This is a genomic window from Azospirillum himalayense (assembly GCF_042657465.1).
Taxonomy (GTDB): Bacteria; Pseudomonadota; Alphaproteobacteria; order Azospirillales; family Azospirillaceae; genus Azospirillum; species Azospirillum himalayense.
The window spans coordinates 165,901-222,262 of record NZ_JBHSLC010000021.1; the positions used below are offsets into that span (position 1 = coordinate 165,901).

Annotated in this window: 48 protein-coding genes and 1 tRNA gene (2 of these 49 running past the window's edge); 31 read left to right on the top strand and 18 right to left on the bottom strand. The window is 69.8% G+C overall.

Annotated elements, in window-relative coordinates:
* Positions 1-1,472, bottom strand: the 5' portion of a protein-coding gene (locus ACFPMG_RS12670; RefSeq protein WP_376995472.1) for an aldehyde dehydrogenase family protein. Its footprint begins 1 nt before the window's first position; the window shows 1,472 of its 1,473 coding nt (coding positions 1-1,472); its start codon is at positions 1,470-1,472; only part of the stop codon is in view: it crosses the left edge, with 2 bases visible at positions 1-2.
* A 63-nt stretch (positions 1,473-1,535) separates the two neighbouring features.
* Between ACFPMG_RS12670 and crtI the strand changes: the two genes are divergently transcribed.
* From crtI to ACFPMG_RS12695, 5 genes are read left to right on the top strand one after another with little or no spacing between them, the layout of a single operon-like run.
* Positions 1,536-3,089, top strand: coding sequence for a phytoene desaturase family protein (gene crtI / locus ACFPMG_RS12675; RefSeq protein WP_376995474.1), 1,554 nt, complete (start codon positions 1,536-1,538; stop codon positions 3,087-3,089).
* Positions 3,086-4,627 (top strand): phytoene desaturase family protein, encoded by a 1,542-nt coding sequence (locus ACFPMG_RS12680; RefSeq protein ID WP_376995475.1) that lies wholly within the window; start codon positions 3,086-3,088, stop codon positions 4,625-4,627. Before crtI ends, ACFPMG_RS12680 begins: the two co-directional genes overlap by 4 nt.
* Positions 4,628-4,641: 14 nt before the next feature.
* Positions 4,642-5,475 carry a lysophospholipid acyltransferase family protein gene (locus ACFPMG_RS12685; RefSeq protein ID WP_376995478.1) on the top strand — a complete coding sequence of 278 codons (834 nt, stop codon included), beginning with the start codon at positions 4,642-4,644 and terminating at the stop codon, positions 5,473-5,475.
* Positions 5,472-6,623, top strand: a complete 1,152-nt coding sequence (locus tag ACFPMG_RS12690; protein WP_376995480.1) for a glycosyltransferase family 2 protein — start codon at positions 5,472-5,474, stop codon at positions 6,621-6,623. The genes ACFPMG_RS12685 and ACFPMG_RS12690 overlap by 4 nt, the downstream gene beginning before the upstream one ends.
* Positions 6,620-7,087 (top strand): DUF2141 domain-containing protein, encoded by a 468-nt coding sequence (locus ACFPMG_RS12695; protein ID WP_376995482.1) that lies wholly within the window; start codon positions 6,620-6,622, stop codon positions 7,085-7,087. Before ACFPMG_RS12690 ends, ACFPMG_RS12695 begins: the two co-directional genes overlap by 4 nt.
* Before the next feature lie 17 nt (positions 7,088-7,104).
* On the opposite strand, the gene ACFPMG_RS12700 is transcribed toward ACFPMG_RS12695, so the two are convergent.
* Both ACFPMG_RS12700 and ACFPMG_RS12705 read right to left on the bottom strand, forming a co-directional pair.
* A complete protein-coding gene (locus ACFPMG_RS12700) occupies positions 7,105-7,728 on the bottom strand; it encodes a 3'-5' exonuclease (protein ID WP_376995484.1) in 624 nt (207 codons plus the stop codon).
* Between the two features lie 11 nt (positions 7,729-7,739).
* Positions 7,740-8,330 carry an NUDIX domain-containing protein gene (locus ACFPMG_RS12705; RefSeq protein WP_014239211.1) on the bottom strand — a complete coding sequence of 197 codons (591 nt, stop codon included), beginning with the start codon at positions 8,328-8,330 and terminating at the stop codon, positions 7,740-7,742.
* A 331-nt stretch (positions 8,331-8,661) separates the two neighbouring features.
* Between ACFPMG_RS12705 and ACFPMG_RS12710 the strand changes: the two genes are divergently transcribed.
* Positions 8,662-9,681 (top strand): class I SAM-dependent methyltransferase, encoded by a 1,020-nt coding sequence (locus tag ACFPMG_RS12710; RefSeq protein ID WP_376995486.1) that lies wholly within the window; start codon positions 8,662-8,664, stop codon positions 9,679-9,681.
* Positions 9,682-9,688: 7 nt separating this feature from the next.
* Here the strand turns inward: ACFPMG_RS12710 and ACFPMG_RS12715 are convergent, their stop codons facing one another.
* Positions 9,689-11,032 (bottom strand): ABC transporter substrate-binding protein, encoded by a 1,344-nt coding sequence (locus ACFPMG_RS12715; protein ID WP_376995487.1) that lies wholly within the window; start codon positions 11,030-11,032, stop codon positions 9,689-9,691.
* A 248-nt stretch (positions 11,033-11,280) separates the two neighbouring features.
* Here ACFPMG_RS12715 and acnA point away from each other — a divergent pair, with 248 nt between their 5' ends.
* Positions 11,281-13,971, top strand: coding sequence for an aconitate hydratase AcnA (gene acnA / locus ACFPMG_RS12720; protein WP_376995489.1), 2,691 nt, complete (start codon positions 11,281-11,283; stop codon positions 13,969-13,971).
* Between the two features lie 62 nt (positions 13,972-14,033).
* On the opposite strand, the gene ACFPMG_RS12725 is transcribed toward acnA, so the two are convergent.
* Entirely contained in the window at positions 14,034-15,932 is a 1,899-nt protein-coding gene (locus tag ACFPMG_RS12725) for an acyltransferase family protein (protein WP_376995491.1), read from the bottom strand.
* A 443-nt stretch (positions 15,933-16,375) separates the two neighbouring features.
* Positions 16,376-17,230, bottom strand: coding sequence for a LytTR family DNA-binding domain-containing protein (locus ACFPMG_RS12730; protein WP_376995493.1), 855 nt, complete (start codon positions 17,228-17,230; stop codon positions 16,376-16,378).
* Positions 17,231-17,398: 168 nt separating this feature from the next.
* Between ACFPMG_RS12730 and ACFPMG_RS12735 the strand changes: the two genes are divergently transcribed.
* Entirely contained in the window at positions 17,399-17,818 is a 420-nt protein-coding gene (locus ACFPMG_RS12735; RefSeq protein ID WP_376995495.1) for a DUF2141 domain-containing protein, read from the top strand.
* 42 nt (positions 17,819-17,860) lie between these two features.
* Here ACFPMG_RS12735 and ACFPMG_RS12740 read toward each other — a convergent pair whose 3' ends face one another.
* The 5 genes from ACFPMG_RS12740 to ACFPMG_RS12760 form a co-directional block, all read right to left on the bottom strand.
* On the bottom strand, positions 17,861-18,958 hold the full coding sequence (locus ACFPMG_RS12740) for a hypothetical protein (RefSeq protein WP_376995497.1): 1,098 nt from the start codon (positions 18,956-18,958) through the stop codon (positions 17,861-17,863).
* A gap of 235 nt (positions 18,959-19,193) precedes the next feature.
* The gene (locus tag ACFPMG_RS12745) at positions 19,194-19,427 is read right to left on the bottom strand and encodes a DUF1150 family protein (RefSeq protein ID WP_376995498.1); all 234 of its coding nucleotides are present in this window, start codon (positions 19,425-19,427) and stop codon (positions 19,194-19,196) included.
* A 59-nt stretch (positions 19,428-19,486) separates the two neighbouring features.
* Entirely contained in the window at positions 19,487-19,966 is a 480-nt protein-coding gene (locus ACFPMG_RS12750; protein ID WP_014239222.1) for an Hsp20 family protein, read from the bottom strand.
* 188 nt (positions 19,967-20,154) lie between these two features.
* Entirely contained in the window at positions 20,155-20,580 is a 426-nt protein-coding gene (locus ACFPMG_RS12755) for a GtrA family protein (RefSeq protein ID WP_376995500.1), read from the bottom strand.
* Positions 20,577-21,692: a glycosyltransferase family 2 protein gene (locus tag ACFPMG_RS12760; RefSeq protein WP_376995502.1), complete on the bottom strand. Its 1,116-nt coding sequence runs from the start codon at positions 21,690-21,692 to the stop codon at positions 20,577-20,579. The genes ACFPMG_RS12755 and ACFPMG_RS12760 overlap by 4 nt, the downstream gene beginning before the upstream one ends.
* 591 nt (positions 21,693-22,283) lie before the next feature.
* Between ACFPMG_RS12760 and ACFPMG_RS12765 the strand changes: the two genes are divergently transcribed.
* The 5 genes from ACFPMG_RS12765 to ACFPMG_RS12785 are packed head-to-tail and all read left to right on the top strand — an operon-like array spanning position 22,284 to position 33,036.
* The gene (locus tag ACFPMG_RS12765) at positions 22,284-24,890 is read left to right on the top strand and encodes an ATP-binding protein (protein ID WP_376995503.1); all 2,607 of its coding nucleotides are present in this window, start codon (positions 22,284-22,286) and stop codon (positions 24,888-24,890) included.
* 59 nt (positions 24,891-24,949) lie between these two features.
* Positions 24,950-28,786, top strand: a complete 3,837-nt coding sequence (locus ACFPMG_RS12770) for a response regulator (protein ID WP_376995504.1) — start codon at positions 24,950-24,952, stop codon at positions 28,784-28,786.
* A 52-nt stretch (positions 28,787-28,838) separates the two neighbouring features.
* Complete coding sequence (locus ACFPMG_RS12775; protein ID WP_376995505.1) at positions 28,839-29,759, top strand: diguanylate cyclase; 921 nt, start codon at positions 28,839-28,841, stop codon at positions 29,757-29,759.
* Positions 29,760-29,791: 32 nt separating this feature from the next.
* On the top strand, positions 29,792-31,024 hold the full coding sequence (locus tag ACFPMG_RS12780; protein ID WP_376995506.1) for a molybdopterin-binding protein: 1,233 nt from the start codon (positions 29,792-29,794) through the stop codon (positions 31,022-31,024).
* Positions 31,025-31,050: 26 nt separating this feature from the next.
* On the top strand, positions 31,051-33,036 hold the full coding sequence (locus ACFPMG_RS12785; protein ID WP_376995507.1) for a molybdopterin biosynthesis protein: 1,986 nt from the start codon (positions 31,051-31,053) through the stop codon (positions 33,034-33,036).
* Here ACFPMG_RS12785 and ACFPMG_RS12790 read toward each other — a convergent pair.
* The 4 genes from ACFPMG_RS12790 to ACFPMG_RS12805 all read right to left on the bottom strand — a co-directional run bounded on the left by ACFPMG_RS12790 (position 33,014) and on the right by ACFPMG_RS12805 (position 35,047).
* Complete coding sequence (locus ACFPMG_RS12790; RefSeq protein ID WP_376995508.1) at positions 33,014-33,916, bottom strand: pirin family protein; 903 nt, start codon at positions 33,914-33,916, stop codon at positions 33,014-33,016. The two genes, ACFPMG_RS12785 and ACFPMG_RS12790, sit on opposite strands and share 23 nt — an antisense overlap.
* 89 nt (positions 33,917-34,005) lie before the next feature.
* On the bottom strand, positions 34,006-34,284 hold the full coding sequence (locus tag ACFPMG_RS12795) for a hypothetical protein (protein ID WP_119508056.1): 279 nt from the start codon (positions 34,282-34,284) through the stop codon (positions 34,006-34,008).
* 168 nt (positions 34,285-34,452) lie between these two features.
* Positions 34,453-34,528 (bottom strand) — tRNA-Ala (locus tag ACFPMG_RS12800).
* A 126-nt stretch (positions 34,529-34,654) separates the two neighbouring features.
* Positions 34,655-35,047: a TIGR02300 family protein gene (locus tag ACFPMG_RS12805; protein WP_035671072.1), complete on the bottom strand. Its 393-nt coding sequence runs from the start codon at positions 35,045-35,047 to the stop codon at positions 34,655-34,657.
* Positions 35,048-35,237: 190 nt separating this feature from the next.
* Here ACFPMG_RS12805 and ggt point away from each other — a divergent pair, with 190 nt between their 5' ends.
* The 4 genes from ggt (at position 35,238) to rpsA (ending at position 40,998) form a co-directional block, all read left to right on the top strand.
* Positions 35,238-37,043: a gamma-glutamyltransferase gene (gene ggt, locus ACFPMG_RS12810; RefSeq protein WP_376995509.1), complete on the top strand. Its 1,806-nt coding sequence runs from the start codon at positions 35,238-35,240 to the stop codon at positions 37,041-37,043.
* An 87-nt stretch (positions 37,044-37,130) separates the two neighbouring features.
* On the top strand, positions 37,131-38,468 hold the full coding sequence (gene aroA / locus ACFPMG_RS12815) for a 3-phosphoshikimate 1-carboxyvinyltransferase (RefSeq protein WP_376995510.1): 1,338 nt from the start codon (positions 37,131-37,133) through the stop codon (positions 38,466-38,468).
* A 5-nt stretch (positions 38,469-38,473) separates the two neighbouring features.
* The gene (gene cmk, locus ACFPMG_RS12820; RefSeq protein WP_376995511.1) at positions 38,474-39,136 is read left to right on the top strand and encodes a (d)CMP kinase; all 663 of its coding nucleotides are present in this window, start codon (positions 38,474-38,476) and stop codon (positions 39,134-39,136) included.
* A 155-nt stretch (positions 39,137-39,291) separates the two neighbouring features.
* The gene (rpsA, locus tag ACFPMG_RS12825; protein WP_038525887.1) at positions 39,292-40,998 is read left to right on the top strand and encodes a 30S ribosomal protein S1; all 1,707 of its coding nucleotides are present in this window, start codon (positions 39,292-39,294) and stop codon (positions 40,996-40,998) included.
* Positions 40,999-41,124: 126 nt separating this feature from the next.
* Here rpsA and ACFPMG_RS12830 read toward each other — a convergent pair whose 3' ends face one another.
* The gene (locus ACFPMG_RS12830; protein ID WP_376995512.1) at positions 41,125-41,943 is read right to left on the bottom strand and encodes a DUF2189 domain-containing protein; all 819 of its coding nucleotides are present in this window, start codon (positions 41,941-41,943) and stop codon (positions 41,125-41,127) included.
* 274 nt (positions 41,944-42,217) lie between these two features.
* Between ACFPMG_RS12830 and ihfB the strand changes: the two genes are divergently transcribed.
* The 13 genes from ihfB to ACFPMG_RS12895 all read left to right on the top strand — a co-directional run bounded on the left by ihfB (position 42,218) and on the right by ACFPMG_RS12895 (position 53,091).
* Positions 42,218-42,502 (top strand): integration host factor subunit beta, encoded by a 285-nt coding sequence (gene ihfB, locus ACFPMG_RS12835; protein WP_014239239.1) that lies wholly within the window; start codon positions 42,218-42,220, stop codon positions 42,500-42,502.
* Positions 42,503-42,586: 84 nt separating this feature from the next.
* Positions 42,587-42,976, top strand: coding sequence for a lipopolysaccharide assembly protein LapA domain-containing protein (locus tag ACFPMG_RS12840; protein WP_035671079.1), 390 nt, complete (start codon positions 42,587-42,589; stop codon positions 42,974-42,976).
* 88 nt (positions 42,977-43,064) lie between these two features.
* Complete coding sequence (gene lhpI, locus ACFPMG_RS12845; protein ID WP_035671081.1) at positions 43,065-44,021, top strand: bifunctional Delta(1)-pyrroline-2-carboxylate/Delta(1)-piperideine-2-carboxylate reductase; 957 nt, start codon at positions 43,065-43,067, stop codon at positions 44,019-44,021.
* A 14-nt stretch (positions 44,022-44,035) separates the two neighbouring features.
* Positions 44,036-45,148 carry an NAD(P)/FAD-dependent oxidoreductase gene (locus ACFPMG_RS12850; RefSeq protein ID WP_376995513.1) on the top strand — a complete coding sequence of 371 codons (1,113 nt, stop codon included), beginning with the start codon at positions 44,036-44,038 and terminating at the stop codon, positions 45,146-45,148.
* Positions 45,149-45,239: 91 nt separating this feature from the next.
* Positions 45,240-45,380, top strand: coding sequence for a hypothetical protein (locus ACFPMG_RS12855; protein WP_175426405.1), 141 nt, complete (start codon positions 45,240-45,242; stop codon positions 45,378-45,380).
* Positions 45,381-45,397: 17 nt separating this feature from the next.
* On the top strand, positions 45,398-45,841 hold the full coding sequence (locus ACFPMG_RS12860; protein ID WP_376995514.1) for a YsnF/AvaK domain-containing protein: 444 nt from the start codon (positions 45,398-45,400) through the stop codon (positions 45,839-45,841).
* Between the two features lie 4 nt (positions 45,842-45,845).
* Complete coding sequence (locus ACFPMG_RS12865) at positions 45,846-46,910, top strand: YsnF/AvaK domain-containing protein (protein WP_376995515.1); 1,065 nt, start codon at positions 45,846-45,848, stop codon at positions 46,908-46,910.
* A gap of 143 nt (positions 46,911-47,053) precedes the next feature.
* Complete coding sequence (pyrF, locus tag ACFPMG_RS12870) at positions 47,054-47,767, top strand: orotidine-5'-phosphate decarboxylase (RefSeq protein WP_376995517.1); 714 nt, start codon at positions 47,054-47,056, stop codon at positions 47,765-47,767.
* 12 nt (positions 47,768-47,779) lie between these two features.
* A complete protein-coding gene (locus tag ACFPMG_RS12875; protein ID WP_109138558.1) occupies positions 47,780-48,424 on the top strand; it encodes a phosphoribosylanthranilate isomerase in 645 nt (214 codons plus the stop codon).
* A gap of 184 nt (positions 48,425-48,608) precedes the next feature.
* On the top strand, positions 48,609-49,523 hold the full coding sequence (locus ACFPMG_RS12880) for a diguanylate cyclase (protein ID WP_376995518.1): 915 nt from the start codon (positions 48,609-48,611) through the stop codon (positions 49,521-49,523).
* 108 nt (positions 49,524-49,631) lie between these two features.
* Complete coding sequence (gene upp, locus ACFPMG_RS12885) at positions 49,632-50,282, top strand: uracil phosphoribosyltransferase (RefSeq protein WP_014239248.1); 651 nt, start codon at positions 49,632-49,634, stop codon at positions 50,280-50,282.
* Positions 50,283-50,413: 131 nt separating this feature from the next.
* Positions 50,414-52,138 (top strand): ABC transporter permease, encoded by a 1,725-nt coding sequence (locus tag ACFPMG_RS12890; protein ID WP_376995519.1) that lies wholly within the window; start codon positions 50,414-50,416, stop codon positions 52,136-52,138.
* Positions 52,139-52,242: 104 nt separating this feature from the next.
* Positions 52,243-53,091 carry a pirin family protein gene (locus ACFPMG_RS12895; RefSeq protein WP_376995520.1) on the top strand — a complete coding sequence of 283 codons (849 nt, stop codon included), beginning with the start codon at positions 52,243-52,245 and terminating at the stop codon, positions 53,089-53,091.
* A 66-nt stretch (positions 53,092-53,157) separates the two neighbouring features.
* Here ACFPMG_RS12895 and ACFPMG_RS12900 read toward each other — a convergent pair whose 3' ends face one another.
* On the bottom strand, positions 53,158-54,186 hold the full coding sequence (locus ACFPMG_RS12900; RefSeq protein WP_376995521.1) for a Fe(3+) ABC transporter substrate-binding protein: 1,029 nt from the start codon (positions 54,184-54,186) through the stop codon (positions 53,158-53,160).
* A 279-nt stretch (positions 54,187-54,465) separates the two neighbouring features.
* On the opposite strand from ACFPMG_RS12900, the gene ACFPMG_RS12905 reads away from it, so the two are divergent.
* Positions 54,466-54,978 carry an invasion associated locus B family protein gene (locus ACFPMG_RS12905; protein WP_094301712.1) on the top strand — a complete coding sequence of 171 codons (513 nt, stop codon included), beginning with the start codon at positions 54,466-54,468 and terminating at the stop codon, positions 54,976-54,978.
* A gap of 93 nt (positions 54,979-55,071) precedes the next feature.
* On the opposite strand, the gene cobT is transcribed toward ACFPMG_RS12905, so the two are convergent.
* On the bottom strand, positions 55,072-56,362 hold the 3' portion of the coding sequence (gene cobT / locus ACFPMG_RS12910) for a cobaltochelatase subunit CobT (protein ID WP_376995522.1). Its footprint extends 575 nt past the window's final position; 1,291 of the gene's 1,866 nt are visible here — the last part of the coding sequence; its start codon lies beyond the right edge, outside the window — the gene reads right to left on this strand; the stop codon is at positions 55,072-55,074.

A 56,362-nucleotide genomic window follows, 5' to 3' on the forward strand; every position in this document is an offset into this window, starting at 1 on the left:
CAGTCGGTCCGGCGGTCGCGCAGGGCCTGGATCAGGGTCCGGACCGCCCCGGCGCGGGCGCCGGGACCGCCATGGAGCAGGCGGAGCGCCGCCAGCATCAGCGCCGCGTCGCCGTCGCGCGGCGGGTCGGTGTGGGGAAGCCGCCGGCCGCGCCGCACCGAGACGGTCTTCACCCGCGTCATCTCCAGCAGCCCTTCGGCGCCGCGCGTGACCCCCCAGCCGCTGGCGTGGCGTCCGCCGAAAGGCAGGCGGGGGTCGGCGGTCGGCACGATCAGGTCGTTGACCGTCACCGTTCCGGCGTCCAGCCGCCCGGCCAGCGCACGCGCCTCCTCCTCCGGCCCGAAGACCGAGGCGCCGAGCGCGTAGGGGCTCTGCGCGGCGGCCTCCAGCGCCTCCTCGACGTCGCGAACGGGCACCAGCGACAGGACGGGGGCGAACAGCTCCTCGCGCAGCAGCGCCATGCCCGGCCGCGCGTCGGCCACGATCAGCGGCGTCATCGCCGGGTCGGCGTCCTCGGGCAGCGGACCAACCGGGCGGGCGCCCTCCGCCATCGCCGCCCGGACCAACCCGACGAGGCGCCGCCGCACCGGCAGGGGCACCGCCGCCGGCGGGATCGCCGCCACGCCGCGCGTCAAGGAATGCTCCAGCTCGGCGGCCAGGGCGCGCGGCACGAAGACCCGGCGCGGCGCGATGCAGGTGGCGGAGCCGTTGAGGCGCAGGCCGAAGGCCAGCGCGCGGGCGACCGTGCCGAGGTCGGCGCCCGGCAGGACGAAGACCGCGTCGTTGCCCGACAGCTCCATGGTGGAGGGCACCAGCGAGTCGGCGAGCTGGCGGGCCACCGCCCGGCCGGTGCCGGCCGATCCGGTCAGCACCAGCTTGTCGATGCCGGCGGCGACCGCGTCGGACACCGCGTCGGGAGATTCGTCCAGAAGCTGGAACAGGCCGTCCGGCAGGCCGGACTCGGCCAGCCAGTCCGCCAGCCGCTCCATCGGCGCGGAGCAGCCGGGCGCCGGCTTGACCAGCACCGTGTTCCCGGCGGTCAGCGCCTGAAGCGCCTGCACCCCCGGCAGCAGCAGCGGGTAATTGGACGGGCCGACGATCAGGACGGTGCCGAACGGCTCCCGCCGCACCTCCGCCGCGACGCCGAACAGCCAGACCGGGCGGCCGCGCGCGCCCAGGCGCCGCGGCGCCAGCAGCGCGTCCGCCTCGCGCTCCAGGAAGCGGCAGGCCTCGGCGAGCGGCAGGATCTCCGCGCTCAGGCTCTCGGCCGCGCCGCGTCCGGGGCGGGTCGCCAGCGTGTGCACGAGGTCTTCGGCCTCCGCCGCGATGCGGCGGCGGATTTTGCGGACGATGGACAGTCTTTCGCCTGTATTGCCGACGGCCCACGCCGCGCGCGCAGATGAAAATGGATCGCCGCTCCCGCCTGTCCAAGGGGTTACACCCGGAGGGGTGTGATTGTGGCTGTGATCCATTGCCGGTCCATGTTCGTAACTGCCTTCACACAAGTCGGCAGCTCGGGAGCGTTTGGCAAGCGGATGGAACGGCAAGTCGTGATCATTGGCGCTGGGCCGGGTGGATTGGCATCCGCGATGCTCCTGGCGCTCACCGGGGCGAAGGTCACCGTGCTGGAACGGCGGGACCGCGTCGGCGGCCGGTCGGCCGGCTTCGCGCTCGACGGGTACCGCTTCGACAGTGGCCCGACCTTCTTCCTCTACCCTCGCATTCTGGAGGAGATCTTCGAGGGCTGCGGGCGCCGCCTGTCGGACGAGGTCGATCTGATCCGTCTCGACCCGCTCTACCGGCTGGTCTTCGAGGCCGGCGGGGAGCTGCGGGTCCACGGCGAGATGAAGGCCCTGATGGCGGAGATCGCGCGCCTCAACCCGCGCGACGCCCAGGGGCTGCCGCGTTTCCTGGCCGACAACCGGGCGAAGATGGGGCTGTTCCGCCCGATCCTGGAGACCGACTTCTCCAGCCCTTGGGCGCTGGCCTCGCTGCCGATGCTGAAGGCGCTGGGACGGCTTTCGCCGCAGCGCTCGGTCGATCGCGATCTGTCCCGTTACTTCCAGGACCCGCGCGTCCGCCTCGCCTTCTCTTTCCAGAGCAAGTATCTGGGCATGTCACCCTTCCGCTGTCCCAGCCTGTTCACCATTCTCTCCTTCCTGGAGCATGAGCACGGCGTCTTCCACCCGCGCGGCGGCACCGAGGCGGTGATGGAGGCGATGCGGCGGGTGGCCGAGAGTCTCGGCGTCACCGTGCGGCTGAACGAGACGGTGCGCCACATCCGCTTCCAGGGCCGCCGCGCCGTGGGGGTGCGGACGGAGGCCGGCGAATACCCGGCCGACGCGCTGGTCATCAACGCCGACTTCGCCCGCGCGATGACGACCCTGGTGCCCGACGATCTGCGCCGCCGCTGGAGCGACGCCCGCATCGCCACCAAGAAATTCTCCTGCTCCACCTTCATGCTCTATCTGGGCATCGAGGGGCGGATGGAGGGGTTGGACCACCACACCGTCTATCTGGCGGAGGATTACGCCCGCAACCTCGCCGAGATCGAGGACGGCCGCGAGATGCCCCGCCGCCCGTCGATCTATGTGCAGAACGCCTGCGTGAGCGACCCGGACCTCGCCCCGCCCGGCGGCAGCACCCTCTACATCCTGGTGCCGGTCGGCCACCAGCGCGGCCACATCGACTGGGCGGCCGAGGCGCCGCGCTACCGCCGTCTCGTGCTCGACCGGCTGGCCGGGTTTGGCCTGACCGATCTGGAGCGCCGCATCCGGGTGGAGCGGGTGGTGACGCCGGCCGACTGGGACCGCCAGTTCGCGGTGCACCGCGGCGCCACCTTCAATCTGGCGCACAGCCTGGACCAGATGCTCCACCTGCGGCCGCACAACCGGTTCGAGGACCTGGACGGCGTCTATCTGGTCGGCGGCGGCACCCACCCCGGCAGCGGCCTGCCGGTGATCTTTGAAGGCGCGCGCATCACGTCGCGGCTGCTGGCCTCGGAGCTGGGCCTGCCGACGCCCTGGCGCAGCGAAACCATGGGACTGTCCGGCCTGCCCAAGCGGGCCGTAGCGGGGGGACTGGCATGACGGATCGGATCGCGGTGATCGGCGGCGGCCTGGGCGGTCTGGCGTCGGCGGTGGTTCTGGCGGCGCGCGGCCACAAGGTGGTGCTTCTGGAGAAGAACGGCTGGGTCGGCGGCAAGGCGGCGGTGCTGGAGGAGGGCGGCTTCCGCTTCGACATGGGACCGACCATCCTGACGGTGCCGCGCGTCCTGCGCCGCATCCTGGCGGAGGCCGGCTGCGACCTCGACCGCGAGCTGGAGCTGGTCCGGCTGGAGCCGCAATGGCGCTGCTTCTTCGACGACGGCACCGTGCTGGACCTGTCGGAGAACATTGGCGCGATGGCCGCGGACCTCGACCGGCTGACCCCCGGCCAGGGCGCCGGGGAGGGCTACCGCCGCTTCCAGGCTCTGTCGGAGCGTCTGCACGGCATCTCCGAACGCTTCTTCTTCTGGAAGTCGGTGGAGGATCTGGGCGACACGCTGAAATTCCGCGACAGCATGAACACCAGTACGCTGTCCGACGTGCTGGCGTTGCGCATGGGCAGCACGGTGGCCGGCACCATCCGCAGCCACGTCCCCGACGCCCGCGCCGCCCAGATGCTCGACCATTTCACCCAGTATGTCGGCTCGTCCCCCTACGGCTCCCCGGCGGTGCTCTGCGCCATCGCCCACATGCAGACCAACGACGGCGTCTGGTACCCGATGGGCGGCACCCGCGCCGTTCCGCTGGCGCTGGAGCGGGTGGCGCGGCGTCTCGGCGTCGAGATCCGCACCGGCACCGGCGTCCGCCGGCTGGAAGTGACCGACAAGCGCGTCACCGCCGTCGAGACCGAGGGCGGGGAGCGCATCCCGGTGTCGGCGGTGGTCTCCAACATGGATTCCGTCCGCACCTACGAGGAGTTGGTGGGCGGCGCCCCGGCCAAGCGCTTCCGCAAGCGCCGCCGCTACGAGCCGGCCTGCTCGGGCGTGGTCTTCTATCTCGGGCTCGACCGCGGCTACGACCATCTGCTGCACCACGACTTCGTCTTCTCCCGCGACCCGGCGGAGGAGTTCGACTGGATCTACCGCCGCGGCGAGCCGGCGCCCGACCCGACCTGCTACATCGCCGCCCCCGCCCGCACCGAGCCCGGCGTGGCGCCGCCGGGGGGCGAAGCGCTCTATGTGCTGGTCCACACCCCCTATCTGCGGCCGCACCACGCCTGGTCACGGATGTTGCCGGACTACCGCCGCGTGGTCTTCGACAAGCTGAAGCGCACCGCCGGCATGACCGACCTGGAGGACCGCATCCGCGTCGAGCGCGTCCTGACCCCGCAGGACATCCACGACCGCTACCGCGTGCTGAACGGCGCCATCTACGGGCTGGCCAGCCACGGCCGCTTCATGGGCGCCTTCAAGCCGGGCAACCGTTCGCGCGACGTGGAGGGGCTGTATCTGGCCGGCGGGGCCGCCCATCCGGGGCCGGGCATGCCGATGGTGCTGATGTCGGGCTGGATCGCCGCCGACAGCCTGGACCAGGACCTGCGGAGCGGAGCGCGCGACGGCGACCTGCGCGCCGTCGCCTGAGCGGCGGGCCGGGCATGGGGCCAGGGATGGAGGATGACGGGCTGAGGGACGATCCGGTCGCGCGGCGCTCGCCGGCGCTCTACCGCTTTTTCGGCGCCGTCATGGCGCGGCGGATGCGGCGCGACTTCCACGCGGTGCGGCTGGCCCGGCCGGGCTGGCCGGACCTGCCGGCGGACCGGCCGGTGATCGTCTGCCTGAACCACCCGTCCTGGTGGGACCCCGCCTTGCTGATCGTGATGGGGACCACCCACTACTGCGACCGGCCGGGCTACGGTCCCATCGACGCGGCGATGCTGCGCCGCTACCGCTTCATGGCGCGCATCGGCCTGTTCGGGGTCGAGCCGGGCCGGGCCGGGGCCGCCGCCTTCCTGCGCCACGGCCGGCGCATCCTGGCCGACCCGCGGTCCATGCTGTGGATCACCGCGGAGGGCGCCTTCACCGACCCGCGCCGCCGTCCGGTCCGCCTGCGACCGGGCATCGCCCATCTCGTCCGCCGCGCGCCGGAGGCGGTGGTGGTGCCGCTCGCCGTGGAATACCCGTTCTGGGACGAGAGCACCCCGGAGGCGCTGGCCCGCTTCGGCGAACCCGTCGCGGCCTCCGACTTCTCTGGCTGGCTGGTGCCGGACATCGCCGCCGCGCTGGAACGGCGGCTGGAGGCGACGATGGACGCGCTGGCGCTCGACGCGCAGAGCCGCGACCCGGCGCGCTTCCTGACGCTGATCGACGGCTCGGCGGGGGTCGGCGGCGTCTACGACCTGTGGCGCCGGGCGCGCGCCTGGGCCGGCGGGCAACGCTTCAGCCCTGCGCATGGTGATGCATCCGATAAGGAAGGGGTTTCCCGCCGATGAGCGTCCTCACGCTGCTGGCCGCTCTGTCGCTGGCTCTCGCCCTGCTGCCGCTGGGGCTGGGCCTCCTGAATCTGAGCCTCTACCGCCGCCCAAAGGCCGAGCCGCCGCCGGGCGCCGCCGTCAGCATCCTGATCCCCGCCCGCAACGAGGAGGCCACCATCGCCGCGGCGGTGCGGGCGGCGTTGTCCAGCTGCGGCGTGACGGTGGAGGTGGTGGTGCTGGACGACCATTCCACCGACCGGACGGCGGCGATCGTCCGCGCCCTCGCCGCCCGCGACCCGCGCCTGCGCGTGGAGACGGCGCCGCCGCTGCCGCCGGACTGGTCGGGCAAGCAGCACGCCTGCCAAGCGCTTGCCGGGTTGGCGCGGCACCCGGTGCTGCTGTTCCAGGATGCCGACGTGCGGCTGGCGCCGGACGCCGCCCGGCGGGCCTGCGGCGCGCTGCTGGCGGGCCGAGCGGGGCTGGTCAGCGGCTTCCCGCGCCAGGAGACCGGCACCCTGGCCGAGGCCCTGGTCATCCCGCTGATCCATGTGCTTCTGCTCGGCTACCTGCCGATGGTGGGAATGCGCTGGTCGGGCAGCCCGGGATTCGCCGCCGCCTGCGGCCAGCTGATCGCGGTGCGGCGGGATGCCTATGAGAGGGTCGGCGGCCATGCCGCCATCGCGACGTCGCTGCACGACGGGGTGACGCTGCCGCGCGCCTTCCGCCGGGCGGGGCAGGGGAGCGACCTGTTCGACGCGACCGGCCTCGCCCGCTGCCGGATGTACCGCGGCTGGCGGGAGGTGTGGTCCGGCTTCTCGAAGAACGCGACGGAGGGCATGGCGACCCCCGTCGCTTTGCCGGTCTGGACCCTGCTGCTGTTCGGCGGCCATGTCCTGCCCTGGCTGCTTCTGGGCTGGGCGGCTCTGGCCCCGCTGCCGGACGCCGCGGTCGCCCTGGCGGCGCTGGCCGTGGCGGCGGGGCTGGCGTTCCGCTTGCTGCTGGCCTTGCGTTTTCGTCAGAGTCTGGCCGGCGCGTTGCTCCACCCCGTGGGGATCCTGATCCTTCTGGCGATCCAATGGTCGGCGCTGCTGCGCGCCCGCCGGGGCCGCCCCGCGGAATGGCGGGGGCGCGCCTATCCGTCCACCTCCAGAACGGGTGCACCATGACGACCCCTCGGCACTTCCGGAACGCCCGCAACGCTACGGTGGGCGGATCGCTGGCCGCGCTGGCGCTCCTCCTGGCGACGGCCCAGGCCACCGCCGCCGACCTTGCCATCACCGTCGCCAACGTTGCGAACGCGCAGGGGAAGGTGCTGGTCGCGGTGTGCACCCAGGACACCTTCCTGGGACCCAACTGTCCCTACACCGCGGCAGAACCGGCGCGGCCGGGCAGCGTCACCGTGGTGGTGCACAAGGTGCCGCCCGGCACCTACGCCGTGCAGTCCTTTCATGACGAGAATCAGAACCTCGAACTCGACCGCAACTTCCTCGGCCTGCCGAAGGAGGGCGTCGGCTTCAGCAACGACGCTCCCATGCGCTTCGGCCCGCCGCGCTACGCCGACGCCGCCCTGGCGGTCGCCGAGCCGGCGACGCGCACGACGCTGTCCCTGCGCTATCTGGTCGAGCGCTGATCGTCAGATCACCGCCTTCAGATCACCGGCATCAGACGCCGCCGCCGGGGCGGCGGGTTGCCGCCCTTGCAGGGGCTGTAGCCGCCCGGCGCCAGCTGCCCGAACGTGATGCCGGTGGCCGCGGCGATGTCGGCCAGCCGCTCCAGCCCCAGGACGCGGGTTGCGGCGAGCGCGATGCGCCCGCAGGCCTCGGCGTCGCTGCCGGCGCGGTGGTGGTCGAGCGCGATGCCCAGATGGTCGGCCAAATAATTCAGCTTGTGCGCGGCCAGCTGCGGCCACGCCTTGCGCGCCAGCACCACCGTGCAGAGGTAGCTGCAGGCGGGCCAGACCAGCCCGTAATCGTCCAGCGTGTGGCGCAGCACGCTGATGTCGAAGGAGGCGTTGTGGGCCAGAACCAGCCGGCCCTCCAGCCGCCGGGCGAAACGGTGCCAGACCTCCGGGAACTCCGGCGCACCGGCGACATCCTCCGCCCGCAGGCCGTGGACGGCGGTGTTGAAGGGGTTGAAGCGCATCTCCCGCGGGCGGATCAGATGCTCCTCCGTCTCCACCACGCGCCCGTCCTCGATCCAGGCGACGCCGATGGAGCAGGCACTGGTCCGCGATTCGTTGGCGGTTTCGAAGTCGATGGCGACAGCCTGCATGACGTCCTTCCTCAACCCAGGATCAGGCGGGTGACGTCCTCGGGCAGGTCGCCGTCGAGCGCCATCAGGCGGACTCGCAGCAGGCAGGCCACCGCGATGGCGTCGGTGATCTCCCCGCGCTTGACCATGGCGTAGGCCTCCGCGAAGGGGACGTGGCGCAGCTGCAGGACCTCCGTCTCCTCCGGTTCGGCCTGCCCCTGCTCGATCCCCCAGGCGAGAAAGCAATGGGCGGTCTCGTCGGTGATGCTGTTGGACAGGTGCATGGTCAGGATCGGCAGCCAGTGGCGGGCGGTCTGGCCGGTTTCCTCCAGCAGTTCGCGCTTGGCCGACTCCACCGGTTCGACGCCCTTCTTGCCGCCGCCCTCCGGGATCTCCCAGCTGTACTGCTCCAAGGGGAAGCGGTACTGGCCGACCAGAGTGACGCGGCCCTGGTCGTCGATGGGAACCACACCGGTCGCCAGATTCTGGGCGTGCATGACGCCGTAGATGCCGGGGTTGCCGAGCGGGGTCAGCACGTCGTGCTCCACCACGCGCATCCACGGATTCTCGTAGATCGGCTTGGTCGTCAGGACGGTCCAGGGGTTGCCGGTCTTGTGCGGCACGCCGGTGCTCCTCAAGCGGTGTGGGGGCGGTGTGGGGACAGGCTGCAGGGTGCTGGTGCGGAACTATAGGCATTGCGCCTGGATGCTGCAACGCGGCGCGCTTCCGCCACCGTGCCGCGCGTCGCCTTCGGGACCGCAAGCCGTGGGTGTTGCGGAAATATTTCACAGTTAGATAAAATTTTCGCGGCAGTTCAGGCAAGTCCTCTCCGACTGTTCGTGCTGGTTACTTGACTCCCCGACTGTTGAGGTCTACCTCTATATTGTGCGGTATCCGTTGATGCCGGCGGTGGCCGTCCTTCGTGGGGCAGCAATTTTGGAAACGCAGCGCCGGATGCGGCACAATTTTCAGGATAGGGAGCGCTGGCGCAATCCCGACTGGCGGACGAAATTCGTCGCCTGGTGGGAAGGCTACGACCTCGCCGCGCTGTCCCGTCTGGCCCGCACCGCCCCCGCCTCCCGCCTGCCGCTGCGCGGTCCGGTGGCGGCGCTGGGGTCCGCCGCGCCGGCCGGCGCCCTGCCGCCCGAGGCGGCGCGGCCCGATGCCGAGCTGGAGCGGCTGGAGAACCTGCAGCTCGACCGCCAGGGCGAACCGGTCTGGTCGGTCGCCCGCACGGAGGGGGCGCAGATGCTGTGGGGCCAGGACTGCGTCGGTCCCGGCGACTCGCAATGGATGGTCGAATCCGTCCGCTCCTTCGGGCTGAACCCGGCCAAGAGCGTGCTCGACCTGTCGGCGGGGCTGGGTGGGCCGGCGCGCGGCATCGTCAACAGCTACGACACCTGGGTGACCGGGCTGGAGATGTCGCCCTTGCTGGCCAAGCTGGGGATGGAGCGTTCCAAGGCGTTGGGCGTGTCGAAGAAGGCACCGATCGGCCATTACGACCCGGAGCATTTCAACCAGGCGGGCTCCTTCGACCTCGTGCTGGCCGACCGGGTGATGCACCGGGTGCGCGACAAGGAGAACTTCCTCGACCGCGTCTGCGACTGCGTGAAGCCGAAGGGCGGCGTGCTGCTGTTCGACTATGTGATCGAGGGCACCCCGTCCTCCTGGGAAAGCTGGAACGGCTGGCGCGACTCCGAACCGCTGGAGGTTTATCCCTGGTCGGCCACCCGCATGGCCGACGAACTGACCCAGCGCAACCTCGACCTGCGCATTTCCGAGGACCTGACCCAGTTCCACCGCCGTCAGGCCGTGGAGCGGGTGCGCCGGCTGGGCGAGGCGTTGAAGACCGCCGCCCCCGAGCCCCGCGTGCTGAAGGCGCTGGCCCGCGAGTTGGCGCTGTGGTGGTCGCGCCTGCGCGTGCTGGGCAGCGGTCTGCGCTTCTGCCGCTACGTGGCGATGCGCCCGACCTGACGATTTCCTAATCGCAGACGCGCGGCTCGATCTTGCGCTCCGCGGCGAAGCGCCGGGCCGACTCCGTCACCAGCTTGCGGATCAGGGCGCGGCGCGGCTCGATGGGGCCGGAGACGTCCAGCCAGCGCTCCCCGTCCCACTGCTGCACATGCAGCGGCACGATTCCCTCATGGTCGGCGCAGGTGATGCGCAGCGGCTGCATGAAGCCGTCCAGCCCCAGTTCGGCGAGCCGCTCGGCGGTCAGGTCCAGATGATCGAAGCCCCAGGCCACCTGTGCTCCGGTCAGCGGCCGGCGCCCGTATTTGCCCTGCGCGGTGCGGATGGCCTCGACCAGGACGGCGGCGTTGAAGACCCCGCGGTTGTAGAGCACCGTGCCGATCTGGCCGGGATCACCGGCCCCCAGCCCATGAGCGTGAACCCGCTCGCGGATCGCGCGGATCACCGGCAGGTCCGCCCCGGCGGCGTGGAAGGCGACCGCCTTGTAGCCGACCGCCGCAGCGCCGACCGGCCGGACGTCCAGCTCCGACCCGGCCCACCAGACGCCGATCATGCGGTCGGCGGGATAGCCGGCGGCGGCGGCCTCGCGCAGGGCGGTGGAGTTCTGCACGCCCCAGCCCCACAGGATCACGTAATCGGGCCGGTAATGGCGGGCGATCTGCGTCCAGACAGCGCGCTGGTCCAGCCCCGGCGGGGCGACGGGGAAGCTGCGCATCTCGAAGCCCAGCGGGCCGCGCAGCGCCTCCAGCATGGGCAACGGCTCCTTGCCGAAGGCGCTGTCGTGGTAGACGTAGGCGATCTTCCGCCCGCGCAGCCGCTCCGTCCCGCCCAGCTCCGTGGCGCCCAGCTCCGTAGCGATGTGGCTGATCACGGCGTCGATGCCCGTCCAATAGCTGGCTGGGGCGTTGACCGCGTAGGGGAAGACCCGCCCGTCCGACACGTCCGCCCGCCCGTAGCCGGAGGAGAAGACCGGGATGCGGTCGGCGGCCCCGCGCTCGATCAGGGCGTAGGTGATGCCGGTGGACAGCGGCAGCACGGCGGCGGCGCCGGTCGGCCCCTTGGCTTTCAGCCGCTCGTAGCAGTCCACCCCGCGGTCGGTGTTGTAGCCGGTGTCGCACTCCTCCCAGGCGATGGGCACGCCGCCGATGCCGCCGTCGCGCCGGTTGACCAGCGTCAGATAATCGGCGACCCCGTCGGCCAGCGGGATGCCGTAGGGCGCGTAGGGGCCGCTGCGGTAGACGAGGTGCGGGAAGAATTGCGCCCCTTGCGGCGGCTCCGGGGCGGCCGCGACCGGGGCGCACAGCACCACCGCTGCCAGGGCCACCGCCGCCAAAGCTGGGGCGCGCCATGCCATTCCGTTTCCTCCACCCGTCGCGCGCCGGGCCGTTGCGCCCGTCCGCGTGGTTTTCGTTGCGCGGGATTCTAGTACGGACCGGCCCCTCTTCGCACGAAGAGAGCGCAGCCCCCACGCTTCCGCTTGCCTGCCCTTTGCAAGGTGCCGTTTGAAGGGGGGCGGGACCGGCACTAAATCAGGCGGTTGAGACATGCGGAAACCACGGCCGCCGCCCGGCCGGTCCGCCAATAACGCGAAGGAGGGGTACCGTGACGACGTTCACCGGTCAGGACTCGCTGAAAACCCGCCGCTCCCTGTCCGTCGGGGGCAAGAGCTACGATTATTTCAGCATCAAGGCCGCGGAGGACGCCGGACTGGGCGACCTCTCCCGGCTGCCCTATTCGATGAAGGTGCTGCTGGAGAATCTCCTGCGCTTCGAGGATGGGCGCACCGTGTCCACCGACGACGTCAAGGCGGTGGCCCAGTGGCTGCACGACAAGCGGTCCGACCGTGAGATCGCCTACCGCCCGGCGCGCGTGCTGATGCAGGACTTCACCGGCGTGCCGGCGGTCTGCGATCTGGCGGCGATGCGCGAGGCGATGGCCGCGCTGGGCGGCGATCCCAAGAAGATCAACCCGCTGGTGCCGGTCGATCTGGTCATCGACCACTCGGTGATGGTCGATTACTTCGGCAACCCCTCCGCCTTCGAGAAGAACGTCGAGCTGGAGTTCGAGCGCAACCTGGAGCGCTACGCCTTCCTGCGCTGGGGCCAGAAGGCCTTCGACAATTTCCGCGTCGTGCCGCCGGGCACCGGCATCTGTCACCAGGTGAACGTCGAGTATCTGGCGCAGGGCGTGTGGACCGACACCGACCCGGCGGGCAAGCTCGTCGCCTATCCCGACACGCTGGTCGGCACCGACAGCCACACCACCATGGTGAACGGGCTGGGCGTGCTCGGCTGGGGCGTCGGCGGCATCGAGGCGGAGGCGGCCATGCTCGGCCAGCCGATCTCCATGCTGATCCCCGAGGTCGTCGGCTTCAAGCTGACCGGGCGGCTGAAGGAGGGCACGACGGCCACCGACCTCGTGCTGACCGTCACCCAGATGCTGCGCAAGAAGGGCGTGGTCGGCAAATTCGTGGAGTTCTACGGGCCGGGTCTGGATCACCTGACGCTGGCCGACCGCGCCACCATCGGCAACATGGCCCCGGAATACGGCGCCACCTGCGGCATCTTCCCGATCGACGCGGAGACCATCCGCTACCTGACCTTCACCGGCCGCGACGCCGACCGCGTGGCGATGGTCGAGGCCTACGCCCACGCCCAGGGCATGTGGCGCGACGCCGGCACGCCGGACCCCGTCTTCACCGACGCGCTGGAGCTGGACATGACGACGGTCGAGCCGTCGCTGGCCGGCCCGAAGCGCCCGCAGGACCGCGTGCCGCTGTCCCAGGCGGCGCAGAGCTTCGGCACCGATCTGGTCGGCGCCTTCAAGGCGGAGGACGCCGACCGCTCCGTTCCGGTGAAGGGATGCGGCTACAATCTCGACCAGGGGGCGGTGGTGATCGCCGCCATCACCTCCTGCACCAACACCTCCAACCCGGCGGTGCTGGTGGCCGCCGGCCTGCTCGCCCGCAAGGCGGTGGAGAAGGGGCTGAAGTCCAAGCCCTGGGTCAAGACCTCGCTGGCCCCGGGCTCGCAGGTGGTCACCGACTATCTGGCCAAGGCCGGGCTCCAGCCCTACCTCGACCAGCTCGGCTTCAACATCGTCGGCTACGGCTGCACCACCTGCATCGGCAACAGCGGCCCGCTGCCCGACCCCATCGCCGCGGCGGTGGAGGAGGGCAACCTCGTGGTCGCCGCCGTGCTGTCGGGCAACCGCAATTTCGAAGGCCGGGTGAACCCGCACACGCGGGCGAATTATCTGGCCTCGCCGCCGCTGTGCGTCGCCTACGCGCTGGCCGGCAACATGAAGATCGACTTGGCCAAGGACCCCATCGGCACCGGCCATGACGGCCAGCCCGTCTATCTGAAGGACATCTGGCCGACCAACCAGGAGGTCCAGGACGCCATCGACGCCTCGCTGTCGGCGGAGATGTTCCGCAGCCGCTACGGCAACGTGTTCGAGGGGCCGGAGCAGTGGCGCGGCATCCGGACCGCCGAAGGCCAGACCTACGAGTGGCAGGCGGGCAGCACCTACGTGAAGCTGCCGCCCTTCTTCGCCGACATGCCGAAGACCCCCGAGGCGGTGAGCGACGTGCGCGGCGCCCGCGCGCTGGCCGTGCTCGGCGACAGCATCACCACCGACCACATCTCCCCCGCCGGCTCGATCAAGAAGACCAGCCCGGCCGGCGAGTATCTGCTGAGCCATCAGGTGCGCCCGCAGGACTTCAACTCCTACGGGGCGCGGCGCGGCAACCACGAGGTGATGATGCGCGGCACCTTCGCCAACATCCGCATCCGCAACGAGATGCTGGCGGGCGTGGAGGGCGGCGAGACCCGGCACTATCCTTCGGGCGAGCAGTTGCCGATCTACACCGCGGCGATGCGCTACGCCCAGGAGGGCGTGCCGCTGGTGGTCATCGCCGGCAAGGAGTACGGCACCGGCTCCAGCCGCGACTGGGCGGCCAAGGGCACCAAGCTGCTGGGCATCCGCGCGGTGATCGCCGAGAGCTTCGAGCGCATCCACCGCTCCAACCTCGTCGGCATGGGCATCCTGCCGCTCCAGTTCAAGGACGGGCTGACCCGCAACGATCTGGCGCTCGACGGCACGGAGACCTTCGACATCGACGGCATCGAGCAGGACCTGCGCCCGCGCAAGGACGTGACGATGACCATCACCCGCGCCGACGGGCAGACCCGGCAGGTGCCGCTGCTGCTGCGTATCGATACGGTGGACGAGGTCGAGTATTACCGGAACGGCGGCGTGCTGAACTTCGTCCTGCGCAACCTGGCGAAGTGACGGAAGCCGGCGCGGCGGGGGGCGGCACCGCCTTCCCGCTGCGCGGCGCCCCGGGCCGGGCCTCACTCTCCATAGGACGGGTCGGGGGCGCGCAGAACCTCCTGGATGCTCTGCACGAGCAGGATGCTGCCATGGGCCGAGAAATGGCCCTGGTCCAGGAAGTAGAAGCCCTGGTCGTCCTTGATCCGGCAGAGCGGAAGGGCCTTGCAAGGGTCGGGGTCGCAGAAATAGTCGGAGGTGTCGACGAACTGCGCGCCCCGCGTCGCGGTGATGACCGGCTGGTCGGCGGCTTGGCCGGTGATCGAATAGGCCCGTTCCGACTTCATGAAATAGGTGTGGTCGTAGGGGTTGCGGAAGCGGAACACCGGGCTCTGCCCCAGCACGACGATGCGGATGCCCCGGTTCAGCAGGGTCTCCACGGTCTCGTGCAGGCGGCGGAGATCGAGGGCGTTGGTGTCCATGTACCATTCCCACCGCGCCGCCATGATGACGATGCGGATGCCGTTGCGGTCGATGATCTCCTCGACGCGGCTGTTGAACTCCTGGCAATTCGGGCGGGCGTTGACCGACAGGTCCTTGATGGGCGGACAGCCGGACGCCGTGTACTGGACGATGTTGAAGGGCAGGGTGTCGGCGACGTTCTGAAGCCCTGGTACGTAATGGGCGGCGAAGGAATCCCCCCAGAGCAGGGCGGTGGGCGCGTCCGCCTTCAGGGAACCGATCCGGCAACTCTCCAGGCCCGGCCACGCCTCGGGCGGCTGGTCGGTTTCGAGGAAGCAGGTGTGTTCCTTGTAGAGTTCCCGTCCTGAGATGTCCTGCGGCGCGTAGTCGGAGAAGCGCTGCGGCAGCCCGTTGGTCAGATGGCCGATCAGCCCGACCCCCGCCAGCCCCGCCATGGCCCAGCCGGTCCGGGCGAAGACCATGGACGGTCGGCGGCCCGACGCTGCCCTGGGCTTGCGGAAGGGCACCTCGATCAGCCGCCAGGACAGCACGGACACCGCGGCGATGGCCGCGAGAAGGATCAGCGTTTCCTTGGTGGACAGGTCCCGCCCCTTGTAGAACCGCGCGAAGACCATCAGCGGCCAATGCCAGATGTACATGGAGTAGGAGATCAGGCCGATGAAGACCATGGGGCGCAGCGTCAGCACCCTCCCGACCACCGTCGGACCGCTCCGCCCCGCATGGATGATCAGCGCCGCCCCCAGGCAGGGCAGCAACGCGGCGTAGCCCGGAAAGGCCGTCGCCTCCGTCAAGGCGAACACGCTTGCGAGGATCAGGGCGGCGCCGAGCGCGCAGGCCAGTTCCCGCACCCCGCGGCCGCGGATGTCCGGTACGGCGCCGAAGGCGAGAAGGGCGCCCAGCACCAGTTCCCACAGCCGGGGCGGCAGCAGGTAGAAGGCCGCCACCGGATGATCCCGGACCAGCGACACGCCCAAGGCGAAGGACGCCGCCGCCGCCGCCGCCAGCACGGCGATCCACACCCGACGCCCGTACGGGAGCAGGGCCAGCACGGCGAGGGGAAAGACGATGTAGAATTGCTGCTCCACCCCCAGCGACCAGGTGTGGAGAAGCGGATTCATCTCCGCCGCGTTCTCGAAGTAACCGGACTTCAGATAATAGACGATGTTGGACGAGAACAGCGTGGTCGCCGCGAGGTTCTGGGAAAAGCTCTTCAACTCCTGGGGCGACAGCAGGAACAGGGCGAGCACCGCGGTGACCGCCAGCGCCGCGAACAGGGCGGGAAGGATTCGACGGATGCGGCGGACATAGAAGTCGGCGAGGGAAAAGGTGCCGCGCTGCGCGTCGTTCAGAACGATCGAGCCGATGAGGTAGCCGGAAATCACGAAGAACACATCGACGCCGATGTATCCGCCGCTGAACAGGGAAAACTTCGCGTGGAACAGAAGAACCGAAAGGATCGATACCGCGCGAAGGCCGTCGATGTCGGGGCGGTACGTCATGGGACCCGCAAGGTTTGGGTGGAACGGAGACGCGGGTCGGCGGTCCCGAACCCGGTTCAGCGGCGGGAGGCGAGCGACGAGGGAGTAGGGGAGTGCCCGGCTACGCGAGGGGAAGCGGTGTGAGCGCTCCCTGAAAATTCAATGATGTCAAAAGACGTCGCGGTATAGGCGTAAGGTTGGCATTTCTGTCGCCTGGATTGCTTTATTGTTTTCGATGCCCTTGATAGGAAAATGCCTGTGATTTCGATGGTATGGCATCGTGGCGGAGTGCTGAAGTGAATTATTGAATGAAAGCCTTAGGGTGTCGGCACTTTGAGTGATCTAACAAGAATTCAACGGTAGTGTCTGACCATTGGTGATAGAGAAAGCACCCTTTATTGCGTAGGGTGTCTGCGCCTGTTCGGGTTTTCACAATGTCTTCGTGTGTGTCGTAAGGTCTCTGGTTAAGATCCCGTTTTCTCCGTCCAGCCCGCCTCGCGAACCGCCGCCGCGTAACTGCGGCTGACCGGCACGCGCAGGCCGTTGCGCAGGACCAGCACCAGCTTGCCGTCCGGCTTGCGCTCCACCCCGGCGACGGCCGCGGCGGCGACCCAATGGGAGCGGTGGACCTGCATTCCCTCCAGCCCGGCCAGTTCCGCGATGGCGTCGCGCAGCCGCATCAGGATCAGGTCGCTGCCTTCCGCCGTGTGGGCACGGACGTAATGGTCCTCCATCTCCAGCGCCAGAAGGTTCCGGCCGAGCCGCGCGGGCAGGCGGGTGAGGAACGTGGGCTCCGGCCGCTCCGCCGGGGTTGCCGCCGCGTTGTCCGGGACGGGCGGGCATGGCGGCGGCGTGGGGGCGGCGAGAAGCCCACGGTCGCGCAGCTCCAGCCAGACCGGAATGGCGGACACCAGCAGGGTGACGAGGACGACGTAGACGAACAGCTCCGCCAATCCCAGTGGGCGCAGAAAATCCATCCCGCGCAGCCACTTTTCAAGCAGCGCGACGGTCAGCGTCATCAGTGCCGCCACCGCCAGGATCACCCCGGCCAGCATGGCGCGCCACGCCCCAATCCGTTCCCGCAGCAGACGGCCGGCGGCCAGGGTCAGAAGCTCGAAGGCGAGACCGCCCAGCCCGATCAGCCCGCACCAATAAGCCAGCCGCTGCGCCAGCGTCAGATCCGCGAAGGTGCCGAACGGACCCAGCAGGGTCAGCACCAGCGCGGCGGTCAGCAGCACGGGCAGGCGCCGGCCCAGCAGCCGGCGCCGGTAGGGCGTGTGGGGCTGTCCCGCCGCGGGAAACTCCGTCGTTTCACGCATCGTGAAGCGACGGCCGAGACGTTTCGCGAAGGCGCGTCCCGCCGATCCCGCAACGGCGGTGGCTCACCGCCCGCCGGTTCGGGCATGGAAGGCACCGGATCGGAAAGGCGACGGTTCGCCCACGGTGAAGGAAAGGGACAGGAAATGGGAGCCGCATGTCGGATTGGAATGGGGTTGGTCGGCGCGATGACGCTGACCCTCGCCGTGGCGGGGGCCGGTGCGGGGGAGCTTCGCGCAACCATCGGCAACGTCAAGCCCCAACAGGGCAAGCTGTGGGTCGCGCTGTATGACGGCACCGATGCCTACAAAGCGGAGCGGCGTTTTGCCGGGCAAATCCTGGAGGCGTCGGGGACGGAGGTGACGGCGGTTTTCGCCGGGCTGCCGGCGGGGCGCTACGGAGTCGCGGTGTTCCAGGATCGAAACGGCGACTCGGTGCTCACCACCAATCTGCTGGGCATGCCGCGCGAGCCCTACGGCTTCAGCGGCGGGGCGGCGGGCAGCGCCTTCGGCCCGCCGGCCTTCGATGCCTTCGCCCTGGCGGTGCCGGACGGGGGGACGGCGACCACCAGGGTGCCGCTGACGGAGTGAGCCGCCGTTCCGGGCAACCGGAGCCGCGCCGCGGAGGGCTCCTCACGCGCTGGCGGAGCGGGCGGACTGTTCCAGCGACTTGATGTGGGACAGGCCGGGCAGGATCTCCGACTTGACGAACTCCATGCGCCGGTTGGGGCCGCCGCCGCCGCGGGCGAAGCGGGCCTTCCACAGGTCCATCTTCACCGCCAGACCGCACAGCACGCCGCCGATGGTGACGTGGTGGGAGGCGATCAGCTCGCGGATGGAATGGAAGGTCTCGGCGTTGATGTCGCGCCAGAAGTCCTTGGACCGGTTGTCGAAGCTCTCGAACCGCCCGGTGATCGAGGTCGAGATGTCGGTCAGGTCGCGGCTGATCTCGTCGAGCATGCGCATCTGCCGGGCGTCGCGCTTGACCTCGGTGGAGCTGCGGATTTCGGCCATCCAGGAAAGGAAGCGCTGGATCTCCGGGACGATGTCGTCCAGGCATTTCTTGAAATAGGCCAGCGACAGGAAGATGTCGCCGTACTCCTCGAGGAACTGCGGGATCTCCCCCAGTTCGATGTCCAGCCGGTCGGCCATCATGCGCAGGTTGCGCAACGCCTCGTCCCGGTTGGGGTTGGAGAACATGCCGATGATGTCCTTCACGTCCTGGACCTGCATGTCCTCGGACCCGTAGACATACTCGACCAGCGGGCGCGTGAAGACGCGCATGTAGTTGGTCAGCTCCTCCTTCTTGCGGTCGGACAGGGTCAGCGACTCGACGCTGTTGACGTCGATGTTCATCCGGCGCAGTTCGATGCGGGAGGTGTAGACGTCGAAGCTGGAGGCGGCGGCGATCTTCTCGATCTTGACGAGGTCGCGCTCCACCTCCTCCTTGTAGGATTCGAAATAGGCGGTGAGGTGGCGGGGCGAGACCTGCCCGCTGCCGGTCTGGACGTCGTGGAACATCTCGACGACGGTCTGCAACCGCACGTTCTTGATCAGCCGGGCGTGCTGAAGACCCGGCGTTTCCAGCGGAATGGCCGACAGCGGCATGATGTGCAGCGCGTCGCGGGCCTCGTCCTCCCACTGCCTGCGCCGGCCTCCGCCCTGGGGACGTGCCGGCTTGTCCCCCGCACCCTCGGCCACAGCCTCGCTGGTGTCTGCCCCGTCGCTCAATGCCATCTCCCCGCAAGCCGGCGCCCATCCGCCCGCTCGTCCACTTTCGAGGTCCCCCACAAGGATAGCGGGTTGAGGGGGGCAGGCAAGGGTTGAAGGGGGCGTCCCGGAGCAATGTCATAGCACCGGACGTACAGAAACGAAAAGGGCCGGTCCGCGGCGGACCGGCCCTTTCGCAACCTCCGGGGAGGTTTCGGTGAAACCTCCGGGCGTCGTCAGCAGGACGCCCCGGCCGTCAATGGACGCTCAGCGGCTCCATGTCGTTCTGGCGGACGGTGGCGAAGGCCACGTCACGCTCGGCCAGCACCGTCAGCGGCGTGCCGTCGGCGGCGTGGACGGAGAAGGCCGGGGCGTCGTCGACGGTCACCGGCCGGACATAGGCCACATGGTCCAGCCCGAAGCTGGCGAAGTCCTGAGGCGACAGTTGGCGCAGGTAGGCCGCGGCCTTGTCGATGTCGAAGCTGTTCATGACGCAGTCCTTTGGACGAATCGGTCGAGGAGGTGAAGGCGGCAGGTTGCCGGAACCGGTCAGGCGTCGCCGCGGTCGGGCGCGACGTCGATGGTCTGCGGTCCGGCGGTGCCGCTGGCGGCCTGGGCGGGCTGCTCGATCTTGATGGTGCGGACCTTCGGTTCCGGCAGGGGCCGTTTCAGGTCGATGTTGAGCAGGCCGTTGTCGAGCGAGGCGCCGACCACCTCGATCCCCTCCGCCAGCACGAAGCTGCGCTGGAACTGCCGGGCGGCGATGCCGCGGTGCAGGTAGATGCGCGAGCGGTCGTCGGTCTGGCGGCCGCGGATGACGAGCTGGTTGTCCTCGATCTGAACGGACAGATCCTCGGAGGTGAAGCCGGCCACGGCCAGCGTGATGCGCAGGCCTTCGTCCCCGATCTGTTCGATGTTGTAGGGCGGATAGCCTTCCGCGGAATTCTTGGCGATGCGGTCCAGCGTGCGCTCGAACTGGTCGAAACCCAGGAGCAGCGGACTGTTGAAGAGCGAAAGACGTGTCGTCACGGCGCATCCTCCTCGAGAGGCGAGCGAGTTGCACATTGGGCCCGTTTCCGGCGCCCGGCTGGCTGGCGGCCCGAAAGGGGAGGATCGGCGCCGCTTCGTCATAGATTGGGGTAGGCCGCCCGGCGGTCAAGGTTCGCCGTTGCGGCAAAGCGCCCAGACTCTTCGGCAGGGCAACCGGCGGCTCGGAGTCAGACGAGGGGATTGGCGGCCGGTGCGGTGAAGACGAAGCGCCGGCTGGACCAGTAGTTCCAGGCGAAGGTGACGGCGGTCGCCGCGATCTTGGCGGCCAAGGGCGGAATGGCGGGGACCAGCAGACCGACCACCAGCGTGGACAGCGCCAGCCCGACGAGGTTGAAGGCCAGGAACAGCGGCAGGCGGCGGGCCATCGGGGCGGCCTCCCGGCGCATCCGGAAGGTCCAGCTGCGGTTCAGCAGGAAGCTGCACAGCACGCCGGCGCCGTAGCCCACGGCGTTGGCGGCCAGAACGGGCGCGCCGGCCACCGACACCAGAGCCAGGAACAGCGCGACATCCACCCCGGTGTTCAGCAGGCCGACCAGGGCGAAGCGGATGGCCGTCCAGGGAACGGCCCGCCCTCGGCCTTCCGTGCCGCTCAACTGTTGGCCCCGCTCTTGGCCTCGATGCGGGAGAAGGCTCCGGCGGCCGCGGCGATGCCGGTTCCCAGATGCACCACGACGGGGTCCGGCACGGCCTGCCCATCGGCTTCGGCGGCCGCGGCCCGGGCGGCGGCTTGGGCGGCGGCCTGGGCGGCCATGGCGTCGGGATGGCGGGCGATGCGGTCCACCACGAACAGCGGCCGCTGCTTGGTCTCCATGTAGAGCCGCCCCAGATACTCGCCCAGAACGCCCAGGATCAGAAGCTGGGTGCTGCCCAGCACCAGCGATACCACCATCACGCTGGTCCAGCCGGGAACCGTCGCGTGCTGCGACCAGCTCACCAGCGCGTAGCCGAGCGCCAGCAGCGCGCACAGCGCGAAGAAGAAGCCGACGTAGGAGGCGGCGCGCAGCGGCTTGATGGAGAAGCTGGTGATGGCGTCCACCGCGAAGCGGATCATCTTCCCCAGCGGGTACTTGGTCTCGCCGACGGCGCGGGCCTGCCGGTCGTAGGGCAGCGGTTCCTGCTTCAGCCCGATCCAGCTCACCATGCCGCGGATGAAGCGGTGCTGCTCCGGCATGGCGTTCAGCACCTCCAGGGCGCGGCGGCTCATCAGGCGAAAGTCGCCGGTGTCCTTGGGGATCTCGATGTCGACCAGCCGGTCGAGCAGGCGGTAGAACAGCGCCGCCGTGCCCTTCTTGAACCAGGTCTCGCCGTCGCGGGCCATGCGGGTGCCGTAGACCACGTCGGCCCCGGCGTCCATGCGGGCCATCATGGTGGACAGCAGTTCCGGAGGGTCCTGCAGGTCGGCGTCGATGATCAGGATGCGCTCGCCCCGGCAAACATGCAGACCGGCGGTCAGGGCGAGCTGGTGGCCGTGGTTGCGCGACAGGCGCACCCCCGTCACCGCCGGATCGTCGCGCACCAGAGTGGCGATGCGGCCCCAGGTGCCGTCGCGCGATCCGTCATCCACCAGGATCAGCTCATAGCTCTCCCCGACCTCCGCGCGGCAGGCCGCGGACACCCGGCGGTGCAATTCGCCGATCCCCTCGGCCTCGTTGTAGCAGGGAACCACCACGGACAACCGCGGGGCCCCGGCAACGGCGTGCTGCATAAACCTTCTCCCGTCACCGCCTTCCGTCCGTGCCCCGATCCGATGGCCGTCCCGACGATGGATTTCACAGCGTGAAACCCAACGGAGGTCCCCTTCGGGCGAGAGCGCAGTCTTCGGGCGACACCGGCGCGGTACCGCCGGCATCCCGCTTCGCCAACGGGATCGGAGGCCCTTTTGCCCCGCCGGAATTCGGTACTAACCCGGTCATGCGGCCACCGCGCCGGCCCGGCCGGCGGAAATCCCCGGAACGTCACAGGCCTATGGCATTTGCGACGATTGCCGGTGCGGACGGGGTGCCTCGAAGGGCATGGTGCAATGCGGAACGCCGGGCCTTTTCCGTCCCGGAGCGCCAGCGCCTCGCCACTCCGGACGGCGATGCCGGCTGGGGTGCCTCGACCGGGTTGCCTATGACGGGTGACCTCCTCCGGAGCGGCACGCCCCTTGCGTGAAAACAGCGAACCGGCGGACCGAAACGGAGCAGCATCCACCGGTATGCCGGGAATGCATCGCACGATGCGAATCCCCGTCGCGCCACACAGGCAAAATGCAAAACGGGATCGCCAGGGGGTTGCGATGGGCGGGAGAGATGCGATGAACATGGTTTCCAGCGAACTGCTGCTCGGGCTGGCGCAGAGCATTGGACTGTTCGCGGTCGTGGCGGTCGTCTTCCTGCAGATCCGCAGCCGCGCCGCCGGCTGGCCGGCGCCGTTGGCCAACGCCCTGCTGGGCCTGATGTTCGGCGGGGTGGCGGTGCTGGGCATGGCCGATCCCGTGCAGGTGGCGCCGGGCCTGTTCATCGACGCGCGCAACGTCATCGTCGGGCTGGCCGGCCCGTTCGGCGGTCCTCTGGCCGGGGCGGCGGCGGCGGCGGTGTCCGGTGCCTTCCGCATCTGGATGGGCGGCCCGGGGGCGGTGGCTGGAGTCACCTCGTTGGCCGGCGCGGGCCTGATCGGCATTTTGGTGGCCGCAGCGGCGCGGCGGAGCGGGCGGTTCGGCAACGGGCACCTGACTGCGCTGGCCCTGCTGGTGACGGTGATGGCGCCCTTCAGCTTCCTGCTGCTGCCCCCCGATCTGGCGCGTCGGCTGATGGACACCGCGCTGGTGCCGCTGAGCCTCGGCAACTTCTTCGGAACGCTGGCGCTGGGCACCTTCCTGCGCAAGGAGCAGGAGCGCCTCGATCTCCAGGTCGCCCTCACCGAAAGCCAGCGCCGCTTCGCCGCGACGGTGGCGAATCTGCCGGGCGGCGTTTATCAGCGGGTGCTGACGGCGGAGGGCCGGCTGCGCTTTCCTTATTGCAGTCCCGGCTTCTTCCAGGTGATGAGCCTGCCGCCGACGGAGCGGGTGACGCTGGGGGCACTGACCCGCATCCTCCATCCCGAAGACCGCCCGAACCTCTACGCCTCGATCCACGCCTCCGCCGAGACGCTGGAACCCTGGAAGATGGAGTACCGGATCCTTCGGTCGGACGGCGAGATCCGCTGGATCAGCGCCTCCAGCCGCGCCGTCCGGCGCGACAACGGCGACATCGTGTGGGACGGCATCGTCACCGACGTGACCGAGGCCAAGCGCAACGAGCAGGCGCTGATCCAGGCCCGCCTGGAGGCCGAGGCGGCCAGCCGCGCCAAGGCCGAGTTCCTGGCGACCATGAGCCATGAGATGCGCACGCCGCTGAACGGCATCCTGGGCTTCGCCCGTCTGCTGCTGGACGAGGACCTGACGCCCCGGCAGAACCATCATGCCCGCCTCGTCCGCGACGCCGGGCGGTCGCTTCTGACGGTGATCGAGGATGTGCTGGACTTCTCCCGCATCGAGGCCGGGCGGCTGGTGTTGAACGACACCCGCTTCGCCATCCGCGACCTGATCGCCAACTGCGCGGCGGTGCTGCGCCTGGAGGCCGAGGCGAAGGGGCTGACGCTGCATGCCGCCGTCGCGCCGGACGTTCCGGACTGGCTGAGCGGCGATCCCGACCGGCTGCGGCAGGTGGTTCTGAACCTGCTGGCCAACGCGGTGAAGTTCACCGAGCATGGCGGCGTCGGCCTGACCATCGTGAAGATCGCCGACACCCCCGCCGGCCCCCATCTGACGATCAGCGTCACCGACACCGACACCGGCATCGGCATTCCGCCTGATCGGCAGGGCCAGCTGTTCCGGCGCTTCAGCCAGATCGACCGGTCGCGCGGAGGCACGGGTCTGGGCCTCGCCATCAGCCGGCGGCTGGTGGAGATGATGGGCGGGACGGTCGGGGTGCAGAGCCAGGCGGGCGTCGGCTCCACCTTCTGGCTGTCGCTGGTGCTGCCGGAATCCGATCCGCCGGTCCGGGGCTGCGCCCCGTGCGCGGCGGAACTGCTGGTCCGTCGCCGTCCGGCGCGCATCCTTTTGGCCGAGGATCTGGCGATGAACCGGGAACTGATCGTGGCCATGCTGCTGGGGGCGGGCCACCGTGTGGACGCCGTCGCGAACGGGCAGCAGGCCGTGGAGGCGGTGCAGCGCAGCGTCTACGATCTCGTGTTGATGGACGTGCACATGCCGGAATTGGACGGTCACGCCGCCACCCGGGCGATTCGAACCCTGCCACCGCCGGTGGGAAGCATCCCGATTCTGGCGATGAGCGCCAGCGCGTTGCCCGACGAGGTTCAGCGCTGCCACGATGCCGGCATGAACGGCCACGTTGCCAAGCCGGTGGACCGCGGCATTCTGCTGGATGCCATCGATCACGCGGTGGGCGGAGCTGTCCGGGGCGAACCGGCCATCCCCTCCTCCTTCGCCGAGGTGGAAATGGGCGCTTCGCCAAGGATCATGGCGGCGCCGACTCCGCTCCGTCAGCCGCTTGACCCGATGATGTTGCGCCAATTGTCCGACGATCTGGGGGAGGACGCCTGCGTTCGTCTGGCCGTCGCCTTTCTCGATGAACTCCCCGACCGGATGAGTCGCCTGCGCACCGGCGGCGGATCCGGTGATGTGGCGGCGCAGGCGCTGATCGCGCCGTCGGCGAGTCTGGGGCTGGTCCGTCTGGCGTCCGTCTGCCGCGCGCTCTGCGCCGCGTTCCGTGCGGGTCGGCGGGACGAGGCGGCGGGGTTGACAGCCAGCGTCCTGGAGGCGGCGGAGGAGGGCGCCGGAGCCCTGCGCGACGTCCTGTCCGCAAACCGGACGGAAGCCCTTTCCAAGTCTCTTGCGAAGGACATCGTCCGGACGCCATAATTACTGTGTGCGGCAATTTTCTCTCCTCCGGCGTGCGCCGGACTGGGCGGACACCGGTGATGGACGACGCTTTCCTGACGGCCGAGGGGCCCGCCGCGGCCACCCGCACGCGGCTGCGGACCTTGCTGACGACCATCGTCGGGGTGATCACCCTGTTCGGAGTCGGCCTTTGGGGGGCGGCCACCTGGGCCGACCGCGACGAGGCGATGAGCCATGCCCGCGACCGGACGCTGAGCGCCGCCCGCCTGCTGCATGAGCATGTGCGCCGCACCGTCGCCACCAGCGATCTCGTGTTGCAGCGCGTGGACGACCGGCTTCGCGTGCGGGAGATGGAATCGGTCGCGCGCGACCTGCCGCTGTGGCAGGAAATGCGCGCCATGGCCGACGCCATACCGGAGATCAGCGCCATCGTGATTCACGACGCCGCCGGCAACGGGCTGCTGACCACGCGCCAATTCCCGGCGCAGCCGATGAACAACGCGGATCGCGCCTTCTTCCAGGCCCACCGGAACGGCGAGGCGTTCCACATCGGCGGGATGATCCGGGGCCGCCTGTCGGGCCGGCCGACCTTCACCATCAGCCGAAGGATCGGCACGGTGGAGACGTTCCAGGGCGCCGCCAACATCGCCGTGGACCTGGATTATTTCCGGTTCTTCTTCGAGGGGCTGAACATCGGCCGCGGGGGGGCGGTCGCCGTCTACCGCGAGGACGGAACCCTGCTGTTCAGCCTGTCCGGCCAGGAAAGCGGCACGACGCCGTCTGCGACGCCCACTGCGACGCCCACTGCGACGCCCACTGCGGCACCGCCGAACCTGCCGCCGGTCGCTCCGCCGATGGACGAGGCGCCGCGGACCACCGGCGGCACGATCTTCAGCCGATCGCCGGTGGACGGGTCGGAGCGGATCGTCGCCAACCTGCGGGTTCAGGATCTGCCGCTGATCGTGCAGGTCGGCATGTCGCAGGACGAGGCGCTGACCCCCTGGCGCGAGCGCACGATCCACGGCGGTCTGCTGGTCCTGCTGGCGGTGGCCGCCTGCGCCGCGCTGGCCATGGCAGCGGCGCGCAGCCTGTCGCGCGAGGAGGTGGGCCGGCGGCGGCTGGCCGAGACGAACGCCGACCTGGACGCCACCGCCCGCAGCCTGGAACAGGCCAACCGCGCCTTCGCCGGGGCCAACCGGCGGCTGAACCTGATCCTTCAGTCCGCGTCGGAAGGCATCTGCGGCGTGGACCGGGACGAGCGGATCACCTTCGCCAACCCCGCCGCCTGCGCGCTCACCGGCTACAGCAACGAGGAGATGCTGGGCCGCAGCCTGCATGTGCTGCTGCACCATACACGCGCCGACGGCACGCCGGCGCCGACCATCGACTGCCCGGTCTTCGAGGTGCTGCGCACCGGCGAAGCGCGCGGCGGGTCGGAGGACATCTACTGGCGCAAGGACGGCACCAGCTTTCCGGTGGAGTTCGCGGCGTCCCCCATGCTGGAGGACGGTCGGGTCGAGGGCGCGGTGGTCGTCTTCCACGAGATCGCCGAGCGCAAGCGGGCCGAGGAGGCGCTGCACCAGGCCAAATCCGTGGCCGAGGCGGCCAGCCGCGCCAAGAGCGAGTTCCTGGCCAACATGAGCCACGAGATCCGCACGCCGATGAACGCCATCCTGGGGTTGGTCCATCTGCTGCAGCAGACCGACCTGTCGACGCGCCAGCGTGACTACGCCCAGAAGATCCGCATCTCGGCGCAGTCGCTGCTCGGCATCCTGAACGACATCCTGGATTTCTCGAAGGTGGAGGCCGGCAAGCTGGAGCTGGAGCGCGTCGAGTTCCGCCTGGACGACCTGCTGCAGAACCTCGCGGTGATCGTCGGCGCGGCGGCGCAGGACAAGGACATCGAGGTTCTGTTCTCGGTCGGGCCGGAGGTTCCGCTCGACCTCGTCGGCGATCCGCTGCGCCTTCAGCAGGTGCTCATCAACCTCGCCGGCAACGCCATCAAGTTCACCGAAGCGGGGGAGGTGGTGGTGTCCGTCCGCGCCGTCGCGGTGACGGAGGGGCGGACGGTCCTGTCCTTCTCCATCCGGGACACTGGGATCGGCATCGAGGCGGAGCAGAAGGAGAGGCTGTTCCAGGCCTTCAGCCAGGCCGACAGCTCCACCACCCGGCGCTATGGCGGCACCGGCCTGGGGCTGGCCATCTGCACGCGGCTGGTCGCGCTGATGGGCGGTGTGATGGACGTGTCGAGCGAGCCGGGCCGGGGCAGCGATTTCCATTTCACCGCCGTTTTCGGGAACGCCGTCTCCGGACAGGCGGGACGGGGAAGGGAACGTCCGCCGCGGTTCCGCGCCGTGCCGCGCGGCCTGTCCGTGCTGGTCGTGGACGACAACCTCACCGCGCGCGAGGTGCTGGGTGAGCTGGTCACCTCCTTCGGCTGGCGGACCTCGCTCTGCGCGTCCGGGGCCGAGGCGATCGCGGAGCTGGAGCGCGCGACCGCTGCCGGGCAGCCCTACGACGTCGTGCTGATGGATTGGAAGATGCCGGGGATGGACGGGCTGGAAACCTCCCGCCGCATCCGCGACGACGGGCTGGTGAAGGCGCCGGTCATCATCGTGGTCTCCGCCTTCGGGCGCGAGCGGATGGGGGCCGCCGCGTCGGGGAATGCGGACACGCAGGATCTGGGCCTGAGCGGCGCGCTGGTGAAGCCGGTCACCGCCTCCTCCCTGCTCGACGCGGTGATCGACGCCTATGGTCGCGGCGCCGACGGCGAGGCGGTGGAGAGCATACCGCGGCACGCCTGCGCGCCGCTCCCCGCCGGGCTTCTCCGACCGTCGCAACAGCGCCCGCTGTTCGGGCAGCGCCTGCTGCTGGTGGAGGACAACGGCATCAGCCAGGAGGTGGCCCGCGAGATCCTGGAGCGCGCCGGCGCCCGCGTGACCTTGGCCGGCAACGGGTACGAGGCCATCGCCCGCGTCGAGGAGGCGGCCCCGCCCTTCGACCTCGTCCTGATGGATGTGCAGATGCCGGAAATGGATGGGTTCGAGGCGACCCGCCGGCTGCGCGCCCGGCCCGCCGGTCAGGGACTGCCGATCATCGCCATGACCGCCAGCGCCCTGCCGTCCGACCGCCAGCGCTGCCTGGACGGCGGCATGGACGATCACATTGCCAAACCCATCGATGTGGAACAGCTGTTTTCCGTGGTGACGCGCTGGCTCGGCCAACCGGCGGCGACGCCCCTTCTGCCCAAGGCCCTGCCCTTCGCGGCCCACGCGGCGCTTCCCGCCGAGCTGCCCGGCATCGATGTGCAGGATGCGTTGCACCGGCTTGACGGCGATGTCGGGCTGTTCCGCAAGTTCGTCTCCGATTTTGCCCGGACCTATGACGGCGTGGCGGACGGCATCGCCGTCGCCCTGGCTTCAGGGGATCTGCCGCGGGCCAAGGCGCTGGGGCACGAGTTGAAGAGCTTGGCGGGCAACATCGGCGCCCGCAAGTTGTCGGCTGCCGCGGACGTTGTCCAGGTCGCCGCCTTCCGGGGGGACGGGGCGGCGGCGGCGGCACAGCTGCCGGTTCTCCGCGCGGAATTGGAGGCCGTGCTCGACTCCGCCGCCCGGTTGGCCGTTGCGCCGGGCGGCGCGCCCAATGGAGCTCCCGGTCGCGGTCCCGGTGGCGGCAAGCCGGCGGTGGACATCCAGACGCTGGAATCCATGCTGGAGCGCTTTGCACGGCTGCTGCGCGACAGCAACTTCGCCGCCGCGGAGGAGTTCGCCGTCCTGGCCCCGTCGTTGGCCGACTGGATCGACCCGGTGGCCATGAAGTCGCTCTCGTCGGCCGTCGATGGCCTCGACTTTACAAAGGCTCAAGGAATATTGCGCAGGATCATGCTGGATCTCGGGTTGTCCCTTCCAGCCGATTGACCCGTGCCACGCCCAGAACCGCCACTCGGGAATCACCCTCCAGGAACCGACCATGACCGATGCACGCTCCAAAATCCTGGTGGTCGACGACATCCCGTCGAACGTGCATGTGCTGAGCCGCATCCTGAAGGACGACCACGATATCTATTTCGCCACCGACGGGGCGAAGGCGCTGGAGCTGGCGCAGTCCCGGCTTCCCGACCTCGTTCTGCTGGACATCATGATGCCGGGCATGGACGGCTACGAGGTCTGCTCCCGGCTCAAGGCCGATCCGGTCACCCGAGACATCCCGGTCATCTTCATCTCGGCCAAGAGCGAGGTGGAGGATGAAACCTATGGGCTGGAGGTCGGCGCCATCGACTTCATCTCCAAGCCGATCAGCCCGCCCATCGTCAAGGCCCGCGTGCGCAACCATCTGCTGCTGAAGCGGCAGACCGACCTGCTGCGCACCCTGTCCTTCAACGACGGCCTGACCGGCATCGCCAACCGCCGCCGCTTCGACGAGGTGTTCCTGCGCGAATGGCGGCGCTGCGGGCGGGCGCAGCTTTCGCTGTCGCTGATCATGCTCGATGTCGACCAGTTCAAGCCCTACAACGACCATTACGGCCATCAGGCGGGCGACGAGTGCCTGCGCGCCGTGGCCCAGCTCCTGGCCGAGCAGATGATGAGGCCGGGCGATCTGATCGCCCGCTACGGCGGCGAGGAGTTCGTCTGCCTGCTCCCCGAAACCGACGAGGACGGGGCGGTCCAGGTGGCCGAACGCCTGCGCCAGACGGTGGCCGAGCGGCGCATGCCGCACGCGGTGTCCCATGTCGCCGACCACATCACCATCAGCCTGGGCGTCGCCACCGCCCGGCCGACGCTGGACGACACGCCGGAGCGGCTGACCCAGCTTGCCGACGGCCTGCTTTACGAGGCCAAGCGCGCCGGTCGCAACCGTGTGTGCAGCGGCGGTGTGGAGGTTGCGGTATAAAGGGGCCGACCTGAGGCATCACGGGTGCAGCCATGACCGCGGCCAGAGCCGGAGACGACCCCGCGACCAGGGACCGGCTTCCTTTTGCAGCGACTCCGTCCGACGTGCGCGGGCGCGGCTTCTCCAGCCGTGCCGCCTTGCCGACCATGGAAGGCTGGATCGACGCCGCCGTCGCCCCTCTGCCACCGCGCGCCGTAGCTCTCGCCGACCTCCCCGCCAATCTGGCTGAGGGCGCTGTTCTCGCCGCGCCGCTGACCGCTCCGGGGGACTGGCCGCCCGCCGACCGGGCCACCCGCGACGGGGTGGCGGTCGCCTCCAGCGACACGCTCGGCGCCGGCTCCTACAATCCGGTTCCGTTGCCGGGTGCCGTGACGGTGGCGGCGGGCGAGCCGATGCCGCCGGGAACCGACGCGGTCCTGCATGTGGAGTCGATGCAGGCCGATGGTCCCTTCGTCGAGGCGCTGGACAGCGCCGCCCCCGGCGACGGGGTGGAGCGGCGGGGCGAGGGCCTGCGCGCCGGGATGGTGCTGCTGACGGCCGGGCACCGGCTGCGTCCGCAGGATCTTGGGCTGCTCGCCGCGCTGGGGATCGACACGCTGCATGTCGGCGCCCGCCCGCGGGTGCGCATCGTGCTGGCCGGGGGACCGCGGTCCGGACCCGAGACGCTGGGCGCGATGCTGACCGCGCTGGTGGTGCGGGACGGCGGTGTGGTGGAGCTGGTGGGACCGCTGCCGGCGGACCGCGCCGCGCTGACCGCCGCCTACGCGGCCCCCGCCGCCGACCTGTTGATTTCCGCCGGGCGCACCGGGGTGGGGGAAGACGACGTGGCCCCGCTGGCGTTGGCCGACGCGGGCACGCTGGCCCTGCACGGCGTGGCCCTGCGCCCCGGTGATTCGGCGGCGCTGGGGCGGGCCGGCGGCGTGCCCGCGGTGCTGTTGCCCGGCGAGCCGATGGCCTGTCTGACGGCCTACGAGATGCTGGCCGGGCGGGCGGTGCGCCGTCTGGCCGGGCGGGACCCGGCGCTGCCGCATCCGGCGGTCCCCGCCGTGGCGGTGCGCAAGCTGGTGTCGGAGATCGGCTGCACCGAACTGTACCGCGTGCGCCGGACGGCGGATGGGCTGGTCGAGCCCGTCGCCTCCCCGCATCGGCCGGGTCTGGCCGGGGCGGTGCTGGCCGACGGCTTCGTGCTGATCCCGGCGGAAAGCGAGGGCGTCCCGGCGGGGGCGACCGTGACCCTGCGCTGTTTTGACGGTACAAGTCTCTGAACAGAATCAAGCGAGGGGGGAGGGGCGTGTCCAACCAGGACATCCGGCGAATCGACATCCGGCGTTTTGTCGCCCAGGCGGCCCGGCAGGAGCAGTTTCTCGAGGTGGTGGGCCGCGACGAGGCCGAGGCGCGGTTCCGCCGCCATCTCGACCTGACGCCCAAGGGGGCGGAGACGGTGCCGCTGGGCGCCGCGCTGGGCCGCGTGCTGGCCGCCGACGTGGTGGCGGAGGTCGATGTCCCCGGTTTCGACCGGTCCTCGGTGGACGGCTTCGCGGTGCGCGCCGCCGACACCCAGGGGGCGGGCGAGGACACGCCGGTCGTGCTGCGCCTGAACGAGGAGGTGCTGTCGGCCGGGCGCGTTCCATCGCTGACCGTCGCCCCCGGCACGGCGACGGTGCTCGCCACCGGCGGCATGCTGCCGCGCGGTGCCGACGCCGTGGTGATGGTCGAGCACACCGAGTCGCACGAGGAGGGCGACGCCCTTCTGGTGGAGATCCGCAAGCCTGTGGTGCCCGGCGCCTTCGTCGCCGCCGCCGGGTCGGACATCGGGCGCGGCGAGACGGTGATGCGCCGCGGGCAGCTGCTGACCTCGCGCGAGATCGGCGTGCTGGCGGCCATCGGGCGGGCGGAGGTCTCGGTGGTCCGCCGCCCCCGCGTGGCCATCCTGTCCACCGGCGACGAGATCGTCGCCCCCGGCGCGCCGATCCGGCCCGGCGCCGTCTATGATTCGAACGCCGCCGTCCTCGCCGCCGCGGTGGAGGAACTGGGCGGGGAGCCGGTCCGGCTGGGCATCGCCCGTGACGACGAGGCGGAACTGGCCCCGCTCGTCGAGCAGGGTTTGGCCTGCGACGCGCTGCTGCTGTCGGGCGGCACGTCGAAGGGGGCGGGCGACCTGTGCCACCGCATCGTCAACCGCCTGACCGACCCCGGCATTGTTGCGCACGGCGTCGCGCTGAAGCCCGGCAAGCCTCTGTGCCTGGCCGTAACGAAGGGCAAGCCGGTGGTGATCCTTCCCGGCTTCCCGACCTCCGCCATGTTCACCTTCCACGAGTTCGTCGCCCCGGTGCTGCGCGCGCTGGCCGGCCTGCCGCCCGCGGCGAAGGAAAGTGTCGACGCGACGGTGCCGATGCGGCTGGGATCGGAACGGGGCCGGACCGAATATGTGATGGTCTCGCTGGTGCGCGGGGCGGACGGGGGGCTGGCGGCCTATCCGCTGTCCAAGGGCTCCGGCGCGGTGACCGCCTTCAGCGCGGCGGACGGCTTCATCGCCATCGACCCGCAGGCCGAGGCGGTGGAGGCCGGCACCCCGGTGTCGGTCCAGCGCATCGGGCGCGACACCCGCCCCGCCGACCTGATCGTGATCGGCAGCCATTGCGTCGGGCTGGACGCCATCACCGGCCGGCTGGTCGGGGAGGGGCTGACGGTCAAGGCGCTGAACGTCGGCTCGATGGGCGGCCTCGCCGCCGCCCGGCGCGGCGAATGCGACGTGGCGGCCATCCACCTGATGGACCCGAAGAGCGGCGCGTACAACCTGCCCTTCCTGACCCCGGCGCTCGGCCTCGTGACCGGCTACCGCCGCCTTCAGGGCATCGTCTTCCGCAAGGGCGACGTTCGTTTCGAAGGCAGAACGGCCGAGGAGGCCGGTCTGGCGGCGGCGCAGGACCCCGACTGCATCCTGGTCAACCGCAACGCCGGCAGCGGCACGCGCATCCTGACCGACCGGCTGCTCGGGGCGGCGCGCCCCGCCGGCTACTGGTCGCAGGCCAAGTCGCACAACGCCGTGGCGGTGGCGGTGGCCCAGGGCCGCGCCGACTGGGGCGTCGCCATCGACAGCGTCGCCACCCTCTACGGGCTGGGCTTCCTGCCCCTGCAGGCGGAGCATTACGACTTCGTGATCCCCAACGACCGCCGGGACCGGCCGGCGGTCCAGCGCTTCCTGGCGGCGCTGGCCGATCCGGCGGTGCGGGAGAAGCTGACGGCGCTCGGCTTCACCGTTCCGGAAGCGGAATGAACTCCGTCTCGCCGGGAACGGCGTCGAACCGTCCGGCCTTCCATTCGGCCTTGGCCTGTTCGATGCGGTCCTGGCGGCTGGACACGAAGTTCCACCAGATGTGGCGCGGGCCGTCCATCACGGCGCCGCCCAGCAGGATCAGGCGGGCGGCGGTTTCGGCCTCCACCGTCACGGCGTCGCCGGGGCGCAGCACCAGCAGCCGCCCGGACTCGAAGCGGTCGCCGTGGATGGTGACGGTGCCGTCGGCGATGTAGAGCGCCCGCTCCTCCGTCTCGCGGTCGATGGGCAGGCGGGCGCCGGCGTCCAGCGAGGCATCGACGTACAGCGTGTCCCACAGGGTGTTCATGGGCGAACGTACACCGTACGCCACGCCCGCGACGACGCGCAGCCGCTTGCCCTCGCCCTCGACCACCGGCAGCTCGTCGGCGCCGAGATGGACGAAGGCGGGGTCGGTCTCCTCATGGGTCTTGGGCAGGGCGACCCAGGACTGGATGCCCGACAGAAGCCGGTCCCGCCCGCGCTCGTCGGTGGCGGAGCGTTCGGAATGGGCGATGCCGCGCCCGGCGGTCATCCAGTTCACCGCCCCCGGCCGGATCGGCAGCACGGTGCCCAGGCTGTCGCGGTGCAGGATCTCGCCGTCGAACAGGTAGGTGACGGTGGCCAGCCCGATGTGCGGGTGGGGGCGCACGTCGATGCCCGCCCCGGCCTGGAGGATGGCCGGCCCCATCTGGTCGAGGAAGACGAACGGGCCGACCATCCGCTTGCGGGTGGAGGGCAGGGCGCGCCGCACCTCGAACCCGCCGATGTCGCTGGTGCGCGGAACGACCACCGTTTCCAGCCAGCCGTCCGGAGACTCGGTCGATGTTGGCGCCGTCGTCATGCCTGTCCTCCCGATCCTGAAATCCGTGCCCAACGATGGGTGCCACCAACAGGTGGGGACCGGCGCCGCGAATGGGAGGGCGAAAGCGTTCAGTGCTTGGGAGTGCCGCAGCCGCCGCTTCCGCAGCCGCAGCCGCCGGCCGGGGCGGTGACGTGGATGGCGCCGCGCGCCGTGGCCAGCAGCACGTCCAGCGGGATGCCGGTGGCCTTGGCGAGATCGTTCAGGCTGGCGCTGTCGGGGACGCCGACGCCAGGGTTGAAGACCGGGTGGATCTGCGCCAGCCGGCCCACGGCGTCCGGATCGACGGCGTTCAGCGCGCCCAAGGTGGTGTCGCCCGTCAGGGTGTTGGCGATCAGGATGTCGGCCATGGCGTGTCCGAAGCGGGAGGGAAGGGGGATCGGCGGAAGCCGACGGTGCCGTCCGACCAAAGAGCGTTCCTTGACGCCTGTCAAGACGGCGGCGTGGAAAGAGCCGGCGGAGAAAGGACCCGAAACGCCGAAGGGCCCGCGCGGTGCTGCGCAGGCCCTCCGGGTGTTTGGTGGAGCCAAGGAGGATCGAACTCCTGACCTCTACAATGCCATTGTAGCGCTCTCCCAGCTGAGCTATGGCCCCGAAACTCTGGGCGGCGAGCCTTGCGGCCTGCCTCGGTGGAGCGGGATATTGGTCAGGACGGGGGTCCGATGCAAGAGAAAAATTCAGCCCCGCCCAGCTTTTTTCCGCTCACCCGGAAGAGCGCGATCAGCGCTCCTCCTCGTCCTCGCCCTCGACGTCGACGACTTCGTCCATGTCGTCCTCGCCCAGTTCCGAGGTGTCCTCGATCAGGACATCGTCCTCGTCCTCGGGCGTCTCGTCGGTTTCCTCGATGTCGTCGACGGACACATCGTCCTCGACCTCGTCGAGTTCCGTCGACTCTTCTTCCTCGGTCTCGGTTTCCTCGTCCTCCGAGGAGACCACCGGGGCCTTCTTGACATCGTCGACCGGCGCCGGGCGCGCCTTGCGGGACTTCAGCAACGCCTCGGGATCGAACTGCGCTCCGCAGCTCGGGCACACCGGCGGGTCCTTGCGCAGATCGTAATAGCGCGCGCCACAGCTCGGGCAGATGCGCTTGACGCCCCATTCGGGTTTGGCCACGCCTCGTCCTCCGTCACGTTCCTAGGGAATGCCCAATTCGGGAATTGCAAGCCGCGCCCTTTGCCACGCCAGCGGGCGCTTGTCAAAAAAAAGTTCGCTGAATGTCGCCGGCAAACTGGCAGGGCCGGCGGCCGGTGCCAAACTTCACCCTGCGGTGGTCCGCCGGGCTCCCGTCAAGGATACCATGAGAATGAGGGAGGAACCGATGCCGATCCTGCTGTCCCGCCGCTGGCGGGCGCTGCTGTCCGCCGGCCTGCTGGCGGTGCTGCCGCTGGAGGCCCTGGCCCAGACAACACCCTCCACGGCGCCGTCCACGACTCCTTCCGCTGCGGGCGACGTGGCGCCGGAGCGCGCGACGGGACGCGGCAGCCGCAGCGTCGACACCGCCACGCGGTACATGGTGGCCGCCGCGAATCCGCTGGCGGCGGAGGCCGGACGGGAGATCCTGCGCGCGGGCGGCAGCGCGGTGGACGCGGCCATCGCCGTGCAACTCGTCCTCAATCTGGTGGAGCCGCAAAGCTCCGGCGTCGGGGGCGGCGCCTTCCTTGTCCATTACGATGCCGCAACGAAGGCGGTGACCTCCCTCGACGGGCGCGAGACGGCGCCGGCCGCGGCGACTCCGGAGCGTTTCCTGGGGGCGGACGGCAAGCCGATGCCCTTCTACGACGCGGTGGTCGGCGGGCGGTCCGTCGGGGTGCCGGGCACGGTGATGCTGCTGGAGCACGCCCACCGCACCCATGGCAAACTGCCCTGGCCCCGCCTGTTCGAGCGCGCCATCGCGCTGGCCGAGAACGGCTTCACGGTCAGCCCGCGGCTGAACGGCCAACTGGCGATGGAGAAGCACCTGTCGGCCAACCCTACGGCGCGCGCCTATTTCTACCAGCCGGACGGCACGCCTTGGCCGGTCGGCCATGTTCTGAAGAACCCGGAGTTCGCGGCGACCCTGCGCGCCATCGCCGATAAGGGTTCCGCCGCCTTCTACGAGGGACCGATCGCCGCCGACCTCGTCAAGGCGGTGACCGGCCATCCCACCAATCCCGGCGACATGACCGAAGCCGACCTGAAGGCCTACCGGGTGAAGGAGCGGGAGCCGGTCTGCGGCCCCTACCGCGCCTACACCCTGTGCGGCATGGGGCCGCCCAGCTCCGGCGGGGTCGCGGTGCTGCAGATGCTGGCCTTCCTGGAGGGCCGCGACATGGCCGCCACCCGCGGCGATCCGGCGCTGGCGGCGCACTGGATGTCGGAGGCCGGGCGACTCGCCTTCGCCGACCGCGGGCTCTACTTGGCCGACCCGGACTTCGTGTCGGTGCCGGTTAAGGGGCTGCTCGATCGCGGCTATCTGGCGGGCCGCGCCGCCCTGGTCGGCGAGCGGTCCATGGGCAAGGCGCAGGCGGGTGAACCGCCCTTCCGGGAAGGCCGCGCCTGGGGCTTCGCCGAGGCCGAGGAGCATGGCACCAGCCACATCTCCGTGGTGGATGGGGCGGGCAACGCCGTCGCCATGACCACCACCATCGAGGACGGCTTCGGCTCCCGCCTGATGGTGCGCGGTTTCCTGCTGAACAACGAGCTGACGGACTTCGCCTTCACCCCGACGGAGGACGGCAAGCCGGTCGCCAACCGGGTCGAGCCGGGCAAGCGCCCGCGCAGCTCGATGGCGCCGACGCTGGTTTTCCGCGACGGCGTCCTGGTGGCCTCGTTGGGGTCGCCAGGTGGCAGCAACATCATCAATTACGTGGGCAAGACGCTGGTCGCGCTGCTGGACTGGGGCCTCGACCCGCAGGCGGCGGTGGACGCCCCCAACGTGGGCAGCCGCAACGGCCCGACCGAGCTGGAGCAGGGCACCGAGGCGGAGGGCTGGATCGCGGCGCTGGAGGCGCGGGGGCACAGCGTCAAGGCGATGGAGCTGACCTCCGGCACCCAGGCGATCGTCGTGACCGGCCAGGGGCTGTCCGGCGGCGCCGACACCCGGCGCGAGGGGGTGGCGGTCGGCGACTGATCGCGGGAACCGCGCATCGCTCGCATCGCCCTGTCCGCTGTGCTAGGTACTCCGCCCTGGTCACATTCTTGTCTGGGGAGTCCTCCCATGCTGCAGGCGAAGCCGCTTCGCTCATCCTCCACCGGCGCGCTGGCCGGCACCATCCGCGTGCCGGGCGACAAGTCGATTTCGCACCGGTCGCTGATGCTGGGCGCCGTCGCGGTGGGCGAGACCGTCATCCACGGCCTGCTGGAAGGGGAGGACGTGCTGAACACCGCCGCCGCCATGCGCCTGCTGGGCGCCCAGGCGGAGCGCGGCGGCGACGGCGTGTGGCGCGTGCGCGGCGTCGGTCTGGGGGGCTTGAGCGAGCCGGCGCAGGTGCTCGACATGGGCAACAGCGGCACGGCGGCGCGCCTGCTGATGGGGCTCGTCGCGTCGCACCCGATCACCTGCGTCTTCACCGGCGACGCCTCGCTGAACAAGCGCCCGATGGCCCGCGTGACCGGTCCGCTTGAGCAGATGGGCGCGCGCTTCGTCGGTCGGTCCGGCGGACGGCTGCCGCTGGCCGTGGTCGGCAGCGACCGCACGGTGCCGATCACCTACCGCCTGCCGGTGGCCTCCGCCCAAGTGAAGTCGGCGATCCTCCTCTGCGGTCTGAACACCGCCGGCACCACCACCGTGATCGAGGCGGAGCCGACCCGCGACCACACCGAGCTGATGCTGCGCCATTTCGGCGCCACCGTGACGACCGAGCGGATGGAGGACGGCGCGCTCGCCGTGTCTGTTGTCGGCCAGCCGGAGCTGACCGGGCGCGAGATCGTCGTGCCCGCCGATCCCAGCTCCGCCGCCTTCCCGGTGGTCGCGGCGCTGCTGCGCCCCGGCTCGGAGCTGCTGCTGCCCGGCATCGGCATGAATCCGCGCCGCACCGGCCTCTACGACACGCTGGTCGAAATGGGTGCGAACATCGCCTTCGAGAACCGCCGCGACGAGGCGGGCGAACCGGTGGCTGACCTGCGGGTGAAGCACGGCCCGCTCAAGGGCATCGTCGTCCCGGCGGACCGCGCCCCCAGCATGATCGACGAATATCCGATCCTCGCCGCCGCCGCCGCCTGCGCGGAGGGCACCACCGTCATGCTCGGCCTGAAGGAACTGCGCGTGAAGGAGAGCGACCGCCTCGCCATGGTCGCCGACGGGCTGACCAAGTGCGGCGTGAAGGTCGAGGTCGGGGCCGACGACAGCCTGACCGTCTACGGCACCGGCAAGCCGCCGCAGGGCGGCGCCACCGTCGCCACCGCCATGGACCACCGCATCGCCATGAGCTTCCTGGTGCTGGGCATGGCGAGCGCAGAGCCGGTGCAGGTGGACGACGGCGCCTTCATCGACACCAGCTTCCCCGGCTTCGTCACCCTGATGAACGGCGTCGGCGCCAAGATCGCAGGGGTGTGAGGGCGATGGGTCTGGTCATCGCCATCGACGGCCCCGCCGCGGCGGGCAAGGGCACGCTGTCCAAGCGGGTCGCCCAAGCCTACGGCTTCGCGCATCTCGACACCGGGGCGCTCTACCGCGCGGTCGGCGTCGGCGTCCTGCGCGCGGGCGGCGACCCGGCGGACGCGGCGGCCGCGGCGCAGGCCGCCCGCGCGTTGCGGCCGGACGACGGCATCCTGAACGACCCGGCCCTGCGCAGCGACGAGGCGGCGCAGGCGGCCTCCAAGGTGGCGGCGGTGCCGGAGGTGCGGGCCGCCCTGCTCGACTTCCAGCGGACCTTCGCCGCCACCCCGCCCGGCGGCGCGCCGGGGGCTGTGCTGGACGGGCGGGATGTCGGAACGGTCGTATGCCCGAACGCCGATGCCAAGCTGTTCGTTACCGCTTCGGTGGAGGTGCGGGCCGATCGGCGACTCAAGGAGTTGCGGGAACGCGGGATTCCGGCTATACCGTCCGACGTCCTGGAGGACATGAAGGCCCGTGACGCGCGCGACAGCCAGAGGACGGTAGCACCGCTCCTGCCGGCTGCCGACGCTTTTGTGCTTGATACCTCCGCCCTCGACGCCGACCAGGCGTTCGCAGCGGCGACCGCCTTTATCGGAACGAAAACCGGTTTCGGCCCCAAGGTCTGAGCATCAGGGTCCGGGCGCTTCGGCCCTCCAACGGAACATATGTCAACCAAGTCGCCGGGCGTGGTGCCCGGCGCGGTGGTCCCATCGGGGGCCGGCCCGTTTTGCCGCGGGACGGACCATGGCGGGATCGCTTTCGGCCAACCTTAGGAGTTTCAATGGCACAAGCTATGGCCCGGACCGGCGAGAAGGAAAGCTTTGCGGCTCTGCTCGAGGAGTCGCTCGGCACGGCCGAGTCCCTCGAAGGCTCGGTCGTCAAGGGCCGCGTCGTCTCCGTCGAGAACGACATGGTCACCATCGACGTCGGCCTGAAGTCGGAAGGCCGCGTCGCGCTGAAGGAATTCGCCGTTGCCGGCCAGCCGCCCGAGCTGAAGGCGGGCGACACCGTCGAGGTGTATCTGGAGCGCATGGAAGACAAGAACGGCGAAGCCGTTCTGTCGCGTGAGAAGGCCAAGCGCGAAGAGGCCTGGGCGCTGCTGGAGAAGTCCTTCCAGGACCAGACCCGCGTCACCGGCGTCATCTTCGGCCGCGTCAAGGGCGGCTTCACCGTCGACCTGTCGGGCGCCGTGGCGTTCCTGCCGGGTTCGCAGGTGGACATCCGTCCGGTCCGCGACATCTCCCCGCTGCTGGGCACCCCGCAGCCGTTCCAGATCCTGAAGATGGACCGCTCGCGCGGCAACATCGTCGTGTCGCGCCGCGCCGTGCTCGAAGAGAGCCGCGCCGAGGCCCGTTCGGAGCTGGTGGCCAACCTCAAGGAAGGCCAGGTTCTGCAGGGTGTGGTCAAGAACATCACCGACTACGGCGCGTTCGTGGATCTGGGTGGCGTCGACGGCCTGCTGCACGTCACCGACATCGCGTGGCGCCGCATCAACCACCCGTCCGAGGCTCTGCAGATCGGCCAGACCGTCACGGTCCAGGTCATCCGCTTCAACCCGGAGACCCAGCGCATCAGCCTCGGCATGAAGCAGCTGGAAGCCGATCCGTGGGAAGGCGTGGAAGCCAAGTACCCGGTCAGCTCGCGGTTCAAGGGTCGCGTCACCAACATCACCGACTACGGCGCCTTCGTGGAGCTGGAGCCGGGGATCGAGGGCCTGGTGCACGTGTCGGAGATGTCCTGGACGAAGAAGAACGTCCATCCGGGCAAGATCGTGTCGACGTCTCAGGAAGTCGAGGTCATGGTCCTGGACGTCGATCCGCAGAAGCGCCGCATCAGCCTGGGCCTCAAGCAGTGCCTGGACAACCCGTGGGAGACCTTCCTCGACAAGTTCGGCCCGGGCACGGAGCTGGAAGGCGAGGTCAAGAACATCACCGAGTTCGGTCTGTTCGTCGGTCTGCCGGGCGACATCGACGGCATGGTCCACATGTCCGACCTCGACTGGAACAAGTCGGGTGAGGAGGCCATCGCCGAGTACAAGAAGGGCGACCGCGTCAAGGTCAAGGTCCTGGACGTCGACGTCGAGAAGGAGCGCATCTCCCTCGGCATCAAGCAGCTCGCGAACGATCCGTTCGAGGCTGCCACGGCCGGCCTGAAGAAGAACGAGGTCGTCACCTGCACCGTCACCCAGGTCACCGACGGTGGCATCGAGGTCACGGTCGGCGAGGGCTACACCGGCTTCATCCGCAAGTCGGACCTGTCCCGCGACCGTTCGGAGCAGCGTCCGGACCGCTTCGCCGTCGGCGAGAAGGTCGACGCGAAGGTGACCCAGATCGACCGCGGCTCCCGCCGCATCTCGCTGTCCATCAAGGCCCGCGAGATGGAGGAGGAGAAGCAGGCGATGGCCGAGTACGGTTCGTCCGACTCGGGCGCCTCGCTGGGCGACATCCTGGGTGCGGCTCTGAAGCGCAAGCAGCAGAACGACGAGTAAGGCATTTCTCTCCCCCTCCCCTGCGTCAGCGGGGGAGGGCCGGGGAGGGGCCCCGCCTCTCGCACTTGGTTACGAAAAAGCCGCCGCGGTCACCCCGCGGCGGCTTTTTCCTTTTTCAACCCGCTCTCACTCCTCCTCATCCTCCTTGATGAGGTCGCGGTAGGCGTGCCAGCTCGCGTGCCCGACCAGGGGCAGGGCGACGATCAGCCCGAGGAAGCCGGTCAGCAGCCCGGCACCGGTCACCAGCACGATCAGCCCGGCCCACAGCGCCATGACGCGCGGGTTGCGCAGCACCGCCATGGCCGAGGCCAGCGCCGCGGCGAAGACGTCCACCGGGCGGTCCATCATCATCGGCAGGGCGGTGACGTTGGTGATGAAGGCGAAGGCGGCGAAGGCGAAGCCCAGCGCCATGATGAAGGCGGTGAAGACCAGCCCGTCCAGGCTGAACATCTGCGCCACGAAATGATCGAGCGCGATGGCCTCGTGTGGGAAGAACAGGGCGAAGGCCACCACGTTCATCCGCGCCCAGATCATCACATAGAGCATCAGGATCAGGCCGGCGGTCAGGATGTGGTAGGGGTTGGCCCGCCACGCGGTCAGCGCCCGCCACAGGCTGGGCCGCCGCCCCCCCTCGACGTCCTTGGAAATCCGATAGAGTCCGAGCGCCAGCAGCGGGGCGATCAGCAGGAAGGCGCCGATCATCGGCGCGATCAGATAGGCCATCCCGGCCAGGACCAACCCGCCGGTCAGCGCGAATCCGATGGCGACGAACAGGGCGCCGTAGGCGAGGCTGACCCAGCCCGACGCCCGCAGGTCCATCCAGCCCGCCCGCAGCCAGCCCAGCGCCTGGGCGGCGGTGACGGTGCGGACGCGGTCCGCGTAGGGCAGACCGGCCAGCGGGTCGGCGGGGCCGGTGTGATGGCCGGTGTGGTGAGTGTGTGTCATGGCGAACCTCCAACCGCATCCGGCAACCGAGTCCGGCGATGGCGACCGTGCCAACCAACTCATCGGAAATGGTGCGTTCAAAGGCAATCCGTAAGGCGGATTAATCATATTTCGGTCCTTTTCCGGGGCGGCCGCCGGGCAAGCCGGAGCGTTGCCGGGAAAAGGGTTCCGCCAGAAAGGCTTAGCTTGACGGTCACCGGACCCGGTGGCACGCTTGCGCGCAGGTCAAGGAGCGCGGTCCAAGGGCGCTCGAACCGGGGGAAACGGAATCGCCATGACCAAATCAGAGCTGATTCAACGGCTCGCGGAGCGCAATCCGCACCTGTACCAGCGCGACATCGAAAAGATCGTCGGCACCATCTTCGACGAGATCTCCGAAGCGCTCGCCCGCGGTGACCGGGTGGAGCTGCGCGGGTTCGGCGCCTTCTCCGTCAAGCGCCGCGACGCGCGCACCGGCCGAAACCCGCGCACGGGCGAAGCCGTCGAGGTGGGCGAAAAGGCGATCCCCTTCTTCAAGACCGGAAAACAGTTGCGCGAGCGCTTGAACACCGACGAATGATGTCCGTTCATTGACAGACCGTCGCTGAGTCATCGGCCCGGACCCGGCGCTGCTCCGGCCCCCATGGATACGAGGACCACACCCGTGCGTTTCATCGCCCTCATCATCGCCGTTCCCATCGCGCTGGCCGCGGTGCTGTTCGCCATTTCCAACCGTGGCCTGGTCACGCTGTCGCTCTGGCCGCTGCCCTTCACGCTGGAGGTTCCGGTCTACCTCGCCACGCTGGTGGCGCTGGTGATCGGCTTCCTGGCCGGCGGCGTCGTCGCCTGGAACGCCCAGCGCCGCTACCGCCGCCGTGCCCGCCGCTCCTCGGACCGCGTCTCCTACCTGGAGCGCGAGCTGAAGGAGACGCAGGCCCGCGCCGCCGCCGCCGAGAAGCGTCTGGCGGAGATGAACCGCCCGCTGTCCGGCACCGCCGGCCTGCCCGCGGTGACCGGGTCCGGTGCCGCCCTGCCGGCGACCACGGTCCACTGACCGCCCGCCGGTAACCCCTTCGGCCTCCCGTCCGGCCGGGGGGCGGGAGGGGGGTTCCGCCTTGCCGGACCTGTGGAGGGAGCCGCCGATGCGCACCGTCACCGGAGCCGAGCTGAAGTCCGTCCTGCATTTCCGCATGCTGATCGAGCGCATGCGGCAGACCTTCCGCGCCGGGGTCGAGGTGCCGATGCGCCACCACCACACGGTGGAGACCTACGGCCAGAGCGACGGCACGCTGCTGCTGATGCCGGCATGGCAGGTCAACCAGTCCATCGGCGTGAAGGTGGTCACCGTCTTCCCCGACAACGGGGCGAAGGACCTGCCGGCGGTGCAGGGCCTCTACCTGCTGATGGACGGCAAGACGGGGATGCCCCAGGCGGTTCTGGACGGCACCGCCCTGACCAAGCGGCGCACCGCAGCGGCCTCCGCGCTCGCCGCCTCCTACCTCGCGCGGCCCGACTCGGAACGGTTGCTGATGGTCGGCACCGGGGCGCTGGCGCCCGAGCTGATCGAGGCCTTCGCCACCGTCCTGCCGATCAAGCATGTGCTGGTCTGGGGCCGCAGCCTGGAGAAGGCGAAGAAAGTGGCCAGCCGCTTCCACCGCCCGAAATTCCGCATCGAGGCCACGGCCGACCTGGAAGGAGCGGTGCGCGGCGCCCAGGTGATCTCCTGCGCCACGCTGGCGAAGGAGCCGCTGATCCGCGGCGAGTGGCTTCAGCCGGGCGCCCATCTCGACCTCGTCGGCGGCTTCACCCCGGAGATGCGCGAGGCGGACGACGACTGCATCCGCCGCTCCCGCGTCTTCGTGGACACCCGCGAGGGCGCCTGCACGGAAGCAGGGGACATCGTGCAGCCGATGAAGGCCGGCATCCTGACCGACGCCGACATCGCCGGCGATCTGTATGACCTGACCCGCGGCCAGCGCGCCGGGCGCCGCTTCTACGACCAGATCACCCTGTTCAAGTCGGTCGGCACCGCGCTGGAGGACCTCTGCGCCGCCCAGCTGGCGGTGGAGATGGTAATCCACAACGACACGATCCGCTGAGGCGTTTTTCCATCATGACTCTCCGCATCTCCGTCGTCGGCGCCGGCATCATGGGGCTGTGCACGGCCTGGGCGCTGGCCCGCGCCGGGCACGAGGTCGCGGTCTTCGACCAGGGCCAGGTGCCCAACCCCTTCGGCAGCTCCGTGGACCAGCACCGGCTGTTCCGCCACGCCTACGGCGCCAGCGCCGGCTACGCCCGCATGGCCGACACCGCCTTCCAGGCATGGGAACGGTTGTGGAGCGAACTGGGCGAACGGCTGCTCGTCCCCAGCGGCACGCTCTGCACCGCCTCGGCGGAGGACGGGCGGCGCTGGCTGGCCGACAGCGTCGATGTGCTGGAGTCGCTGGGCCATCCCGTCCGCCGCCTGACTCCGGCGCAGATCGCCGCGGAGTTCCCGCTGGTCGACGCCAACGCGGTGGCGGAGGGGCTGCATCTGGAGTCGGGCGGCGTGCTGCTCGCCGGGCGCATCGTCGAACTGCTCAGCCACCATCTGAACGCGCTGGGGGTGACGGTTCACGCGCGTGCCCCCGTGACGGTGATCGACGCCGAGCGCGCCACCGTGACGCTCGCCGACCGCCGGACCATCGGCGCCGATGCGCTGGTGGTCGCCGCCGGGGCCTGGGTGACCAAGCTGCTGCCGGAGGCCGCCGCCCGCCTGACCCCGTCGCGGCAGGTCGTGGCCTATCTGATGCCGCCGGAGGGGCTGCGCGGCGTCTGGGCCAAGGCGCCGATGCTGATCGACGCGGACGGGGAAAGCGGGGTCTACGTCGTGCCCCCGGTGGCCGGCACGACGATGAAGGCGGGCGACCACCGCTTCTCGCGCGTCGGCGACCCGGACACCGAGCGCGATCCCGATCCGGACGAGGCGCGCGACGTGCTGGACCGCGCCCGCCGGGTGCTGGCGGACGGCCACCGCTACAGCCTCGCCAACGCGGCGACCTGCTTCTACACGGTGACCGACGACGAGCGCTTCGTGGTCGAGCCGCTGTCCGCCCGCTGCTGGCTGATGAGCGCCTGCTCCGGCCACGGCTTCAAGTTCGCCCCGGCGCTGGGCGAGGCGCTGGCCGCCACCATCGGCGATCCGGCGCGGGCAGCCGGGCTATCCCTCTGGGCCGCTGGGCGCTGACCGGACGCACGGAACGGCGCCGTGTTCCCCCTGTTGGAAATGGGCAACCAAGGCAAACCGCCCCAATCCACACAGACAGGGAGTAAGCCCCATGGCCGATGAACCGCGGAAAGTGGGTGTCTATGACACGGACGGGAACCGGACGGCGCCGGCTGGCTCGACCGGGATGAACTGGTGGGTCATCGCGCTCGTCGTGCTGGTGATCCTCGTCGCCCTGTTCATCTTCCTCTGAGCGCCGAGGCGGCGGCCATGCCACAGGAACGGGCACCGCCGGAGCGGACCGTCTCCGAGGAAGCCGTCCCTCTTTACGAGGAAACCCTGTCTGTCGGAAAGCGCACGGTCGAAACCGGCCGCTTGCGGATCACCACGGTCGTCCGCGAGCGTGAGGAAACCGTGGAACAGGATCTCTCCAGCGAGGCGGTGGAGGTCCTTCGCGTTCCGGTGGGGCGCCCGGTCGATGCCGCGCCGGAGCCGCGGTACGAGGGCGACGTGCTGATCGTTCCGATCCTCGAAGAAGAACTGGTCGTGACGAAACGGCTGGTCCTCAAAGAAGAACTGCACATCCGCAAACAGACGACCCGGCACACCGAGCGCGTCACCGAAACGTTGCGCTCCGAAGACGCCGTCGTCACCAGGGACGACGCCGCGCGCGCCGACGCGCAGCGGTCCGAAACATTGCCTTCACAGGAGTAGGCTGATGAACAGGAAAACCATCGTCGCGCTGTATGACGATCTGTCCAGTGCCGAACGCGTGCTTGGCGAGTTGCAGGCCCGGAACCTGCGCCAGGACTTCACCATGATGGGCGCCGACAGCGCCAATCTGGGAACCGCCACCGAGGGCCGGCTGGAAAGCTGGCGCCACGCCGCCGATTTCGGGCAGGACTTGAGCTTCGACGCTCGCGACAAGCGCCTGTCGATGCTGACCCGCATGGGAGTGACGCGGGACGACGCGGAGATTTTCGCGGAGGGCATACGCCGCGGCGGCGTTCTTCTGGTCGGCCGCGTCGAGGACGCGCAATGCGACGAGGCCTTGGCCATCGTCGAGCAGCATGGCCCGGTGGACATCGCCGACCGCGGCCGGAGTTACCGGGAGTCCGGCTGGACCGGTTACGACGCCTCCGCCACGGATTACGACCACACCCAGGCCACCGAGGAGCGCACGCGCTACAGCCCTGGCCTGGGCGCCGCCGCGGCGTCCCTGCGTGACGTCAACACCGAAGGCACGGTGGGGCGGGTCGAAACCGACACGGACCGCAACACCGAAACCACCCGCCATGCCGGTGCGGTTGGATCGGGCGAGGAGCAGCGCATTCCCGTGGTCGAGGAACGGCTGAACGTCGGCAAGCGGGAGGTGGAACGCGGGTCCGTCCGCGTCCGCAGCTACATGACCGAGACACCGGTGGAGGAACAGGTCCGCCTGCGCGATGAAAAGGTGACGGTCGAACGCCGCCCGGTGGATCGCCCCATCAGCGACCTGCCTCCCGAAGCCTTCCAGGAGCGCACCATCGAAGTGAGCGAGACGGACGAGGAAGCGGTGGTCGAAAAGACCGCGCGGGTCCGGGAGGAGGTGGTGATCCGCAAGGAGGCCGAGGAGCGCGCGCAGACGGTGTCCGACACGGTCCGCCGGACCGAGGTGGAGATCGACGACGCCCGCGGCGCCGGCGCCGACCGTCCGGCCGATCTTCCTTCGGACCGCGACCGTATGCCCGGCGACCGTCCGGTGGATCGTGGACTTGACCGCGACCCGGACCGGAAGATCTGACCTCAAGCGGCCCACGACCCTCCCGTGGGGTGCCTGCGGGAGGGATAAGGCGTCTTCGTGCCCCGGAAGTCTGGTGATTGCCGCCGGCCCTTGTTAGGCTGCGCGCCATCACCACCTTCCAGGGTCCGGAGAGCCGTTTTTCCATGAGCACGCCCAGCATCGCGCCCGCCTCGCGCATCTTCTGCGCCGTCGACACGACCGACCTCGACACCGCCCGCGACCTCGGCCGGCGGATCGCGGGGGTGGTCGGCGGGATCAAGCTGGGGCTGGAGTTCTTTATCGCCCATGGCCCGGCGGGCATCCGCGCGGTGATCGGTGAAGACGGCCCGCCGCTGTTCCTCGACCTCAAGCTGCACGACATCCCCAACACGGTGGCGGGCGGCATCCGGGCGGCGCTGCCGCTGAAGCCGGCCTTCCTGACCATCCACACCTCCGGCGGCCCGGCGATGATGCGCGCGGCGGCGGAGGCCGCGGCGAGCGCCGGCGCCGGCCGTCCGAAGATCCTCGCCGTCACCGTGCTGACCAGCATGGACGCCGCCGATCTCCAGGCCGTCGGGCAGAGCGTCCCGGTGGCCGATCAGGTGAAGCGGCTGGCGCTGCTCGCCAAGGAGTCGGGGGTGGACGGCGTCGTCTGCTCCCCCGCCGAGGTGGCGCTGATCCGCGAGGCCTGCGGCCCGGACTTCATCCTGATGGTGCCGGGCATCCGCCCCGCCTGGGCCGCCGCCAACGACCAGAAGCGCGTCATGACCCCAGCCGAGGCGCTGGCCGCCGGGGCGGACCATCTGGTCATCGGGCGCCCGATCACCGGCGACGCCGATCCGGAAGCCGCCGCCCGCCGCATCGTTTCGGAACTGTAAGGACCTGTTCCCATGCCCGTCAGCGTGAAGATCTGCGGCCTCACCGAGCCCCTGTCGTTGCACGCCGCGGTCGCCGGCGGAGCGCGCTACGTCGGCTTCGTCTTCTACCCGCCGAGCCCGCGCTCCATCGCACCATCCATGGCGGCGGAGCTGGCGCGGCTGGTCCCCACCGGCGTGCGCACGGTCGGGCTGTTCGTCGATCCGGAAAACGACTTCCTGGAGCATGTGGTCAGCCAGGTCCCCTTCGACCTGATCCAGCTCCACGGCAAGGAAACGCCGCGCCGCATCGCCGAGGTGAAGGCGGCCTTCAACATTCCGGTGATGAAGGCGATCAAGGTCGGCGGGCCGGAGGATCTGGCCGCCGCGCTGGAGGCCGCCGAGGTCGCCGACCGTCTGCTGTTCGACGCCAAGCCGCCGGCCAAGGTGTCGGCCCTGCCGGGCGGCAACGGCATCGCCTTCGACTGGACGTTGCTCGCCGGGCGGAGCTGGCCGAAGCCCTGGATGCTGTCCGGCGGGCTGAAGCCGGAGAACGCCGCGGAAGCGGTGCGGACCACCGGCGCCACGGCGCTCGACGTGTCGTCGGGGGTGGAGGACCGTCCCGGCCACAAGGACCCGGAACTGATCCGCCGCTTCCTGGACAGCGTGGCCGGGTTGTGACATGTCGTCGCGGCGAGGTATTTGAATAAAATTCGATGTTGCCGCGGGGCTTTCCCTTTTGGCGCATGGGCACAACTTAATCGCACGACCGGGTTGCGGACCCGGGGTATGACTTCGTGCGATACTGTTGGCATCCGCCGGCCGCGACCGATGGATGTGTCCGAAGGGAAGCCGTGCAAGCCCGATGACCAACTCGTCCGACACACGCTCGCCATCCGACAGCCTCGGCCTCGTCCTCGACGAGCATTTGCGATGGATCGGGCAGTGGCACCGCGCCGTCTTCTTCCGCGGCGGGCAGGGGGGTGAGCGGGTGTCGGCCCCGGTCTCCTTCGCGGCGTGGTGCGTGGCGGTCAACGCCGACGATCTGGCCCACCAGCCCGCTGTGGAGAAGCTGGTCACCCTGCATGAGCAGATGCACCGCAAGGCCAAGCTGCTTCTTCTGAAGGCGGCGGGCGGCGAGAGCCCGAGCGAGGCCGACTATGAGGGGGTGATCGCCCGCTTCGAGGAGTTCGTCCTGCATCTGCGCCGGGTCGAAAGGGCCTTCGGCGCGGCGGCGAGCGGCTTGGACCCGCTGACCGGCCTGCGCACCCGCCGCGGCATGCAGGAGGCGTTGGAGCGCGAGCACAACCGCTTCCGCCGGAACGGCCCGGCCTTCTGCATCGCCATCTGTGACATCGACCGCTTCAAGGGCATCAACGACACCTTCGGCCACGACATCGGCGACCGCGTCCTGGCCGCCGCCGCCGCCGCCATCAGCCGGGGCATCCGCAGCTTCGACGAGGCCTTCCGCATGGGCGGGGAGGAGTTCCTGATCTGCCTGAAGGAAACCGGCCTCGCCGAGGGATTCCGGGTCATCGAGCGGCTGCGCGGCGAACTGGCGCGGACCCCGGTGACGCTGCCGGACGGGCGGCGGATCGCGGTCACCGCCTCCTTCGGGCTGGTCGAGGCCGGAGAGGATCTGCCGGTGGAGGAGATGGTGGTCTGCGCCGACCGCGCCCTCTATCAGGCGAAGAACAGCGGGCGCAACCGCGTGGTCCGCTATGGGGTCGACCAGCCGGAGGTTGCGGCGGGGCGATCGGCGCTTCCCAACCGCCGCTGATTTTCGTCTCCCGAGCGGTGCATCCGGCGGGATCGCTTAAGGGCGGCTTGGCCGAAGCGGGTCCGCCGGGTTAGGATCGGGGTCTAGACAGGCCGCGGCACGAGATCCATGCGCACCCACACCGAATTTCCCAATCTGTTCATCCTCGACCACCCGCTGATCCAGCACAAGCTGACGCTGATGCGGGCCAAGGAACGCTCCACCGGCGGTTTCCGCACCCTGCTGCGCGAGATTTCGCTGCTGATGGGCTATGAGATCACCCGCGACCTGCCCCTGACGACCGAGCGGATCGACACGCCGCTCCAGCCCATGGACGCTCCGGTCATCGCCGGCAAGAAGCTGGCCATCGTGCCGGTGCTGCGCGCCGGCCTCGGCATGGCCCAGGGCCTGCACGAGCTGGTGCCGTCGGCGCGCGAGGGGCACATCGGCCTCTACCGCGACCACGACACCAAAATGCCGCACGAGTATCTGGTGAAGCTGCCGGAGGCGGAGGGCCGCCTGTTCATCGTGGTGGACCCGATGCTGGCGACCGGCAATTCCGCGGTCCACGCCTGCGACGTGCTCAACCGCCACGGCGTGGACGACGAGAACATCCGCTTCATGGCGCTGGTTGCGGCGCCCGAGGGCATGCGCGTCTTCGCCGCCGCCCACCCGCGGGTGAAGGTCTTCACCGCCTCGCTCGACAGCCATCTGGACGAGAACGCCTACATCGTCCCCGGCCTGGGCGACGCGGGCGACCGCATGTTCGGCACCAAGTAACCACAAACGGCGGCCGCATCCCTGTCATACCCTCACGGGAATGGGATGCGGCATGTTGTCATTGCGAGTTATTCGCACAGTGTGAGACCATAGGGCTCCCGTTCGACACATCCCTATGGGCGCAACCGGCCTTGACGACGGACACCTTTCAAACCCCCGGCCCGACGCCGGGCGGCCCGGTTCAGGCCGCCGGCTTCCATTCCTCCCTGTGGCAACGCATCGGTTTCAGCGGTTGGACGCTGGCGACGCTGCTGATCGCGGCGCTGGTCACCCTGCCGGTGCTGGCGGTGATCAGCCGCGTCTTCGTGCCGACGGACGGTGTTTGGCAGCATCTGGTCGACACGGTGCTGGCGGAGTATCTGCTGAACACCGTGCGCCTTGTCTTCGGGGTGGGGGTGGGCACGCTGGTGATCGGGGTGGGCACCGCCTGGCTGGTCACCATGTGCCGGTTCCCCGGCAGCCGTACGCTGGAATGGGCGCTGCTGCTGCCGATGGCGGTGCCGGCCTATGTCATGGCGTACGTCTACACCGACCTGCTCCAGTTCGTCGGCCCGGTGCAGACCGCGCTGCGCGAGGTGTTCCACTGGTCGCGGCGGGATTACTGGTTTCCAGACATCCGTACGCTCGAAGGCGCCGCGCTGATGATGACGCTGGTGCTGTACCCGTACGTCTATCTGCTGTCGCGCGCCGCCTTCCTGGAGCAGTCCGTCTGCGTGCTGGAGGTCAGCCGTACGCTCGGCCGCGGTCCGTGGCGCAGCTTCTTCACGGTGGCGCTGCCGCTGGCCCGCCCCAGCATCGTCGCCGGCTTGGCGCTGGTGCTGATGGAGGTGCTGGCCGATTTCGGAACGGTGCAGTATTTCGCCGTGAACACCTTCGTCACCGGCATCTACCGGACATGGTTCGCCATGGGGCAGCCGGTGGCGGCGGCGCAGTTGGCCGCCGTGCTGATGATGTTCGTTCTGGTGCTGGTGCTGATGGAGCGCTGGTCGCGCCGTCAGGCCCGCTACCACCACACCACCACCCGCTACCGCCGCCTGCCCAAGCACGCGCTGACGGGCTGGCGCGCCGCCGCCGCCATGACGGCCTGCGGGCTGCCGCTGCTGCTTGGCTTCCTGCTGCCCGCCGGGCTGTTGGTCCGCATGGCCGTCACCGCCGGGGACCAGGCCTTCGGGCCGGTGTTCCTGACGCTGGCCCGCAACAGCTTCACGCTGGCGGCGCTGGCCGCGGTGCTGGCGGTGTCGCTGGCGCTGGTCCTGGCCTACGGGCAGCGGCTGCGCCCGACGCCGCTGCTGAAGGGCGCGGTGCGCGTCGCCGCCATGGGCTACGCCATTCCCGGATCGGTGATCGCGGTCGGCGTGCTGATCCCCTTCGCCCATCTCGACAACGCCGTCGACGCCTTCATGCGCCAGACCTTCGGCGTGTCCACGGGCCTGTTGCTGAGCGGCACCATCGCGGCGGTGCTGTTCGCCTATCTGGTGCGCTTCCTGGCGGTGTCCTTCAACACGATCGAGGCCAGCCTGGGCAAGATCCGCCCGACGATGGACTTCGCCTCGCGCGTGCTCGGCCACACGGCGGGGCGGACGCTGATCCGGGTGCACGCGCCGATCATGTGGGGCAGCCTGCTGACCGCCGGCTTGCTGGTCTTCGTCGACGTGATGAAGGAGCTGCCGGCGACGATGATCGTGCGGCCCTTCAACTTCGACACGCTGGCCGTGCGCGTCTACACGCTGGCCTCCGACGAGCGGCTGACCGAGGCCGCCACCGGGGCGCTGGCCATCGTCGCGGTGGGCATCGTGCCGGTGATCCTGCTCAGCCTGTCGATCAGCCGCTCCCGCCCCGGCCAGACGGACGAGTGAGGCTGTTGTCCCCGCCGCAACAGTGTTGAGCGGCGGTGGGGCTTTATCCGGCGCTCCTGAAAGAATACCTCTGTCTCAGCGATGTTGCCTGAGGAGAGCGTCCGATGACCGCCGAAACCGTCCGCCCCGTCCTGACCGCCGTCGAAGGCATGGAAGCGTCCGACGGGGCCGGCGTGCGCATGACCCGCATGGTCGGCACGCCGCGCCTGCGCATGCTCGATCCCTTCCTGATGCTGGATTACTTCGGGTCCGACACGCCGCAGGACTATCTGGCGGGCTTCCCCGACCACCCCCACCGCGGTTTCGAGACGGTCACCTACATGCTGGCCGGCCGCATGCGCCACTGGGACAACCACGGCCATGAGGGCGTGATCGAGACCGGCGGCGTGCAGTGGATGACCGCGGGGCGCGGCGTGATCCATTCCGAGATGCCGGAGCAGACCGAAGGGTTGATGAAAGGCTTCCAGCTCTGGATCAACCTGCCGGGGCGGCTGAAGATGTCGGAGCCCGCCTACCAGGAGTTCGCCGCCGACCGCATCCCGGTCGAGACGCGGGAGGACGGGACCACGGTCACGGTGATCGCCGGCACCACCGGCAACGGCACCGTCGGCCCGGTGCGCAGCGGCCCGACGGAGGCCCGCTACTTCGACGTCAGCCTGCCGGCCGGCGTAGCCTTCTCCGAGCCGGTGCCCGCCGGCCACGCGGCGGCGCTGGTGGTCTTCGAAGGATCGGTGGTGGCGCCCGGCAGCTCCGTCCGGCTGGGCGGCCCGCGGGTGCTGGTGCTGGGCGAGGGCGACCGGGCGGAGATCACCGCCGGCCCGTCCGGCGCGCGCTTCCTGCTGCTCTCCGGCCGGCCGCTCGGCGAGCCGGTGGCCTGGGGTGGCCCCTTCGTCATGAACAGCCGCGAGGAGGTGATGCAGGCCTACCGCGACTACGAAGAGGGCAAGTTCTAAATCCACAAACAAAAAGGGCGCGTCTCCACCGCTGGGACGCGCCCCTTCGCTACGCCGGACGGTGGCTTACTTCCAGCCGGCGCGATCCATGATCTTCAGAGCCTCGGCGTTGTTCTTGCCGTAGACGGCGGCGTTCAGCGGGTCTTCCTTGAACTTGCCCCAGGTGACCAGCACCGGCGCGGTCTCGGCCCCGGCGACGATCGGGTACTCGTAGTTCTTTTCCGTGAACATCTTCTGGGCCTCGGGGCTGACCAGATACTCCAGGAACTGGACGGCCTGCTCCTTGTTCGGCGCGTTCTTCATGACGCCGGCGCCGGAGACGTTCACATGGGTGCCGCGACCGTCCTGGTTGGGGAAGATCACGCCCAGCTTGTCCGCGATGGCCTTGTCTTCCGGCTTGGCGGAGGAGGCGATGCGGGCGAAGTAGTAGGTGTTGGTCACGGCCACGTCGCCTTCGTTGGCGGCCACGCCCTTGATCTGGTCGGTGTCGCCGCCCTGCGGCTTGCGCGCCATGTTGGCGACGACGCCCTTGGCCCACTCCTCGGTCGCCTTCTCGCCATGGGCGGCGAGCAGCGAGCCGACGAGCGACTGGTTGTAGACGCTGGTCGAGGAGCGGACAAGGACGCGGTCCTTCCACTTCGGATCGGCCAGCTCCTCGTAGGTCTTGATCTCGTCCGGCTTCACCGAGGCCTTGTTGTAGACCAGGATGCGGGCGCGCTTGGAAATGCCGAACCAGTGGCCTTCCGGCTCGCGCAGGTGGGCCGGGATGGCCTCCTCCATGACCTTGGAGCGGGTCGGCTGGAGCAGGCCGGCCTCCTGGGCGCGCCACAGGCGGCCGGCGTCGACGGTGATGAACACGTCGGCGGGGCTGTTGCCGCCTTCGGTCTTCATCCGCTCGATCAGCTCCTCTTCCTTGCCCTCGATGACGTTGATCTTGATGCCGGTCTTCTTGGTGAAGGCGTCGTAGAGGTCCTTGTCCACATCGTAATGGCGCGCGGAGTAGATGTTCACCTCGGCGGCGCTGGCGAGACCCGTCATGGTCAGCAGCGTGGCGGCGAAGGTGGCGGCGAAGACGCCGCGCGATCCGATGTGCATCCTCAGTGACTCCCGAATTCTTGTCGGTTCACGCCCGCAATTGCGAAGCGTTCTCATGCGCCGACTTGACCATTCGGGGGGCGGGGTGTCAAGCGTGAACGATAACCGTTCTCAATATTCGAAAAGGATGCGGAGCGGAACGATCATCCGGGACTAAGACGCCAACCAAAGGTGTAAAGGCTTGTTCGTCTTTGGGGTATGCCTATAATCCGTTCGCGATACCCGCCGTCGGGCGGGAGTTCGAGCGGCCGAACGGGACGACAGATGGGGAGCGTCAGGATGCGTTGGACAGGTCTCTTCGCTTTTGGTGCGGCGCTGCTGTCCGCGCTAGCCGCCACGCCGGCCTCCGCCGTCGATTTCTCCAAATCCGCCGCCGAGTACGGCCCGGAAGGCGCCTGGACCAGCCGCTGCGAGATCGACCGCATGACCGACACCAAGGTCTGCCGGCTGATGAACTACCGGCTGTTCGACGACGGCAAGGAGGTCGGCTTCGTGGCGCTGAGCGTCATCCCGACCGGCAACGACTACCACCTGTTCCTGACGACCAGCCAGGGCATGATCGACAACTGCGCCATCCGCGTCGACCGCCAGCCGCGCATCGAGACGCAGATCGCCACGCTCAACATGTGCATGTTCCCGAACTTCGTGTCGGGCCGTGTGGTCGACCAGTTCCGCAACGGCTCCACGGTGCTGGTCCGGGTGAACTTCCTGCGCGCCGGCAAGCGCGACATCGATTTCCCGCTGAACGGCTTCTCGCGCAACTTCGAAGAGATGCAGCGCAGCCTGCAGTGACCGGACGAACCGGACGGCATCAACAAAAACGGCGCGGAGTGATCCGCGCCGTTGTCGTTTGTGCTGTTGTCGTGTCCGGTCCTGTCTTCGGCCTCAGCGCCAGCCGCTGCGGCCCCGGCGGTCGTCCTCGTCGAACAGCTCGGCCAGCTTGTTCATCATGGTGCCGCCCAACTGCTCGGCGTCCACGATGGTGACGGCGCGGCGGTAGTAGCGGGTCACGTCGTGGCCGATGCCGATGGCCACCAGTTCCACCGGCGAGCGGGTCTCGATGTACTCGATCACCTGCCGCAGATGCCGCTCCAGATAGTTGCCGGCGTTGACCGACAGGGTCGAGTCGTCCACCGGCGCGCCGTCGGAGATCACCATCAGGATGCGCCGCTGCTCGGGCCGTCCGATCAGACGGTTGTGCGCCCACATCAGCGCCTCGCCGTCGATGTTCTCCTTCAGGATGCCTTCGCGCAGCATCAGGCCGAGATTCTTGCGGGCGCGGCGCCAGGGCTGGTCGGCGTCCTTGTAGATGATGTGGCGCAGATCGTTCAGACGGCCGGGGTTGGCGGGCTTGCCCGAAGAGATCCAGTGCTCGCGCGCCTGCCCGCCCTTCCAGGCGCGGGTGGTGAAGCCCAGCACCTCCACCTTCACCGCGCAGCGCTCCAGCGTGCGGGCCAGGATGTCGGCGCTCATCGCGGCGATGGAGATCGGACGCCCGCGCATGGAGCCGGAATTGTCGATCAGCAGCGACACCACCGTGTCGCGGAAGTCCATCTCCTTCTCCTTCTTGAAGGAGAGGGGAAGGACCGGGTTCACGACGATGCGGGCGAGACGGGCGGCGTCGAGGATGCCGTCGTCGAGGTCGAACTCCCACGACCGCTGCTGCTTGGCCAGGAGGCGGCGCTGCAGGCGGTTGGCCAGCTTCGAGATCACCCCCTGGAGATGGACGAGCTGCTGGTCCAGCATGTGGCGCAGCCGGGCCAGTTCCTCCGGGTCGCACAGCTCAGCGGCGTCGACCACCTCGTCGAACTGGGTGGTGAAGGGCTTGTAGGCGTTGGGGTCGGGCTCGTTGCGGCGGCTGGCCTCCGGGCGCCAGGGCTGGCCGGGGCCGGCGGGCTCCTCCGCCCCCTCGCCCTGGCCCATCTCGGTGTCGCCCTCCTCGCCGGTGCCCTCGTCGGCCTGCTCGCCCTGGTCGGACTCCTGCGTCTCCTGCGAGGTCATCGATTCGGCCTGGCTCTGGGTGTCGTCCTCACCCTGGGTCTGGCCCTTGTTCGGCTCGTTCTCGTTCTCGCCGGAGTCGCGCTCGTCCTCCTCCGGCTCCTGCGGCTCGTCGGGGTCGTTGCCGACCTCCATGTCCAGCTCGGTCAGCAGCTTGCGCACGGCGCGGGCGTAGGCG

Excerpts from the sequence above, each read along its gene's own strand:
- crtI (WP_376995474.1), top strand. The coding sequence starts at position 1,536 with ATGGAACGGCAAGTCGTGATCATTGGCGCTGGGCCGGGTGGATTGGCA.
- ACFPMG_RS12680 (WP_376995475.1), top strand. The coding sequence starts at position 3,086 with ATGACGGATCGGATCGCGGTGATCGGCGGCGGCCTGGGCGGTCTGGCG.
- ACFPMG_RS12685 (WP_376995478.1), top strand. The coding sequence starts at position 4,642 with ATGGGGCCAGGGATGGAGGATGACGGGCTGAGGGACGATCCGGTCGCG.
- ACFPMG_RS12690 (WP_376995480.1), top strand. The coding sequence starts at position 5,472 with ATGAGCGTCCTCACGCTGCTGGCCGCTCTGTCGCTGGCTCTCGCCCTG.
- ACFPMG_RS12695 (WP_376995482.1), top strand. The coding sequence starts at position 6,620 with ATGACGACCCCTCGGCACTTCCGGAACGCCCGCAACGCTACGGTGGGC.
- ACFPMG_RS12700 (WP_376995484.1), bottom strand. The coding sequence starts at position 7,728 with ATGCAGGCTGTCGCCATCGACTTCGAAACCGCCAACGAATCGCGGACC.
- ACFPMG_RS12710 (WP_376995486.1), top strand. The coding sequence starts at position 8,662 with ATGCGGCACAATTTTCAGGATAGGGAGCGCTGGCGCAATCCCGACTGG.
- ACFPMG_RS12715 (WP_376995487.1), bottom strand. The coding sequence starts at position 11,032 with ATGGCATGGCGCGCCCCAGCTTTGGCGGCGGTGGCCCTGGCAGCGGTG.
- ACFPMG_RS12725 (WP_376995491.1), bottom strand. The coding sequence starts at position 15,932 with ATGACGTACCGCCCCGACATCGACGGCCTTCGCGCGGTATCGATCCTT.
- ACFPMG_RS12730 (WP_376995493.1), bottom strand. The coding sequence starts at position 17,230 with ATGCGTGAAACGACGGAGTTTCCCGCGGCGGGACAGCCCCACACGCCC.
- ACFPMG_RS12735 (WP_376995495.1), top strand. The coding sequence starts at position 17,399 with ATGGGGTTGGTCGGCGCGATGACGCTGACCCTCGCCGTGGCGGGGGCC.
- ACFPMG_RS12745 (WP_376995498.1), bottom strand. The coding sequence starts at position 19,427 with ATGAACAGCTTCGACATCGACAAGGCCGCGGCCTACCTGCGCCAACTG.
- ACFPMG_RS12760 (WP_376995502.1), bottom strand. The coding sequence starts at position 21,692 with ATGCAGCACGCCGTTGCCGGGGCCCCGCGGTTGTCCGTGGTGGTTCCC.
- ACFPMG_RS12765 (WP_376995503.1), top strand. The coding sequence starts at position 22,284 with ATGAACATGGTTTCCAGCGAACTGCTGCTCGGGCTGGCGCAGAGCATT.
- ACFPMG_RS12770 (WP_376995504.1), top strand. The coding sequence starts at position 24,950 with ATGGACGACGCTTTCCTGACGGCCGAGGGGCCCGCCGCGGCCACCCGC.
- ACFPMG_RS12775 (WP_376995505.1), top strand. The coding sequence starts at position 28,839 with ATGACCGATGCACGCTCCAAAATCCTGGTGGTCGACGACATCCCGTCG.
- ACFPMG_RS12780 (WP_376995506.1), top strand. The coding sequence starts at position 29,792 with ATGACCGCGGCCAGAGCCGGAGACGACCCCGCGACCAGGGACCGGCTT.
- ACFPMG_RS12790 (WP_376995508.1), bottom strand. The coding sequence starts at position 33,916 with ATGACGACGGCGCCAACATCGACCGAGTCTCCGGACGGCTGGCTGGAA.
- ACFPMG_RS12795 (WP_119508056.1), bottom strand. The coding sequence starts at position 34,284 with ATGGCCGACATCCTGATCGCCAACACCCTGACGGGCGACACCACCTTG.
- ggt (WP_376995509.1), top strand. The coding sequence starts at position 35,238 with ATGAGGGAGGAACCGATGCCGATCCTGCTGTCCCGCCGCTGGCGGGCG.
- aroA (WP_376995510.1), top strand. The coding sequence starts at position 37,131 with ATGCTGCAGGCGAAGCCGCTTCGCTCATCCTCCACCGGCGCGCTGGCC.
- cmk (WP_376995511.1), top strand. The coding sequence starts at position 38,474 with ATGGGTCTGGTCATCGCCATCGACGGCCCCGCCGCGGCGGGCAAGGGC.
- rpsA (WP_038525887.1), top strand. The coding sequence starts at position 39,292 with ATGGCACAAGCTATGGCCCGGACCGGCGAGAAGGAAAGCTTTGCGGCT.
- ACFPMG_RS12830 (WP_376995512.1), bottom strand. The coding sequence starts at position 41,943 with ATGACACACACTCACCACACCGGCCATCACACCGGCCCCGCCGACCCG.
- ihfB (WP_014239239.1), top strand. The coding sequence starts at position 42,218 with ATGACCAAATCAGAGCTGATTCAACGGCTCGCGGAGCGCAATCCGCAC.
- lhpI (WP_035671081.1), top strand. The coding sequence starts at position 43,065 with ATGCGCACCGTCACCGGAGCCGAGCTGAAGTCCGTCCTGCATTTCCGC.
- ACFPMG_RS12850 (WP_376995513.1), top strand. The coding sequence starts at position 44,036 with ATGACTCTCCGCATCTCCGTCGTCGGCGCCGGCATCATGGGGCTGTGC.
- ACFPMG_RS12855 (WP_175426405.1), top strand. The coding sequence starts at position 45,240 with ATGGCCGATGAACCGCGGAAAGTGGGTGTCTATGACACGGACGGGAAC.
- ACFPMG_RS12860 (WP_376995514.1), top strand. The coding sequence starts at position 45,398 with ATGCCACAGGAACGGGCACCGCCGGAGCGGACCGTCTCCGAGGAAGCC.
- ACFPMG_RS12865 (WP_376995515.1), top strand. The coding sequence starts at position 45,846 with ATGAACAGGAAAACCATCGTCGCGCTGTATGACGATCTGTCCAGTGCC.
- pyrF (WP_376995517.1), top strand. The coding sequence starts at position 47,054 with ATGAGCACGCCCAGCATCGCGCCCGCCTCGCGCATCTTCTGCGCCGTC.
- ACFPMG_RS12875 (WP_109138558.1), top strand. The coding sequence starts at position 47,780 with ATGCCCGTCAGCGTGAAGATCTGCGGCCTCACCGAGCCCCTGTCGTTG.
- ACFPMG_RS12880 (WP_376995518.1), top strand. The coding sequence starts at position 48,609 with ATGACCAACTCGTCCGACACACGCTCGCCATCCGACAGCCTCGGCCTC.
- upp (WP_014239248.1), top strand. The coding sequence starts at position 49,632 with ATGCGCACCCACACCGAATTTCCCAATCTGTTCATCCTCGACCACCCG.
- ACFPMG_RS12895 (WP_376995520.1), top strand. The coding sequence starts at position 52,243 with ATGACCGCCGAAACCGTCCGCCCCGTCCTGACCGCCGTCGAAGGCATG.
- ACFPMG_RS12900 (WP_376995521.1), bottom strand. The coding sequence starts at position 54,186 with ATGCACATCGGATCGCGCGGCGTCTTCGCCGCCACCTTCGCCGCCACG.
- ACFPMG_RS12905 (WP_094301712.1), top strand. The coding sequence starts at position 54,466 with ATGCGTTGGACAGGTCTCTTCGCTTTTGGTGCGGCGCTGCTGTCCGCG.